Source organism: Pseudodesulfovibrio karagichevae, from assembly GCF_041414475.1.
GTDB classification, from domain to species: Bacteria; Desulfobacterota; Desulfovibrionia; order Desulfovibrionales; family Desulfovibrionaceae; genus Pseudodesulfovibrio; species Pseudodesulfovibrio karagichevae.
In genome coordinates this window covers 55,552-111,514 of the sequence record NZ_JBGLYH010000003.1, presented here as the reverse complement: position 1 = coordinate 111,514, position 55,963 = coordinate 55,552, and the positions used below count along the sequence as shown (strand labels likewise).

55 protein-coding genes, 2 tRNA genes and 1 pseudogene (2 of these 58 running past the window's edge) are annotated in these 55,963 nt (G+C 63.6%); 25 read left to right on the top strand and 33 right to left on the bottom strand.

Annotated features, from left to right (window positions below; genetic code table 11):
• Both AB6M95_RS02180 and AB6M95_RS02175 read left to right on the top strand, forming a co-directional pair.
• Window positions 1–418, top strand: the 3' portion of a protein-coding gene (locus tag AB6M95_RS02180) for a tRNA nucleotidyltransferase/poly(A) polymerase-related protein (protein ID WP_371385090.1). Its footprint begins 686 nt before the window's first position; 418 of the gene's 1,104 nt are visible here — the last part of the coding sequence; the start codon falls outside the window, past its left edge; it ends in the stop codon at window positions 416–418.
• A 110-nt stretch (window positions 419–528) separates the two neighbouring features.
• Window positions 529–1,437 (top strand): exopolyphosphatase, encoded by a 909-nt coding sequence (locus AB6M95_RS02175; RefSeq protein ID WP_371385089.1) that lies wholly within the window; start codon window positions 529–531, stop codon window positions 1,435–1,437.
• A 9-nt stretch (window positions 1,438–1,446) separates the two neighbouring features.
• On the opposite strand, the gene AB6M95_RS02170 is transcribed toward AB6M95_RS02175, so the two are convergent.
• On the bottom strand, window positions 1,447–2,220 hold the full coding sequence (locus AB6M95_RS02170) for a hypothetical protein (RefSeq protein WP_371385088.1): 774 nt from the start codon (window positions 2,218–2,220) through the stop codon (window positions 1,447–1,449).
• A gap of 145 nt (window positions 2,221–2,365) precedes the next feature.
• Here AB6M95_RS02170 and sucD point away from each other — a divergent pair, with 145 nt between their 5' ends.
• Complete coding sequence (gene sucD / locus AB6M95_RS02165; protein ID WP_371385087.1) at window positions 2,366–4,444, top strand: succinate--CoA ligase subunit alpha; 2,079 nt, start codon at window positions 2,366–2,368, stop codon at window positions 4,442–4,444.
• Between the two features lie 12 nt (window positions 4,445–4,456).
• Complete coding sequence (locus AB6M95_RS02160; protein ID WP_371385086.1) at window positions 4,457–5,515, top strand: glycosyltransferase family 4 protein; 1,059 nt, start codon at window positions 4,457–4,459, stop codon at window positions 5,513–5,515.
• A gap of 40 nt (window positions 5,516–5,555) precedes the next feature.
• Here the strand turns inward: AB6M95_RS02160 and AB6M95_RS02155 are convergent, their stop codons facing one another.
• From AB6M95_RS02155 to AB6M95_RS02140, 4 genes are all read right to left on the bottom strand, one after another.
• Entirely contained in the window at window positions 5,556–6,011 is a 456-nt protein-coding gene (locus AB6M95_RS02155; protein ID WP_371385085.1) for a metal-dependent hydrolase, read from the bottom strand.
• 26 nt (window positions 6,012–6,037) lie between these two features.
• Window positions 6,038–6,607: a TetR/AcrR family transcriptional regulator gene (locus AB6M95_RS02150; protein WP_371385084.1), complete on the bottom strand. Its 570-nt coding sequence runs from the start codon at window positions 6,605–6,607 to the stop codon at window positions 6,038–6,040.
• 153 nt (window positions 6,608–6,760) lie between these two features.
• On the bottom strand, window positions 6,761–7,921 hold the full coding sequence (locus tag AB6M95_RS02145) for a SufB/SufD family protein (RefSeq protein ID WP_371385083.1): 1,161 nt from the start codon (window positions 7,919–7,921) through the stop codon (window positions 6,761–6,763).
• Between the two features lie 21 nt (window positions 7,922–7,942).
• Window positions 7,943–8,701: an ABC transporter ATP-binding protein gene (locus tag AB6M95_RS02140; protein ID WP_371385082.1), complete on the bottom strand. Its 759-nt coding sequence runs from the start codon at window positions 8,699–8,701 to the stop codon at window positions 7,943–7,945.
• 140 nt (window positions 8,702–8,841) lie between these two features.
• On the opposite strand from AB6M95_RS02140, the gene AB6M95_RS02135 reads away from it, so the two are divergent.
• Window positions 8,842–9,558 carry a Smr/MutS family protein gene (locus tag AB6M95_RS02135; protein WP_371385081.1) on the top strand — a complete coding sequence of 239 codons (717 nt, stop codon included), beginning with the start codon at window positions 8,842–8,844 and terminating at the stop codon, window positions 9,556–9,558.
• 22 nt (window positions 9,559–9,580) lie between these two features.
• Entirely contained in the window at window positions 9,581–10,063 is a 483-nt protein-coding gene (locus AB6M95_RS02130) for a DinB family protein (RefSeq protein WP_371385080.1), read from the top strand.
• 48 nt (window positions 10,064–10,111) lie between these two features.
• Here AB6M95_RS02130 and AB6M95_RS02125 read toward each other — a convergent pair whose 3' ends face one another.
• Window positions 10,112–10,654: a chemotaxis protein CheW gene (locus tag AB6M95_RS02125; protein WP_371385079.1), complete on the bottom strand. Its 543-nt coding sequence runs from the start codon at window positions 10,652–10,654 to the stop codon at window positions 10,112–10,114.
• Window positions 10,655–10,920: 266 nt separating this feature from the next.
• Here AB6M95_RS02125 and AB6M95_RS02120 point away from each other — a divergent pair.
• Window positions 10,921–10,997: transfer RNA gene (locus AB6M95_RS02120), tRNA-Pro, on the top strand.
• Window positions 10,998–11,063: 66 nt separating this feature from the next.
• A tRNA-Thr gene (locus tag AB6M95_RS02115) sits at window positions 11,064–11,139 on the top strand.
• Window positions 11,140–11,214: 75 nt separating this feature from the next.
• Here AB6M95_RS02115 and AB6M95_RS02110 read toward each other — a convergent pair.
• The 4 genes from AB6M95_RS02110 to ilvB form a co-directional block, all read right to left on the bottom strand.
• On the bottom strand, window positions 11,215–11,979 hold the full coding sequence (locus AB6M95_RS02110) for an L-2-amino-thiazoline-4-carboxylic acid hydrolase (protein WP_371385078.1): 765 nt from the start codon (window positions 11,977–11,979) through the stop codon (window positions 11,215–11,217).
• A gap of 232 nt (window positions 11,980–12,211) precedes the next feature.
• On the bottom strand, window positions 12,212–13,057 hold the full coding sequence (locus AB6M95_RS02105; protein ID WP_371385077.1) for a flagellin: 846 nt from the start codon (window positions 13,055–13,057) through the stop codon (window positions 12,212–12,214).
• A 241-nt stretch (window positions 13,058–13,298) separates the two neighbouring features.
• Window positions 13,299–13,577 carry an acetolactate synthase small subunit gene (ilvN, locus tag AB6M95_RS02100; protein WP_371385076.1) on the bottom strand — a complete coding sequence of 93 codons (279 nt, stop codon included), beginning with the start codon at window positions 13,575–13,577 and terminating at the stop codon, window positions 13,299–13,301.
• On the bottom strand, window positions 13,570–15,246 hold the full coding sequence (gene ilvB / locus AB6M95_RS02095; protein WP_371385075.1) for an acetolactate synthase large subunit: 1,677 nt from the start codon (window positions 15,244–15,246) through the stop codon (window positions 13,570–13,572). Before ilvB ends, ilvN begins: the two co-directional genes overlap by 8 nt.
• Before the next feature lie 341 nt (window positions 15,247–15,587).
• Here ilvB and AB6M95_RS02090 point away from each other — a divergent pair, with 341 nt between their 5' ends.
• Window positions 15,588–16,187, top strand: coding sequence for an NAD(P)H-dependent oxidoreductase (locus AB6M95_RS02090; RefSeq protein WP_371385074.1), 600 nt, complete (start codon window positions 15,588–15,590; stop codon window positions 16,185–16,187).
• 54 nt (window positions 16,188–16,241) lie between these two features.
• Here AB6M95_RS02090 and AB6M95_RS02085 read toward each other — a convergent pair whose 3' ends face one another.
• From AB6M95_RS02085 to AB6M95_RS02065, 5 genes are all read right to left on the bottom strand, one after another.
• Entirely contained in the window at window positions 16,242–16,409 is a 168-nt protein-coding gene (locus tag AB6M95_RS02085; RefSeq protein WP_371385073.1) for a hypothetical protein, read from the bottom strand.
• Window positions 16,410–16,475: 66 nt separating this feature from the next.
• Window positions 16,476–18,977: a Lon protease family protein gene (locus tag AB6M95_RS02080; protein ID WP_371385072.1), complete on the bottom strand. Its 2,502-nt coding sequence runs from the start codon at window positions 18,975–18,977 to the stop codon at window positions 16,476–16,478.
• Window positions 18,978–18,994: 17 nt separating this feature from the next.
• Window positions 18,995–19,411, bottom strand: a complete 417-nt coding sequence (locus tag AB6M95_RS02075; protein ID WP_371385071.1) for an Hsp20/alpha crystallin family protein — start codon at window positions 19,409–19,411, stop codon at window positions 18,995–18,997.
• A 151-nt stretch (window positions 19,412–19,562) separates the two neighbouring features.
• The gene (locus tag AB6M95_RS02070) at window positions 19,563–19,745 is read right to left on the bottom strand and encodes a hypothetical protein (protein ID WP_371385070.1); all 183 of its coding nucleotides are present in this window, start codon (window positions 19,743–19,745) and stop codon (window positions 19,563–19,565) included.
• 44 nt (window positions 19,746–19,789) lie between these two features.
• Window positions 19,790–21,928, bottom strand: a complete 2,139-nt coding sequence (locus tag AB6M95_RS02065) for an EAL domain-containing response regulator (RefSeq protein WP_371385069.1) — start codon at window positions 21,926–21,928, stop codon at window positions 19,790–19,792.
• A gap of 213 nt (window positions 21,929–22,141) precedes the next feature.
• Here AB6M95_RS02065 and AB6M95_RS02060 point away from each other — a divergent pair, with 213 nt between their 5' ends.
• From AB6M95_RS02060 to epsC, 5 genes are all read left to right on the top strand, one after another.
• A complete protein-coding gene (locus tag AB6M95_RS02060) occupies window positions 22,142–22,402 on the top strand; it encodes a DUF493 domain-containing protein (RefSeq protein WP_371385068.1) in 261 nt (86 codons plus the stop codon).
• A 109-nt stretch (window positions 22,403–22,511) separates the two neighbouring features.
• Window positions 22,512–23,366, top strand: coding sequence for a Fe-S cluster assembly protein NifU (gene nifU / locus AB6M95_RS02055; protein WP_371385067.1), 855 nt, complete (start codon window positions 22,512–22,514; stop codon window positions 23,364–23,366).
• 2 nt (window positions 23,367–23,368) lie between these two features.
• The gene (nifS, locus tag AB6M95_RS02050) at window positions 23,369–24,565 is read left to right on the top strand and encodes a cysteine desulfurase NifS (protein ID WP_371385066.1); all 1,197 of its coding nucleotides are present in this window, start codon (window positions 23,369–23,371) and stop codon (window positions 24,563–24,565) included.
• A 2-nt stretch (window positions 24,566–24,567) separates the two neighbouring features.
• A complete protein-coding gene (gene cysK / locus AB6M95_RS02045; protein WP_371385065.1) occupies window positions 24,568–25,488 on the top strand; it encodes a cysteine synthase A in 921 nt (306 codons plus the stop codon).
• A gap of 10 nt (window positions 25,489–25,498) precedes the next feature.
• On the top strand, window positions 25,499–26,413 hold the full coding sequence (epsC, locus tag AB6M95_RS02040; protein WP_371385064.1) for a serine O-acetyltransferase EpsC: 915 nt from the start codon (window positions 25,499–25,501) through the stop codon (window positions 26,411–26,413).
• 85 nt (window positions 26,414–26,498) lie between these two features.
• Here the strand turns inward: epsC and AB6M95_RS02035 are convergent, their stop codons facing one another.
• Entirely contained in the window at window positions 26,499–27,125 is a 627-nt protein-coding gene (locus AB6M95_RS02035) for a tetratricopeptide repeat protein (protein WP_371385063.1), read from the bottom strand.
• Window positions 27,126–27,336: 211 nt separating this feature from the next.
• On the opposite strand from AB6M95_RS02035, the gene ileS reads away from it, so the two are divergent.
• Genes ileS through AB6M95_RS02000 form a run of 7 tightly spaced genes read left to right on the top strand, consistent with a single transcriptional unit; the run spans window position 27,337 to window position 33,642 of the window.
• Complete coding sequence (ileS, locus tag AB6M95_RS02030; protein ID WP_371385062.1) at window positions 27,337–30,153, top strand: isoleucine--tRNA ligase; 2,817 nt, start codon at window positions 27,337–27,339, stop codon at window positions 30,151–30,153.
• A 7-nt stretch (window positions 30,154–30,160) separates the two neighbouring features.
• Complete coding sequence (lspA, locus tag AB6M95_RS02025; RefSeq protein WP_371385061.1) at window positions 30,161–30,649, top strand: signal peptidase II; 489 nt, start codon at window positions 30,161–30,163, stop codon at window positions 30,647–30,649.
• Window positions 30,650–30,671: 22 nt separating this feature from the next.
• The gene (locus AB6M95_RS02020; protein WP_371385060.1) at window positions 30,672–30,896 is read left to right on the top strand and encodes a PLD nuclease N-terminal domain-containing protein; all 225 of its coding nucleotides are present in this window, start codon (window positions 30,672–30,674) and stop codon (window positions 30,894–30,896) included.
• On the top strand, window positions 30,893–31,858 hold the full coding sequence (locus AB6M95_RS02015; protein ID WP_371385059.1) for a tetratricopeptide repeat protein: 966 nt from the start codon (window positions 30,893–30,895) through the stop codon (window positions 31,856–31,858). Before AB6M95_RS02020 ends, AB6M95_RS02015 begins: the two co-directional genes overlap by 4 nt.
• Before the next feature lie 48 nt (window positions 31,859–31,906).
• Complete coding sequence (locus AB6M95_RS02010) at window positions 31,907–32,350, top strand: NIL domain-containing protein (RefSeq protein WP_371385058.1); 444 nt, start codon at window positions 31,907–31,909, stop codon at window positions 32,348–32,350.
• 16 nt (window positions 32,351–32,366) lie between these two features.
• Window positions 32,367–32,885 (top strand): PilZ domain-containing protein, encoded by a 519-nt coding sequence (locus tag AB6M95_RS02005; RefSeq protein WP_371385057.1) that lies wholly within the window; start codon window positions 32,367–32,369, stop codon window positions 32,883–32,885.
• Window positions 32,886–32,904: 19 nt separating this feature from the next.
• Entirely contained in the window at window positions 32,905–33,642 is a 738-nt protein-coding gene (locus tag AB6M95_RS02000) for a protein phosphatase CheZ (protein ID WP_371385056.1), read from the top strand.
• A 77-nt stretch (window positions 33,643–33,719) separates the two neighbouring features.
• Here AB6M95_RS02000 and AB6M95_RS01995 read toward each other — a convergent pair whose 3' ends face one another.
• A complete protein-coding gene (locus AB6M95_RS01995) occupies window positions 33,720–34,760 on the bottom strand; it encodes an alpha/beta hydrolase family protein (RefSeq protein WP_371385055.1) in 1,041 nt (346 codons plus the stop codon).
• A 69-nt stretch (window positions 34,761–34,829) separates the two neighbouring features.
• On the bottom strand, window positions 34,830–36,164 hold the full coding sequence (gene mgtE, locus AB6M95_RS01990; protein ID WP_371385054.1) for a magnesium transporter: 1,335 nt from the start codon (window positions 36,162–36,164) through the stop codon (window positions 34,830–34,832).
• Between the two features lie 159 nt (window positions 36,165–36,323).
• On the opposite strand from mgtE, the gene nadC reads away from it, so the two are divergent.
• From nadC to nadB, 3 genes are read left to right on the top strand one after another with little or no spacing between them, the layout of a single operon-like run.
• Window positions 36,324–37,193 (top strand): carboxylating nicotinate-nucleotide diphosphorylase, encoded by an 870-nt coding sequence (gene nadC, locus AB6M95_RS01985; protein WP_371385053.1) that lies wholly within the window; start codon window positions 36,324–36,326, stop codon window positions 37,191–37,193.
• A gap of 11 nt (window positions 37,194–37,204) precedes the next feature.
• The gene (gene nadA / locus AB6M95_RS01980) at window positions 37,205–38,245 is read left to right on the top strand and encodes a quinolinate synthase NadA (RefSeq protein WP_371385052.1); all 1,041 of its coding nucleotides are present in this window, start codon (window positions 37,205–37,207) and stop codon (window positions 38,243–38,245) included.
• A 26-nt stretch (window positions 38,246–38,271) separates the two neighbouring features.
• Window positions 38,272–39,858 carry an L-aspartate oxidase gene (nadB, locus tag AB6M95_RS01975; RefSeq protein WP_371385051.1) on the top strand — a complete coding sequence of 529 codons (1,587 nt, stop codon included), beginning with the start codon at window positions 38,272–38,274 and terminating at the stop codon, window positions 39,856–39,858.
• 337 nt (window positions 39,859–40,195) lie between these two features.
• Here nadB and AB6M95_RS01970 read toward each other — a convergent pair whose 3' ends face one another.
• The 7 genes from AB6M95_RS01970 to AB6M95_RS01940 all read right to left on the bottom strand — a co-directional run bounded on the left by AB6M95_RS01970 (window position 40,196) and on the right by AB6M95_RS01940 (window position 47,007).
• On the bottom strand, window positions 40,196–41,653 hold the full coding sequence (locus AB6M95_RS01970; RefSeq protein WP_371385050.1) for a TrkH family potassium uptake protein: 1,458 nt from the start codon (window positions 41,651–41,653) through the stop codon (window positions 40,196–40,198).
• Window positions 41,654–43,021, bottom strand: coding sequence for a Trk system potassium transporter TrkA (gene trkA / locus AB6M95_RS01965; protein ID WP_371385049.1), 1,368 nt, complete (start codon window positions 43,019–43,021; stop codon window positions 41,654–41,656).
• A gap of 164 nt (window positions 43,022–43,185) precedes the next feature.
• Window positions 43,186–43,842: a ferredoxin-like domain-containing protein gene (locus AB6M95_RS01960; RefSeq protein WP_371385048.1), complete on the bottom strand. Its 657-nt coding sequence runs from the start codon at window positions 43,840–43,842 to the stop codon at window positions 43,186–43,188.
• Window positions 43,843–43,865: 23 nt separating this feature from the next.
• Window positions 43,866–44,534, bottom strand: a complete 669-nt coding sequence (locus AB6M95_RS01955) for a ferredoxin-like domain-containing protein (RefSeq protein WP_371385047.1) — start codon at window positions 44,532–44,534, stop codon at window positions 43,866–43,868.
• 1 nt (window position 44,535) lies between these two features.
• On the bottom strand, window positions 44,536–44,853 hold the full coding sequence (locus AB6M95_RS01950; protein WP_371385046.1) for a cupin domain-containing protein: 318 nt from the start codon (window positions 44,851–44,853) through the stop codon (window positions 44,536–44,538).
• Window positions 44,854–44,863: 10 nt separating this feature from the next.
• Window positions 44,864–45,646 (bottom strand): ATP-binding protein, encoded by a 783-nt coding sequence (locus tag AB6M95_RS01945; protein WP_371385045.1) that lies wholly within the window; start codon window positions 45,644–45,646, stop codon window positions 44,864–44,866.
• A 29-nt stretch (window positions 45,647–45,675) separates the two neighbouring features.
• The gene (locus AB6M95_RS01940; RefSeq protein ID WP_371385132.1) at window positions 45,676–47,007 is read right to left on the bottom strand and encodes a 4Fe-4S binding protein; all 1,332 of its coding nucleotides are present in this window, start codon (window positions 47,005–47,007) and stop codon (window positions 45,676–45,678) included.
• Between the two features lie 88 nt (window positions 47,008–47,095).
• Between AB6M95_RS01940 and AB6M95_RS01935 the strand changes: the two genes are divergently transcribed.
• Window positions 47,096–47,770, top strand: coding sequence for a Crp/Fnr family transcriptional regulator (locus AB6M95_RS01935; protein ID WP_371385044.1), 675 nt, complete (start codon window positions 47,096–47,098; stop codon window positions 47,768–47,770).
• 57 nt (window positions 47,771–47,827) lie between these two features.
• Here AB6M95_RS01935 and AB6M95_RS01930 read toward each other — a convergent pair.
• The 8 genes and pseudogenes from AB6M95_RS01930 to AB6M95_RS01895 all read right to left on the bottom strand — a co-directional run.
• Window positions 47,828–48,637: pseudogene (locus AB6M95_RS01930) on the bottom strand (ABC transporter substrate-binding protein).
• A gap of 160 nt (window positions 48,638–48,797) precedes the next feature.
• Complete coding sequence (gene rpsT / locus AB6M95_RS01925) at window positions 48,798–49,064, bottom strand: 30S ribosomal protein S20 (protein WP_371385043.1); 267 nt, start codon at window positions 49,062–49,064, stop codon at window positions 48,798–48,800.
• A 120-nt stretch (window positions 49,065–49,184) separates the two neighbouring features.
• A complete protein-coding gene (gene glyS / locus AB6M95_RS01920) occupies window positions 49,185–51,293 on the bottom strand; it encodes a glycine--tRNA ligase subunit beta (protein WP_371385042.1) in 2,109 nt (702 codons plus the stop codon).
• A 42-nt stretch (window positions 51,294–51,335) separates the two neighbouring features.
• Complete coding sequence (gene glyQ / locus AB6M95_RS01915) at window positions 51,336–52,205, bottom strand: glycine--tRNA ligase subunit alpha (RefSeq protein ID WP_371385041.1); 870 nt, start codon at window positions 52,203–52,205, stop codon at window positions 51,336–51,338.
• Between the two features lie 13 nt (window positions 52,206–52,218).
• Complete coding sequence (gene recO / locus AB6M95_RS01910) at window positions 52,219–52,977, bottom strand: DNA repair protein RecO (RefSeq protein ID WP_371385040.1); 759 nt, start codon at window positions 52,975–52,977, stop codon at window positions 52,219–52,221.
• Window positions 52,978–53,011: 34 nt separating this feature from the next.
• Entirely contained in the window at window positions 53,012–53,995 is a 984-nt protein-coding gene (locus AB6M95_RS01905) for a helix-turn-helix domain-containing protein (RefSeq protein WP_371385039.1), read from the bottom strand.
• Window positions 53,992–54,930: a SurA N-terminal domain-containing protein gene (locus AB6M95_RS01900; RefSeq protein WP_371385038.1), complete on the bottom strand. Its 939-nt coding sequence runs from the start codon at window positions 54,928–54,930 to the stop codon at window positions 53,992–53,994. Before AB6M95_RS01900 ends, AB6M95_RS01905 begins: the two co-directional genes overlap by 4 nt.
• Before the next feature lie 132 nt (window positions 54,931–55,062).
• A protein-coding gene (locus AB6M95_RS01895; RefSeq protein WP_371385037.1) for a peptidylprolyl isomerase crosses the window boundary here: on the bottom strand, window positions 55,063–55,963 show its 3' portion. The gene runs 209 nt beyond the window's last position; the window shows 901 of its 1,110 coding nt (coding positions 210–1,110); its start codon lies off the right edge, out of view — the gene reads right to left on this strand; it ends in the stop codon at window positions 55,063–55,065.

Sequence of the window (55,963 nt, the reverse complement as noted above, 5' to 3'; positions counted from 1 at the left end):
GGGGCTGGCCCACGACCTCGGCAAGACCCTGACGCCCAGGGAGCGGTTGCCCCGCCACTACGGCCACGACCTGGCGGGCGCGCCCCTGGCCGAGGCCGCCGCCCTGCGGCTGCGCATGCCCAACGAATACAAGACGGCGGGCGTGAAGGCCGCGCGCTGGCACATGACCGCCGCGCGTTACGGCCATCTGCGCCCCGGCACACGGGTCGACCTGCTCATGGACCTGCACCTGTCCGGCACCCTCGCCCCCCTGTTCAAGCTCGTCCTGGCCGACCACGGCGAGGACCACTTCGAGCAAGCCCGGAAGGAACTGGCGGCCATCCTGCCGGTCCGGCTCGCCCCGGAGGACATGAACCACGGGGCCGAGTCCGGCGAGAAGCTGCGCATGCTCCGCGCCCAGGTCCTGCGCAACGGCTGACCGCCGTCGGACGGTTTTGACAAATATTCCGCAACCGTCTAATAATTCATCATCCTGCACAAGACGGGCGAATTAAACCGGCAACCATCCGTGATACATGAGGAATCCGCATGAGACTCGTGACCCGATCCGACTTCGACGGCCTGGCCTGCGCCACCCTTCTCAAACAGCTGGGCATCATTGACGATTATCTGTTTGCCCACCCCAAGGATCTGCAGGACGGCCGGGTGGAGGTGACCGCCAACGACATCCTGGCCAACGTGCCCTATGTGGAAGGTTGCGGCCTGTGGTTCGATCACCACACCAGCGAAAAGGACCGATTGGGCGACATCGAATTCGAGGGCGAGAGCAAGCCCCTGCCGAGCTGCGCGCGGGTGGTCTACGAGTACTACGGCGCGGACAGGTTTCCGGCCGCATGCGAGGATTTCGTCAAGGCCGTGGACAAGGTCGATTCCGCGGACCTGACCGTCGAGGAAATCACCCGCCCCACCGGCTGGATCCTGCTCGGCTTCATCATGGACCCCAGGACCGGCCTCGGCCGCTACCGGGACTACCGCATCAGCAACTACCAGCTCATGCTCGACATGATCGAGTACTGCCGGACCATGACCGCAGAGGAGATTCTCGAGATCAACGACGTGAAGGAACGCGTGGAAAAGTATTTCGGGGACGCCGAGAACTTCGTCCGGATGCTCCGGGACAACGCCGAGGTCCACGGCGACGCGGTGGTCCTGGACCTGCGCAGGCAGGAGCCCATCTACTGCGGCAACCGGTTCATGGTCTACACCCTGTTCCCGGAGTGCTCCATCAGCGTGCGCGTCATCTGGGGATTCAAGAAACAGAACGTGGTCCTGACCGTGGGCCACTCCATCCTCAACCGGACCAGCAAGGTGGACGTGGGCGCGCTGATGCTCACCCTGGGCGGCGGCGGGCATCGGGCCGTGGGCACCTGCCAGGTTCCGGAAGCCGAGGTCCCAGAGACCCTGGAAAAGGTCCTCGCCCGGATCAACGCGGCCTAGGGGCCGGGCTCAGCGCCCCCGGAACGTGTCCACGGCCTTGCGGACGTCGTCCGGGCGCTCCGCGTAAACGCGCTTGCAGAACCGCTTCAGGGCGGGCTCAACCTCGTTCAACGGCGGCAGCTCGACCACCTCGGGGAAGTGGTACCCGTCGAAATCAATGGGCATGAAGCACATGTCGCTGTCAAACCCCTCGCCCCTCCGATAGCAGACGTCGCCGAGAAGGTCCTCCCGCTCCATCTGCTCGGGGTTCATGTTCTTCATTTCCCGCAGGACGGACGACACTGACCGGTCGTTGTTGGCCTTGTGGATTTTCTCATTGATGATGTCGGCGATCTCTTCCAGCCGTTTGTAGTGCATGGTCATCCGCTTGCGGCCGGGCCGCTTGGGGTCGTTGTAGCACCGCCCGTGGATATAGTCGCGGAGGGCGTCGAAGAGCCCCCGGTAGGCCGCTTCCACGCAGTGGACGTACCGCCCCTTGCCGGTCAGGGCGAAGGGCAGGGATTGGTGGACCAGGATGGGAGCCCCCTCGGACGGGGGGATGCGGCAGGATTCAAGGCCGAGCTCGGCGCAAAACGCGTCCGCCGTGGCCTCGTCCAGAAGCAGGAGGCGCAGGGTCGCGGCCGCCCGGAACAGGTTCTCGATCACGGGCAGGAATTCCTCGACCATTGCCGCGAAGGCCTCCAGGGCGTTGTCCAGCTCCTTCCGGTCGCCAAAGAAGCTCTCGGCCATGTCCGAGATCACGTCCGCTTGCAATTGGTCGGCATAATCACTGATATCTGACACGATTCCTCCGCTTTCAGGGCTTTTTTCCACCTGAGTAATCCATTTTCCCCTCAAATCATTCCATGGTCAATATATTTACATTGATTCAAGCGCTCAAACCCACTAAGGTTCCTCCGTCCCCTAAGCCATAGACCAGGAGCCATTCATGTTACTCGACGAACACAATAGCAAACTCCTCTTCGAATCGGCCACAATCCCCGTCCCCCAAGGCGCGGCGGTCTTTCCCGGGGAAGAAGACGACTTCGCCCCCGGCTACCCCCTGCCCTGGTTCCTCAAGGCCCAGGTCCTGTCCGGCGGACGCGGCAAGGCCGGGGGCATCCTGCGCATCGACGACCCCGCCGAGTTCCCGGCCAAGGCCCGGAAGCTGTTCGGCCGCGAGATCAAGGGCGAACCCGTGCCCTTCATCCGGGTGGAACCGGGCGAGGACATCGCGCACGAATTCTACCTCTCCCTGACCGTTTCCCGCGAACGGCGCTGCATCCTGCTGACCACCGGCCGCCAGGGCGGCATGGAGATCGAAAAACTGGGCGCCGACAACCTGCTGGTCCAGGAGATCCGCCTGCCCGGCGGACCGGCCCCGCACCAGGTCCGGGCGGCCTTCTTCCACCTCGGCCTGGACAAGGAGCGGTTCAAGGATTTCGCCGGACTCCTGGACCCCCTGTTCCGCTGCCTGCTCGACAACGGCCTGCTCCTGGCCGAGATCAACCCCCTGATCCTCACCCCGGACGGCCGCCTGGTGGCCCTGGACGGCAAGGTGGAGATGGACGACAACTTCGTGGACCTGCACCCCGAGGCCGAGGCGTACCACCAGCGCGTGCACGCCGCGCCCGAGGAGAACATGGCCCGGGACGCCGGGCTCTCCTTTGTCCGCCTGCCCGGCTGGGTCGGGCTGATGGTCAACGGCGCGGGGCTGGCCATGGCCACCATGGACCTGCTCAACTTCTCCGGCCTGCCCGCCAGCAATTTCCTGGACCTGGGCGGCGCGGCGGACCAGAAACGCATGGAGACCGCCCTGGAACTGCTCTTCGGGGATGACCGGGTCAAGGCAATTTTCATCAATCTCTTCGGGGGAATACTTTCCTGCGAAAAGGTCGCCATGGCCATGCGGGGAGCCCTCGGGGGCAAGTCGCCGGAAAAGCCCATCGTGGTCCGCATGTCCGGCAAGGACGCCGAGGCGGGGCTCAAGGTTCTCCGGGAGCTGAACGTGGACAACCTGCACATGGCCGGGGACATGCAGGCGGCCATCGCCATCCTGGACGCCATCCGGCCCGCCGGAACGGTGCCCGTGGACTACCCCGCCCCCCTGGACCTCCCTCTGGGCTCGCGCCCCGCCCCCACCGGCTGGCGGAGCGAGGCGGCCTTCGCCATCGGCGCGGACACCCCTGTCCTGGTCCAGGGCATCACCGGCCGCGAGGGCCAGTTGCACACCCGGCTCATGCAGGAGTACGGGACCAACGTGGTGGCGGGCGTGACCCCGTTCAAGGGTGGGCAGGAAGTGCTCGGCGTCCCGGTCTACAATTCCATCGCCGAGGCCAGGCAGCACCACGACATCGGCGCGTCCATCATCTTCGTGCCCCCGCGCATGGCCGCCGACGCCGTGGACGAGGCCGTGGCCAACGAGATTCCGTGGACAGTGTGCATCACCGAGGGCATCACCCAGCACGAGATGCTGGCCGCCTTCGAGCGGGCCAAGGGCTCGTCCACCCGCATCGTCGGCCCGAATACGCCGGGCATCATCGTTCCCGGCCGGACCAAGATCGGCATCATGCCCACCCTGCCGTTCATGCCCGGACCGGTGGCCGTGCTCTCGCGCAGCGGCACCCTGACCTACGAGGTGGCCGACCGCCTGACCAGGGCCGGAATCGGCCAATCCGTGTGCGTGGGCATCGGCGGGGACCCGTTCATCGGGGTCGATTTTGTTGATATGTTCGAAATGATACGAAATCACGACCAGACCAGGGCCGTAATCGTCCTTGGTGAAATCGGTGGACAGGCGGAAGAGAATCTGGCTGAATACGTCCTCCGTACGGGGTTCGACAAACCGGTCATCTCTTTCATCGCCGGACAGACCGCCCCTGCGGGCAAACGGCTGGGCCACGCCGGAGCCATATTGGAGGCGGGCGGCGGCATACACGCCAAACTCGAAACCATGGGCAAGGCCGGATTCGCGGTCTGCCCCAGCCTGGAAGCCGTTGCCGAGACAGCGGCGAAGGCGTTGAAATAAAAGAGGTTTACGTTGAAGGTATTGTTACTCGACCTGGGCAAGATCATGCGCGGCGGACAGCGCCAGGTATATTATCTGGCGCGGGCCCTGCATCGTGCCGAACGGTTCGAGCCCCTGGTCGCCATACCCGGGGACTCGCCGCTCAAGCCCCTGCTCCTGGCCGACGGCATTCCCTTTACCGAACTCCCGGGCCACACCGACTACAATCCCATGAACATCCTGCGGGTGCTCGGGATCGTCAAATCCTTCAAGCCGGACGTGGTCCACACCAACGACGCCAAGGGCGCGTCCCTGGGGGCCATGGCCAAGAAGCTGCTCAACACCTTCCGCCTGGTCCACAGCCGCCGCGTGTCCTACCGCCTCAAACCGGGCTGGAGCAAGAACAAGTACCTCCTGGGCGACATCCTGGTGGCCGTGAGCCGCGAAATCCAGGAGGTCCTGGTGGACTGCGGCGTGCCCGAGGAAAAGACCACGGTCATCCACAGCGGCATCGACCCGGCCATGTACACCACCGAATCGCGCCACCACCCGGTGCTGACCCTCGGCGCCGTGGGCGCGCTCAGCTCGCAGAAGGGATTCGAGGTCCTCATCGAGGCCCTAGCGCACCTGCGCAAATCCCCGGACATGCCGAACTGGCAATGCATGATCGCGGGCGAAGGCCCCCTGCAGCAGGACCTCAAGAAGCAGGCCGAAAAGCTCAACCTGGCGGATTCCATTCTCTTCCTGGGCTACCGCGACAGCCGCGAGGTCCTGCCCGAGATCGACATCCTGACCGTCCCGTCCGTGGACGGCGAGGGCTCGAACGCGGTCATCAAGGAAGGCTGGGCCACCCGGACCCCGGTGATCACCTCGGACCTGCCCTCCAACCTCGAACTGGTCACCCACGAGCGCGACGGCCTGGTCTTCAGGAACCGCGACGCGGCCGACCTGGCCGCCTGCATCGTCCGGCTGGTCAACGACCGGGAGCTGTGCGACCGCCTGCTCGCGGGCGGCGCGGAATCCGTCACCGGCTACACCGACGTGAAGATGGCCGACCGATACATGGCCCTGTACAAGGGACTGCGGGGCTGATCTTCGGCCGGATGCGGTGATCGCGGCCCGATCACCGGAGTTATCTGAATTCTCCGTCCAGAACCAGGTGGGAAAAGTAGCCCAGCACAAAGGCGGCGTAGAACGGCGCGAACTGCTGGACGAGCCCTTGCGTCTGCATGAAGAAGGGAATGACCACGATGGGCAGCGGGACCACGATCATGGCCCACCATGTGTGCGTCCAGCCCCTGTGCGAGCCCACTGCCGGAAGCATGGAGAAGAGCCCGAACCAGGCGGCCCAGACATACAGTCCCCTGATGATCAGCCCCAGGTCGACCAGCACGAAGACCGCGTAATAGAGATTCTGCCCCTTGGAATTGGTATCCACGTCCGGGAACAGCGCTCCGAGCAGGCAGAAGCCCAGCAATCCGGCGGCCAGGAGCGGATCGAAGACCATCCAGCCCAGCATGACCACGCCCACCAGCCCCATGATGCCGAAGAACAGCCCTCCGGCCAGATGTCCTCTGTAATCAGGCATGAAAAAAAACGATACGGCGCACGACGCTAGGCGCAGACGCTGCGCAGGACGAACTCCCTGGCCTCGGCGAACAGGCCGGGGATGTCGTAGGGCGTCAGGAACCGGGTGCGGACCGCGCCGACGATGACCCCGTAGACCATGAAGGCCGTCTGGGGAACCGGCAGGTCCTTTATGGAGCCGTCCTCGATCCCCCGCCGCAGGATGTCCTCGATGATGTGGATGAGGTCCAGGAACTTGGCCGCGATCTTCTCGCGATCCAGGTCCGGGTTGTCGTCGCTGAAGGGCGAGCACCGGATGATCGTGGGGAAGGTCTTCTCATGCTCAATGGTGAAATCCAGATAGGCCCTGACAAAGGTGCCCATGGCCTCGCAGCCCGAGGTCGTCTCGTCGAGGGCCCGGCCCAGGTCGGTGACCATGTCGTTGATCAACTCGGCCCCGGCCACCATGAACAGATTTTCCTTGGACTCGTAGTAGTGAAAGACCAGGCCCGAAGCCACGCCAGCCTGCTCGGCGACCATCTTCATGGTCGTGCCCGCATAGCCGCAACGGGCAAACAGTTCCTGAGCTGCCAGCAGGATCCCTTCCTTCTTCGTCATTCGGCACTCCCTGTCGCGTCGCTATTCTTGAAAAATGAATGCCATTGATTAGTACGTCGACACGGTTTGTTCAAGGGCAAATACAATCCGCTCCGGCAAAACAAAAGGGGCGGTGGCCGAAGCCGCCGCCCCTCAAACTTGCATCGTCATCCGCTACATGGCGCTGGAAGCCTGCAACTCCTCGATCTGCTTGTCGATTTCCTGCCGCAGACGGTCGGGAAGCCCCATGATGTCGGTGTTCAGGAAGCCGCGCACGATGGTCGAGGTGGCCTCGTCCTCATCCATGCCCCGGGCCATGAGATATTCGATCTCGTCCTGGGCGATCTTGCCCACGGAGGCCTCGTGGGAGAGCTCCACGCCCTCGGCCGTGCCGTCCAGTTCGGGGATAGCCCAGATGCGCCCGCCGCCGAGGATAAGCCCCTGACATTCCAGGTGGCCCTTGCTCGGCACGTGGTGGGCGGCGATGTGGCCCCGGTTGATGATGGTTCCGCCCGCGGCGATGGTCCGGGCGATGATCTCGCACCGGGTGTCCGGGGCGTTCATGATCACGCGGTTGCCCATGTCCAGGAGCGAGCCCTCGGTGGCGACCACCACGGAGTTGAAGCGGGCCACGGAGTTCCGCCCGTTCAGGGTGATGGCGGGATACATCTGCAGGTCCTTGACCGGCTTGAGCAGGACGTAGTTGTTCAGGAACTTGCCGCCCTCCTCGACCACGCCCGCCGAGCGCGGGCGCACGGCCACGGAGTCGGACCAGTTGTGGACCATGGTGAAGGTCAGGGACGCGTTCTTCTTGACGAAAAACTCGGAGATGCCCAGGTGCGCGCCGGACCGGGTGCCGTGGGCCACGGAACAGCCGGTGATGATGTGCGCCTCGGCCCCCTCCTCGATGATCACGAGGTTGTGGACGTTCTGGCCCACGTTCTCGGACTTGAGCATGAGACAGGACTGGATGGGGTCCTTGATCTTGGCCCCGGCTTTGACCCGGATGAAGTAACCGCCGTGCAGGTTGTCGTAAGCGGACCGGGTGAACTCGTCCTTGTCCTTGTCCACCAGGGTCCAGAAGTACTCCTTGAGGCCGTCGTACTTCTTCAGGGCGTCCTTGATGTCCATGATCTCCACGCCCTCGTCCCTGGACTGACAGTGCACCGCGGACTGGTCCATCTGCAGGTAGGAGGCGGAACGGGTGGACAGGTCGGAGACCACGCCGGCCATGAGGAGCTGGTCCTTGTCCTCGTCGGACAGGGCGCTCAGATCGGTGATGGCCTCCTGGTTGAGGCCGTCAAACTTGAAATTCTTCAGATCGACTTTACTCATATCTATATCTCCCGTGCCGGGCTAGTTCATGCAGCGGACACATTCCTGGTAGCCGTGCTCCCGGATATGGTCCAGAATGTCTCTGGGACGGCCTTCGCAGCACAGATGGCCCTGATACAGGACCTGGCCCCGGTCGGCGTTCACGTAGTCGAGGATGTACCCGGTGTGGGTGATGATCAGTCCGGCGGTCTTGACCCGCTCCTTGCGCTCCTTGAGGCTCAGGTCCGGGGCCACGCTGAACTTGCCGTCCAGCACGTCGCGGGCCACCTTGCCCACGAGCTGCATGTTCTCCATGTCCACGCCGGACTCGGGCTCGTCGAAGAGCACCAGGTCGGGCTGCTGGGCCATGAGCTGGAGCAGTTCGGAACGCTTGATCTCACCGCCGGAAAAGCCCGCGTTGATGTCGCGGTCGAGGAAATCGCCCATGTTCACGGTCTCGGCCAGCAGGTCGGTGTTGACCTTGCCCTTGCGCGCGCACATCTGGACCAGATGGCGGGTGCGCAGGCCGTGGATGGTCGGGGGCCGCTGGAAGGACATGCCCATGCCCAGGCGCGCGCGCTCGTACATGGGGGCCTCGGTGATGTCCTGACCCTTGAAGATGATCCTGCCCTTGGTCACTTCGTAGCCGGAGAAACCCATCAGGGTCATGAGCAGGGAGGTCTTGCCCGAGCCGTTGGGGCCGAACAGGATAAAGGTCTCCCCGTCGTTTATCTGCAGATCGATCCCTTGCAGGACCTCTTTGTCACCGATATTGACATGCAAGTCTTCAATGGTCAGCATGTAATTCCTCGCTTTGAATGATGTGCAACAGGCTCATTACTCAAGCACGTCGCGGAAGTCCAGCGCTCGGTGCGCCGGGCGGCACCAGCCACCACCCTCAGGGGTTTCGAATATACTCGGCTCGACCAAAGGCAGGTTAAATGATGGGCAAGAAACGCATGAACAACCTTGGCGATCTCAAGCAGATCAAATTCAAGAAGGAAAAAGAGGACATCTACTCCCTTCCGTACCAGAAAAATGAGCCTCCAAAAGAAAAAGTCAACCCCGAGAGCGAACCCGAAGCCGAGGAAATCTTCATGGCCGCCATGCGGGGCGTGCAGCGCATGGATGGCTCTACCGGCCGCCAGGTCCCCCCTGCCGTGGCCTCCGGCCCGGCCCAGACCCTCGAGGACGAGACCGGCAACGACATGGACCGCTTCATGCGCGGCGACATCGAATTCGAACTCGAATACACCGACGAGTTCATGTACGGCTACGTGCGCGGCCTGGACATCAAGATATTCCAGCAGCTCAAGGCCGGTTCCCTGAGCGTGTCCGCCCACCTGGACCTGCACGGCATGACCTCGGACCAGGCGCGCGACTCCCTGCTCTTCTTCATCCGCGAGTCCTATCTCCAGGGATACCGCTGCGTGCTGGTGGTCACCGGACGCGGCAAGAACTCCCCCGGCGGGCAGCCCATACTGCGCACCGAGGCCGAGACCTGGCTGACCAAGGAGCCGCTTCGGCGCGTGGTCCTGGCCTTCTGCACGGCCCAGCCCAAGCACGGCGGCGCGGGCGCCCTCTACGTGCTGCTGCGCAAGCAGAAGAAGACCGAAGGCAAGGTCCGCTGGGACAAGATGATGAACTGGGAGGAATAACCCTCTCGTCAAAGGAGGAACCATGCAATCGCCTTTCGTCTCCGCACAGGAATTGGTCCGGGCCGTACTCGGCGTGGTCCGGGAATGCTTCGACGGCGCAGAGGACCGGGGCGCGTTTCTGGAACCCGGCCAGGGCGGCCTGCTCACCCTGCTGCAAGGATTGTCCGCGACGGAGGCGTCGACCCCGGTGGCGGGCGCGTCCATCGCCACCCACGCCCTGCATGTGGCCTTCAGCCTGGACGTCTTCACGGACTGGATCGAGGGGGTGCGGGACAGGGAATACAACTGGGACTCCAGCTGGGCCGTGTCCACGGTGGGTGACCCGGAATGGCGCGCCCTCTGCCGGAGAATGGCGGATCAGGCAGCAAGACTGCGGGAAGCCATCGAACGCAACGCCCCTGCGGACCTGGAGGCCGCCTGGGGCGCGGCCGGGGTCCTGGCGCACACGGCCTATCACCTGGGGGCCGTTCAGGTGAAGGCGGACGCCCTGTCCGACGGCCGATAGGCAAAAAGAAACCCCCGCCCTTTCCGGACGGGGGTTTTCGTTTCGTCTTTAGGCCTGAGCCTGCGCGGCGGCCTCTTCCGGGGCCGGGACGCGGTCGGCTCCGCCCAGCCCGGCCATATTCTTGGCGATGGCCAGCTCTTCGGCGGAGAAGATCTTGTTGATGTCGATGATGATGATGAACTGTTCGTTCTGGCGGCCCATGCCCTTGATGTACTCGGCGTTGATGGCCGCGCCCATCTTGGGAGCGGGTTCGATGGTGTCCGGGGTCATCTCGAAGACCTCGCGCACGGAATCGACCAGCGCACCCATGATGGTGAACTCGCCCTCGTACTCGATCTCCACGATGATGATGCAGGTGTCCACCGTGTCTTCGCCCTTGGACATGCCCAGCTTGAGGCGCATGTCCACCACGGGCACGGCGTGGCCGCGCAGGTTGATGACGCCGCGCATGAATTTGGGCGTCCTCGGGATCTTGGTGATGGAAGTCAGCTCCAGGACCTCGCGGACAGTTCCGATATCCAGGGCGAAGATCTCCTTGCCCAACGTGAAGGTCAAAAACTGATTGATATCTTTCAGAGCTTCATCAGCCATGCCAACCCCCTGATAACTTATACATTATGTGGTGAAACACCCGAGGCGGCCGCACCGGTCTGCGCTTGCGCCCCTCGGGGATTATCCAGCGTTCCTGCCTTTCTATTATACACGCCCGGAGGAAAACGCCATTATAAATATCCGATCCCGAAAACGGAAAACACACGGATGGCGGGAACAATCCTTAAAAAAAACGCCAAGTTGACTTTTTTTCTCAAAAAAGCGTTGACAACAAACCCGTGCACGGCTAGTTACTCACTTCGCGTCGGGATGTAGCGCAGTCTGGGAGCGCACTTGAATGGGGTTCAAGGGGTCGAAGGTTCAAATCCTTTCATCCCGACCAAACGAAGAAGTACCCCGGCGGGCCGATGAAAAATCGGCCTGCCATTTCTTCGAAAACAGCCGGAACGCTGCTGTAGCTCAATCGGTAGAGCGCGTCCTTGGTAAGGACGAGGTAGGCGGTTCAATCCCGCCCAGCAGCTCCATATAATTAAGAAAAACGCCCTTCACACGAAGGGCGTTTTTCTTGTGTCCATTGAAGGCCTCTGCGGCCTGCCTCGCTATGCCTTGTCCCAGCCCTGCGTCACCGCGCGGCCCTTCCTGTAGCGGAAATTACAGACTTCCCCACCCCAGGCCAGGGTGGTCGTCCGGTACAATCCGGTTCCTTCCGCGCGCGAGGCGGGGAAATCCACATAGCAGGGGTACGCGGCGAGTTCGGGGACGCCCTGCGCCGCGAAGTACTTCATCAGCCCGCACTCCGTGTAATCGATGCCCAGGTCATAGTCCGTCCCGTCGCCCCGAAAGACAGTCTGCACCCAGTCCATGGGATATCGCTTCCGTCGGCTGCGCTCCGCCCACGCCCGCAGAATTGCGTAGTATCCCGGCGAGAACAGCCGCTCGCCATTGGCCTTGAGCGTCGGCGCCTGCTGCGCGTAGCTGTGGGCGGCGAGATCGTAGACCAGCTTACCGACCTCCTTCGCGGTGACGCCATACGGGGACAAGGCCTTATACAGCGCCACATACTGCGGACCGACGACAAAGCTGGAATAGACCAGATTGTCCGGGCCGCCGATGTCCGGCAGCGGGAGGAGCCGCGCGTGCAGGACGCGAGCCTTTGTCAGCGCGGCCTGAAGGTCATTCGGGGAAAGCCGCCCTGCCAGGAGCTGACCGGCCCCGGCGCACAGCCCGGCAAAGGAGGCGTTCAGTTGATCGTCCGTCAGGGGAGCGACGATTCCCTGGGCAATGGAGGCGAAACAGGGACGTGAAGACAGGACGCATCCGGCCCCGAGCACGCCCAGCATAAAGGTTCGACGTGAGATCAGCATATGTCTATCCGTATGATCACAAGAGGTTGAGAGCGAAAATGTGCTACTACCTTACACCGTGCGCCATCCTTGCACCGGGGAAATTCATACGCCTGAAGGAAGCTGGAAACAATGGCCTTGGGGCCGGGCCGCGCGGGCAGGGCGCCCTCTGATCAAGACGCCGCCCTGCCCTGCGAAAAAACGCCGGACCATACGGACCGACGCTGCTTTATTTTCTCCCGGACCAGAGCGATCAGCCGTTGCTGTCGAATATCGTCCCCGTGGTCCGGGCCACGAGGTCGGCCAGGAGCTGTTCCAGGGAATAATCCGGGTCCGACGGCTTGCGCAGCTGGGCAGCCTGGTCCAGGAGCTGGGCCTGGCTCTCCAGATTGAGTTGCTGCGACTGGAGGCTGTCCTCCTTGCCCTGGTAGACGTCCAGGATGGCCGACATCTCGCTCTGCAGAGACTGGACGTAGCCGAGCTGGGTGGCCCGGGTGCCCGCCGCGCCCAGGTCCGCGCCGGTAAGATCGCTCCAGGCCACGCCGCTGGACGGGGTGTCCACGGAATGGAAGGTGATGTTGAACCCGCCGTTCTTGGAAGATTGGATGTAGACGTTGCCGTTGGCGTCGATCTGGTCCGTTCCCCACTGGGAGGAATCGAGCACCGCGATGCCGTTGAAGTCCGCGCCGGAAACGGTCCCGGTGATCTTGTCCCGAAGCGCGTCGAAATCGCTCTGGACCACGGCGCTGGTGCCGTCCAGCTCGCCGGTATTAATCTTGTCGATCATGTCTTCCATGTCGTTCAGGGCGTCCACGATGGTGCCCATCTCGGTCCGGGCCACGCCCATCATGGACGCGGCCTCGCCCACGTTGCGCGAGGCCTGGCGCACGGCCGAAGCATCGCCCCGCAGTTGGCCGCTGATGGCCTCCTCGAAGGGATTGGTGAAGGTGGCCGCCCTGACTGGTCCGCCCAGAACCAGGCTGCGCAGGTTCTGCCCCACGGTCGACGACCCGAACAGCTGGTTGGTCAGCATGTCCTGCTGCAACAGCTGCAACGAATAGTCGTAGAGGAAGCTCTTCTCGATGTCGGTCAGGGCCATACCGTCTCCCGATGGTAACAGTTCACCAAGTGCGTTATCGGCAGCCCCGCCATAAACTTTAGGGAGCGTGAACGCATATCGCCTTGTCGACATTCGGGAGCGAGCCACCGCCCTGCCGGAGCAATAACACTCCGTATTAACACGGTATTATACCAGCCACACACTGTCAGGCTTCCGGGAGAAAAGAAAAAGGCCGGCTTGCGCCGGCCTGGAGAGAGGAAGGCTCCCCTCGGAAGGGGCGTTATTGGACGAATTCGGCCATCTTGGCAAAGACCGGATGGCCGTTGTCGTAGCGCTCGACCACAAGGACGTCTTCAAGCTTGTCCACCTGCTTGATCATCTGGTCCAGGCGGTCGTCGGCATCCACCAGGAGCCATATCTTGCTGGTTTCGCCGCCGTTTACCGGCATGCAGGCAATGCCCTCGACGTTGTACGCCCGGCGCGCGAACAGGCCGCAGATGTGGGACATGACGCCGGGATGGTTGTTCACGGACAGTTCGATGACGGTCTGCTTACACATGGCTCTCACCTCCGATCATTTGGGAATTGGCCGCTCCGGGGGCCACCATGGGATAGACGGGTTCGTCCGGGCTGACGGGCACGTGGATCAGCGCCGGGCCGGGCTCGGCCAGGGCCTGCGCCAGGGTCCCTGCGGGGTCCTCGCAGTTGCCCAGGTCATAGGTGGCTATACCGAACCCGTCGGCGATCTTCAGAAAATCGACGCACTTACAATAATTTGAAGCGACGTACCGCTTGCCGTAGAAGAGGTCCTGCTGCTGGCGGACCAGCCCCAGGGCGTTGTTGTTGGTCAGGATGATCTTGATCGGGATGTCGTATTCCATGGCCGTGGCCAGGTCCTGGATGTTCATCATGATGGAGCCGTCGCCCGAGAAGCAGATGACCGGCTTGTCCGGGGCGGCCAGGGCCGCGCCCAGGGCGGCGGGCATGCCGAACCCCATGGTCCCGAGCCCGCCGGAGGTCAGCCAGTGGCGCGGCTGGGTGAAGGGATAGACCTGGGCGGTGCGCATCTGGTGCTGGCCCACGTCGGTGCAGACGATGGCCTGGTCCCCGGCCAGTTCGGCGGCCTTGAGGATGACCCCGTAGGGCGAGGTCGGGTCGTCCGCGCCCGGAACGATCATGGGATGGGCGGCCTTGAGGGCCTCGATCCGGCTGTTCCAGCCGGTCCGGTTCCTGCGCTCGATGTGCGGCAGCAGCGCCCCGAGCACGTCGGCCACGTCGCCGCGCACCGAGGCGTGGGCGGTCTTGATCTTGTCCAGCTCGCTCGGGTCGATGTCCATGTGGATGATCTTCGCGTTGGGGCAGAATTCCGAGACCTTGCCCGTGGCCCGGTCGTCGAAGCGCACGCCCACGGCGATGAGCAGATCGCACTCCTCCAGCGCCAGGTTGGTGTAGCGTGCCGCATGCATGCCGAGCATGCCGAGGTTCAGCGGATGGCCCGTGGGAATGGTTCCCAGACCCATCAGGGTCATGGCCGCCGGGATGGCCCCCTTCTCGGCCACGGCCAGGGCCTGGGACGCGGAGTCGGACTGGATCACGCCGCCGCCCAGATAGAGGACGGGCTTCTCGGCGCGGTTGATCATGGACGCGGCGTGTTCGATCTCGCCCTGGAACAGTTCGGGCGTGGCGTCCGGGACGCCGGGCTCGGGCCACTGGTCGAACTCCACCATGGCCGTCTGCACGTCCTTGGGCACGTCGATGACCACCGGGCCGGGGCGGCCGCTCGCGGCGATGCGGAAGGCGTCGGGGATGACCTTCAGCAGGTCCTCGGCGGACCGGACCAGAAAATTGTGCTTGGTGATGGGCACGGACAGGCCGTAGGTGTCCACCTCCTGGAAGGCATCAGTGCCGATCATGGACAGGGGCACCTGGCCGGTGATGCAGATGATCGGGATGGAATCGAGCTTGGCGTCGGCGATGGCCGTCAGGGTGTTGGTCGCTCCGGGACCGGAAGTGGCGAAGAAGACCGCGGGCTTGCCCGTGACCCGGGCCATGCCCTGGGCGATGAACCCGGCCCCCTGCTCGTGCCGGGTCAGGATGTGTTTGATCTCGCCGCTTTGCCCCAGGGCGTCGTAGAGCGGCAGATTCGCGCCCCCCGGAATACCGGCAATGGTCCGCACACCCTGCCGTTCCAGCAACTTGATGGTTATTTCCGCACCTGACATTTTCATGAGAGCCTCCTGTTGCCCCGTGTCCGGTGGGAATTAACGAACAACCCCCACCGGTTAGCACCGACGGGGGTTGTAAGAAATTCGCTTGTAACTATCCCGCTATGGCGCGTCCCTATGAACACCACCTACTACTACGTCCACGACGACGCATACGCTGGCCACGGCTAGGCTGGCGGGAATGATGGAAATGGTGTTTTCGAAACGCAACATGGAAAGTTCCTTTTGTTCTTAGGATTTTGATTAGTCCGGCCAAAACGAAAGGTCAAGTACTTTCCCGAAAGAAACTTGCCATTCCGTTCAACTCCGCCTATTGGATGGCAAAATTCCTAAGGAAGACAACCATGCGCATACTCCTGATCCTGGCCCATCCGGACCCGAACAGCCTGAACCACGCCATCGCGGCCGCCGCGCGGCAAACCCTGGAGCAAAACGGCCACGAGGTCCTTTTCCACGACCTCCATGCCGAGGGATTCGACCCCCTGCTGCCCGCCGGGGAAATCCCGCGCGGGGCGACCCTGCCCGGCGACGTGGCCCGCCACTGCGAAGAGGCGGCACAGGCCGACGGCCTGATCATCGTCCATCCCAACTGGTGGGGCATGCCCCCGGCCATTCTGGCCGGATGGGTGGACCGGGTCATGCGGCCCGGCACGGCCTACGAGTTCGTCGGGGAAGACGGCGGCGAGGGCGTGCCCGTAGGCCTGCTCAAGGCGGACAAGGCCATCGTCCTCAACACCTCGAACACGGAGGCAGGCCGCGAGGAAACGGTCTTCGGCGACCCGCTGGAGCGGATCTGGAAGGACTGCGTCTTCGGCCTGTGCGGCGTGGCGGACGTCACCCGGCGCATGTTCCGGATCGTCTGCACCTCCACGGCGCAGGAACGGCGCGAGTGGTTGGACGAAACGGCCCGGATAGTGGCCGAGACCTTCCCGCCCGAGGCGTGATCAAAAAGGCCGGGAACGCCCGCACGGCAAGCGATCAGTCGTGATCGGCCCGTTTCAGAGCCGGTCCACGACGAGCCACAGGGCGGCGGCCCCGACGAACAGCCGGACCACGTGGCCGATGTTGAAATGATAGCCCCAATTGATGGTGAACAGGAGCACCACGGCGGCGACGAAGCCGCCAAGGATGCACTTCCTCCAGATGTTCATACGCAATAGATTCATGTAAACCTCGAAAAAGGGTTGCGACGCGTCGCAACCCTTTTGTTGTGATCGGATGGGCCCGCCGTGCTATTTCTTGGCGGGCTTGCTCTTGGTCGTTTTCTTGGCGGAGGACTTCTTCTCGTCCTTTTCGTCCTTGCCGAAGGCGGCCAGCTTGTCGGCCAGCCCCCGCAGCTTGTCGTCCACCAGCTTGTTGATGCTCTTGGCGGGGTACGTGCCGTCGGCCTTGCGTTCGCCCGCCTTCATGCCGGTCAGGATCTCGATGCCCTCGTCAATGGTCTTCACGGCCCAGATGTGGAACTTGCCGTCCCTGACCGCCTCGATGACCTCGTCGCGGAGCATCAGGTCCTTGATGTTGGGGTACGGGATCATGACGCCCTGCTTGCCGGTCAGGCCCGCGTGCTTGCAGCACAGGAAGAACCCTTCGATCTTCTGGTTCACGCCGCCGATGGGCTGGACCTCGCCGTACTGGTTCACCGAGCCGGTGACCGCGATATACTGGCGAATGGGCACCCCGGACAGGCTCGACAACAGGGCGTAGAGCTCCGTGGACGAGGCCGAATCGCCGTCGATGCCGCCGTAGGACTGCTCGAAGGCGATGCTGGCTGCGAGCGACATGGGCTTGTCCTGGGCGAACCGGCTGCGCAGGAATCCGGACAGGATGAGCATGCCCTTGTTGTGGGTCGGGCCGGACATGTCCGCCTCGCGCTCGATATTGATGATACCTTCCTTGCCCAGCGACGTAACCGCCGTGATCCTTGAAGGTTTGCCGAACATATAATCGCCTAAGGAATACACGGCCAGGCCGTTGACCTGACCCGCGACCTCGCCGTCCGTGTCCACGAACAGGCTGCCGCGATCGATCATCTCCTGGATGCGCTCCTCCACCTGGTTGGCGCGGTAGACCTTGGCCTTAATGGCCTCCTTGACGTGCTCGCCGGTGACCGTGTCGGCCTCGGCGCGGCCCGCGAAGTAGTCGGCCTCGCTCAGGAGATCGCCCAGACCCGGAAAGGCCGTGGTGATCTTCTCCTGCCTGCCCGCCCAACGGACGCCTTCCTCCAGTACGGCAGCCACGCCGGACTGGTCGAAGGGCTTGAGGCCGTTGCGGTCCACCTCGCCCTTGACGAACCGGGCCACTTCAAGCACCGACTCGTCGGTCACGTCCATGCTCGACTCGTAGTCGGCCCGGACCTTGAAGATCTTGGGCACGTCCTCGTCGTAGTTGCGCAGTATGGCGTAGAGGTACGGGCTGCCGAGCACGACGACCTTGACGGCCATCTCGATGGGCTCGGGCTTCAACCCCGTGGCGCTGATGAAGTAGTACGGGTCGAAGGTCTCGATCTCGATCTTTTCGGTCTTGAGCGCCCGTTTCAGGGTCTGCCACACGCCCGGCTCCATGATGGCGTCCATCAGGTTGATGACCAGATAGCCGCCGTTGGCCTTGACGAAGGAGCCCGCCTTGATCTTGGTGTAGTCCGTGTGCCAGCCGCCCATGCGGTCCATGACCCGCTCGATGGAGCCGAACAGGTTGCGGTACGTGGGGTAGGACTCCACGATGACCGGCGGCCCCTGCGTCTCGGCGTTGTCCACCAGCAGGTTGACCTGATACGGCTGGAAGACCATCTCGGCCGAGGGACCGGGCATGATCATGCCGGGGATCGGGCCGGGCTGGCCGCCGCTCCCCAGGGCCTTGATGGAGTCCAGGTCCTCGACCATGTTGTCGAGCACGGAGTCCAGGTATTTCGAGATCTTGTCGTCGTGGTACGCCTCGCACAGCGGCTTGACGAACTCCTGGGCCAGGGCCAGGAACATGAGCTTGTCCACCTCGCGGTGCTTCTCGCCCACTTCCTTCTGGAGCTCCTTGAGCTCCTGGACGATGTGATCGATCTGCTCCTTGAGTTCCAGCCGCTTGTCACGCAGTTTTTCAAACTCGTCGCGGGGGAAGCGCCCCTTGTCGACCAGCTCCTCGAGCTCGATCATGCGCTTGGGCTCGCCGTCCACCAGCGGGACCACGTCGGGCCGCTGGATGGGGCCCATCTGCATGCGGACCACCACCAGGCCGGTGTCCTTCACCTGGTCCTCGATGGCCTTGTAGAAGCCCATGACCTTCTTCTCATGGGCCTCGGCGATCTCGTTCTTGCGGGCGATGTACTCCTCGCTCTCGAAGAGTTGCGGAACCTCGCGTTTGATGGTCTCCAGGAACTTCTGCATGTCCTTCTTGAAGCGGTCGCCCTGCCCCGGTTCGAAGCGGAGCAGGATGGGCGCCTCGGGATGCTTGAAGTTGTTCACGTAGCAGATGTCGCTGGGCGTGGCGCGTCCGTCGCCCATCTCGCCCAGGAGCTTGCGCACCGTGGACAGGCGTCCGGTGCCGGGCTGGCCCGTGACAAAGATGTTGTACCCCTTCTTGACCATGCCCAGGCCGAAGCGGAAGGCCTCGACGCCGCGCTTTTGGCCGATGATGTCCTTCTGGGGTTCAAGGTCATCGGTCGTCTTGATGGATAGTTGATCAGGGCCCGGGGTCCACTTGAGCTTTTCAACGGGAACTTCGAATGTAGTGCTTGTCTTGGCCATGAATCCGTCTCCGTAGGTTATTTCCGGGAAATTGCAACTTTTTGCCCCGACTGGACCGCGCACTTGGGCAGCCTGACCACGAGCACGCCGTCGGCGAACTCCGCACTGACGCCGCTTGTGTCGATGCGGCACGGCAGGCGCAGTTCCTTGTGGAAACTGTGGGTGCTGGCGTGTCCGGGACCGGACTCGCGGGTCTCGGCGACGATGGAGAGCTGCCGGTCCATCACCGAGACATGCACGTCGTCCGGGTCCATGGTGCCGAGTTCGAGCCTGACCAGCAGGGTCTCCCCCTCTTGCTCAAGGCTGAGATCGCCCGCCATGCGGCAGAACATGGAAGGCAGGTTGAAGTCGGCGCACAGATCGTCAAAGAGCCGATCCACGTCGCTGCGCATGCGCGAGATTTCGTCGCGGCTCCATCGTTTCAAATCAGCCATTGACGCTAACCCTCCTTTGCGAATCAACCGTCAAAGCAATGTCAAATCAGTAGTGATTACCAATACACTCTACAACACCTACGAGAAAAAAAACAGGGGCTTGACGATTTTTCGTCAAGCCCCTGTGATGGCGCGGCGGAATCCCCTCCCTCTAAAGACTGCGGAAGAGATTGGATATGGCCAGGATGACGAACCCGGTAGCCACGAGCCAGAAGGGCCGGACCAGGTTCTCAAGAACCGGGATGGACATGACGTCGATCTGTATGAATATGCCGAGAAGGCCGATGATGACGCCGACGATCCAGGTGAGCAGTTGTGGTGCGCTGAGATTCATGGGGAAAAGCTCCAGTGATTGAGACGGGTGAAATGCTGTTTAATCTACTCGGAATCCTTGACGAACTCTTCCGCCGCATCCCTGGGAAGCGGCCGGGAATACAGGTAGCCCTGACCGTAATCGCATTGCAGGGAATAAAGCAAGTCCCTTTGGCGCTCGGTCTCGATGCCCTCGGCCACGACCCGCAGCCGCAGGGAATGGGCCATATTCACGATGGCCCGGATGATCTCGATGTTTTCCGGCGTGGACTCCATGCGCTGGACGAAGCTCAGGTCGATCTTGAGCTGGTCCGTGGGGAATTTCTGCAGATAGCTCATGGACGAATACCCGGTGCCGAAGTCGTCGATAGCCAGGAGTATACCGAGATTTTTCAACGACTTCAACTGATTCACCGACTTGATGGCGTCGAGCATGACCACGGTCTCAGTGATCTCCAGTTTCAGCCGGCCGGGCCGCAGGCCCGACCGCTCCAGGATGCGCTCCACGTGGCCCGCCAGCGAGCTTTCGGCGAACTGCTTGGCCGAGATGTTCACGGCCATGGTCAGGTTCTCCGCCGCCGGGTACAACCGGGTCCACTCCTGCATGGCCGTGCAGGCCTCTTCCAGGATCTGGGCGCCGAGGGTCACGATCTGCCCGGTCTCTTCGGCCACGGGGATGAATTCGCCGGGGCTGACCGGGCCGCGCTCGGGGTGGTTCCACCGGGCCAGGGCCTCGAACCCGTAGAGGCTGCCGTCGGCCAGGTTGACGATGGGCTGGTAGTGCGCGGTGAACTCCCGGGCCTCCAGGGCCCGTTTGAGCTCGTTTTCCACGGCCAGGACGTTGACCATGCCCTCGCGCATGCGTTTGTCGTAGACCGCGATCCGGTTCTTGCCCTCCTCCTTGGCCGCGTTCATGGCCACCTGGGCGTTGTGCACGACCTCCTCGGAGTCGACGTCCGCGCTGGAGCCGATGTCGTAGCCGATGCTGGCCGACAGGGCGAAGGTGATGCCGTCCACCTCCACCGGCTCCTTGAAGGAGTCGAACACCTTGCGGATCAGAGGCCGGACCTCGCTTCGCCTGGGGATGTCCTCAAGGAGCACGCCGAACTCGTCGCCGCCGAACCGGGCCACGGTGTCGATGGGCCGGACCTTCTGCTGGAGCTTGACCCCGAGCCGGACCATGAGCTTGTCGCCCACGCTGTGCCCGTAGTGGTCGTTGACCGCCTGGAAGCGGTCCATGTTGATGAACAGGACCGCGAAATGCTCGCCGGTGCGCGAACACCGCTCCGCCGCCCGGTTCAGCCGCTCCAGGAACAAGGCGCGGTTGGGCAGCCCGGTCAGGGTGTCGTGGAAGGCGCTGTGCTTCAGCTTGCTCTCGATGAGCTTGCGGTTGGTGATGTCGCGCATGCTCAGGCGGATGCCCAGCGGCGCGCCCTCGTCCGAAAAAATGGAGTGCCGGACCAGGCTCAGCCACTTGGTCCTGGCGTTGATGTCGCTGATCCGGAAATCGAGGCTCTCCTCGTCGCCCACGGTATCGTCCTGCATGAACTGGATCCACCTGTTCAGGTCTTCCTGATGGACGAGGCGCTGCATCAAGTCCGGCTCGTCGAAAAACCGTTCGGGCGGGTACCCGCTGATCCGTTCGCAGGAAGGCGAAATGTAGCGGAGCTTGCCGTCCGGTCCGATCCAGCTCTCCCAGTCGTAGTTGTAGTCGGCCACCATGCGGTAGCGCTCCTCGGACCGGGCCAGGGCCTCCCGGGAGGCCTTGAGCTCCTCCACCGTGGCCTCAAGCCGCCGGGTGGTCTCCAGCAGGGACCGCTTGTGCCGGTGCAGGTCAGCGAAAATATTGGTCTTGCCGCGCAGGATCTCCGGCTCGACAGGTTTGAACAGATAGTCCACCGCCCCCAGCTCGTAGCCGTGGAACACGTGCCGCTGTTCCTTGCTGATGGCGGTGATGAAGATGATCGGAAGGTTCCGCGTGGCCTCCGAGCTCCGCAGCCGTTCGGCCAGCTCGAAACCGTCCATCCCCGGCATCATGACGTCCAGCAGGGCCACGGCGAAGTCGTGGTCCGGGATCATTTTCAAGGCCTCCGCCCCGGACGTGGCCATCTTCAGGTTGAGGTCCTGCCCCCGGAGGATGCCCTCAACCAGCTTGAGATTGATCCGTTCGTCGTCGACGACGAGGACGTCCACTATATCACTCATTTCATTTCCTTGTTCGACTCCAGGCACAAAGCGCGCCCCTTCTCAAAAATAGACCATATCCCAGCTTGTTCCCGAATGATGTTATAAATTCCGTGATTGAAAAACCATTTTATTGGAATAGTTGGTTCTTTGCGCTATGCTCCGACCTGGTTTGACACGCCGGAAACAAACCCCCTATAGACCGTTTCGTCAAAAACGAAACAGGAGAATCTTATGTCCGACAAATTAAAACAATTCAAGCAGACTCTTGATGACCATCATCAATGGCCGTGCCCCTACGTCTACAAATTCATCGTCCCGGCGGAGAGTCTCGACCGTTTCCAGCAGCTGTTCGCTTCCGAAGAGCTTGAGACCCGCCAGTCCAGGACAGGAAAATATACCAGCGTGACAATAACTTCGACCATGTGTTCCGCCGACGAAGTCATGGCCGTCTACGAAAAGGCGGCCCAGGTTCCCGGGGTCATGTCGCTGTAATCGGTCCTCAAGACTTTACAGTCGGCGCGGCGGGACTTACTGTAAACAAATATGATCGTATCACACTTGTTACAACTGTTCAGACATCCTCAGCCATCTCGGAGAGACTATGTGGGAATATACCGACAAAGTTAAGGACCATTTCCTGAACCCGCGCAACGTCGGCACCATCGAGGACGCCGACGGGGTCGGCGAAGTCGGCTCGCTGGCCTGCGGCGACGCCCTGACCCTGTACATCAAGGTTGACGACGACGGGAAGATCACCGACGCCAAGTTCCAGACCTTCGGCTGCGCCAGCGCAATCGCCTCCAGTTCCGCCCTGACCGAACTGCTCATCGGCAAGACCGTGGAAGAGGCGGAAAAGATCACCAACAAGGACATCGCCGAATACCTGGGCGGCCTGCCGCGCGAGAAGATGCACTGCTCGGTCATGGGCCAGGAGGCCCTGGAGCAGGCCATCAAGAACATGCGCGGGGAGGCCCCTTCCAAGGCGGAGCACTCCCACGAGGGCGAGCTCATCTGCGAATGCTTCGGCGTGTTCGACGAGGAAATCCTCGAGGCCATCAAGGTCAACGACCTCAAGACCGTGGAGGACGTGACCAACTTCACCAAGGCGGGAGGCGGCTGCGGCAAGTGCATCCCCGACCTCGAACGCCTCCTGGCCGAGGCCCACGGCCAGGGCGTCTGCCCCACCCCGTCGGACAAGCCCGCCTTCCCGGCCGAGGGCATGACCAACATCCAGCGCATGCACCTCATCGAATCGGTCATCGACAACGACGTCCGGCCCAAGCTCAAGGCGGACGGCGGCAATATCGAACTGGTGGACATCGACCGCGACACCGTGGTGGTCCGCTTCCTGGGCATGTGCTCGGGCTGCCCGTCCAGCCAGGCGACCCTCAACAACCTGGTCGAGTCCAGCCTCAGGGAAAAGGTCGATCCCGGCCTGAAGGTGCGGGAGGGATAACCATGCAGACCATCTATCTGGACAACAACGCCACCACCCAGGTGGACCCGGCCGTGTTCGAGGCCATGAAGCCCTATTTCACCGAACTCTACGGCAACCCCTCGTCCATGCACCGCTTCGGCGGCCAGGTGGGCGTCAAGCTGAAGGAAGCCCGCGCCTCGGTGGCCGGTCTGCTCGGCTGCGAACCCGAGGAGATCATCTTCACCTCCTGCGGTTCCGAGTCCGACAACACGGCCATCCGCTCGGCGTTGAACGCCCGGCCCGACCGGCGGCACATCGTCACCACCGCCGTGGAGCACCCGGCCATCCTGAGCCTGTGCAAATACCTTGAGAAGAAGGACGGCTACGAGGTCACCTACCTCGGCACCGACGAGTACGGCCGCCTGGATATCGAGGAATACAAGGCCGCCCTGCGCCCGGACACGGCCATCGTCTCGGTCATGTGGGCCAACAACGAGACCGGCAACATCTACCCCATCGAAGAGATGGCCCGGATCGCCAAGGAGCGCGACGTCTTCTTCCACACCGACGCGGTCCAGGCCGTGGGCAAGGTGGACATCGACCTGTCCAAGGTCCCGGTGGACATGCTCTCCCTGTCCGGGCACAAGCTGCACGCCCCCAAGGGCGTGGGCGCCCTGTTCGTGCGCAAGCGCCTACCCTTCCGCCCCTTCCTCATCGGCGGGCACCAGGAACGCAGCCGCCGCGCGGGCACCGAGAACACCACGGGCATCATCGCCCTGGGCAGGGCCTGCGAACTGGCCCGCGAGCACATGGCCGAGGAAAACACCGAAGTGAAACGGCTGCGCGACAAGCTCGAAAAGGGGCTGCTCGCGGCGGTCCCGGACACCAAGCTCAACGGCGACCCGGAACACCGTCTGCCCAACACCTCGAACATCTCCTTCGGCTACGTGGAGGGCGAGGCCATCCTGCTGATGATGGACCAGGTGGGCATCGCGGCCAGCTCCGGCTCGGCCTGCACCTCGGGCAGCCTGGAACCGTCCCACGTGCTCCGCGCCATGGGCGTGCCCTTCACCTTCGCTCACGGGTCCATCCGCTTCTCCTTGAGTCGGTTTAACACCGAGAAGGAGATCGACTTCGTCGTCGAGACCCTGCCGCCCATCATCGAGAACCTGCGCAAACTCTCGCCGTTTTTGGCGGAAAAGCAGGCCCCGGCCTGCACCAAAAGCTTTTCGGAGTAATCATGAGAATAGCCGACAGCATGACGGATCTCATCGGCCGGACGCCCTTGGTCCGCCTGAACAGCCTCGCGGACGGACTCAAGGCCGAAGTGGTGGCCAAACTCGAATTCTACAATCCGTGCGGATCGGTCAAGGACCGCATCGGTGCGAACATGGTCGAGACCGCCCTTGCGGACGGAACCATTGACGAAAACACGGTCCTGGTGGAGCCGACCTCCGGCAACACCGGCATCGGCCTGGCCTTCATCTGCGCGGTCAAGGGCATGCGCCTGATCCTGACCATGCCCGAATCCATGTCCATGGAACGCCGCAAGCTGCTCCACGGGCTGGGCGCGGAACTGGTCCTGACCCCGGCCGCCGAGGGCATGAAAGGGGCCATCGCGCGGGCCAGGAAGATCGTCGAAGAGACGGACAACGCCTTCATGCCCATGCAGTTCGAGAACCCGGCCAACCCCGATGCCCATCGCAAGACCACGGGCCCGGAGATCTGGGAGGACACGGACGGCAAGGTGGACATCTTCGTGGCCGGCGTGGGCACCGGCGGCACCCTGACCGGCGTGGCCGAGGCCCTCAAGGCCCGAAAACCCGGAGTCCGGGCCGTGGCCGTCGAGCCCGACGCCTCCCCGGTCCTGTCCGGCGGCGAGCCCGGCCCCCACGCCATCCAGGGCATCGGCGCGGGCTTCGTGCCCGACATCCTGAACACGGACGTCGTCGACGAAATCATCCGCATCAAGAACGACGACGCGGTGGAGACGGCCAAGCGGCTCATGCGCGAGGAAGGCATACTCTGCGGCATCTCGTCCGGCGCCAACTGCGCGGCGGCCCTGGAACTGGCCCGGCGCGAGGAAAACGCGGGCAAGATGATCGTCTTCATCGTCTGCGACACCGGCGAAAGGTACCTGAGCACCCCGCTCTTCAGCTAGAGGAGATTCCATGACCAGTGAAGACTACACATTGGCGGATGTGGTCGCGCTCCTCGTGGAGTCCGGAGACAAGGGCTCGCACCGCAGGGCGGGCGAGGCGCCCATGCCCTCGGTGGACATCCTGCGCGGGATCGTCGAGGACCTGCGCTGCGTCCTGTTTCCCGGTTATTTCGGGCCGTCCGAGATCACCCCGGACACCATGCCCTACTACATCGGCTCCACCCTGGACCAGCTGGAACGCAAGCTCGCGGACCAGATCAACCGGGGCTACTGCTTCGTCTGCGACGCCACCACCACCGAGCGGTGCAACGACTGCGAGCAGCGGGCCAAGAGCATAGCCAAGAAATTCATCACCAAACTGCCCGAGATCAGGGAGTACCTGCTGACCGACGTGGAGGCGGCCTACATCGGCGACCCGGCGGCCAAGACCCACGGGGAGACCATCTTCTGCTACCCGTCCATCCGGGCTCTGACCAACCACCGCATCGCCCACGAGCTGTACAAGCTCGGCGTGGACATCATCCCCCGGATCATCGGCGAGATGGCCCACTCGGACACGGGCATCGACATCCACCCGGGCGCGACCATCGGCCGGTCCTTCTTCATCGACCACGGTACGGGCACGGTCATCGGCGAGACCTGCATCATCGGCGACAACGTACGCGTGTACCAGGGCGTGACCCTGGGGGCCAAGAGCTTCCCCAAGGGCGAGGACGAGATGCTCATCAAGGGGCTGCCCCGCCACCCCATCGTGGAGGACGACGTGATCATCTACGCCGGGGCGACCATCCTGGGCCGGATCACCATCGGCCGGGAAGCGGTCATCGGCGGCAACGTCTGGATCGTGCGCGACGTCCCGGCCGGGGCGCAGATTGTCCAGACCAGGGCCCTGGAACAATCCTTCGAGGACGGTGCAGGCATCTGATCCTTCCTGAATCATTTAGGAATAATTCAAATAAAAAGGGAGGCATGGATAACCATGCCCCCCTTTTCTTCATGTCGAACTTTAACTATTTTCCCAGCTCTCGAACCATGTCGACAACGGGCTGGCCCGTGGGCGACTTGGCCTCTGGGTTGATGGCCAGGACCTCTTTCCAGGCCTTGGCGGCGGACGCCGGATCGTTCAGATCGTGGAGGTAGACGATGCCCATGTTGAACCTGGACGTGATGTGGGTCTTGTCCAGGGCGGCGGCGTGGCCGAAGGCGCCCACGGCCTTTTCGAACTGCTTGGTGCGCCGGTACATGACCCCCAGGTCGGACCAGACGTTGACCTCATTGGGCTTGAGCTCCAGGGCCCGCTCGTAGGCGTTGACCGCCCGGGCGGGCAGGTTGTGGTCAAAGCAGAAATTGCCGAGCTGTATCCATAGGTCCGCGTTGGTCGGGTCGGCGGCCGCGGCGTTCTCCATGCTGGCCAGAGCCTCGGGGTCGGCCGAATGCGGCACCGGGGACTCGGTGGGGGTGGCCTGGGCGGACACGTTCACCCGCTGCTCCCGCTGTCCCACGTAGAGCATGGTCACGGCGTTGCCGATGAATGCCCCAAGCAGGACCCCCATGACGGCCAGCATGATCGCCGAGCTTTTCTTGACATATTGGCCCTTCGACTCGTCGGCCTCGCGTTCGCGTTTATGTACTCCCATCGTATCTCCTGATTCTTGTTTTTTATGGTCCGGACCTTGTCGTCCACCTGTAACAAAAGCACGTTTCGCAAGCCGTGTAAACATTGTGCAAGTCCCCGCGCCGCCCGTGCAATACTTGACTTCCGGCCCGGCTTATACCAATCTACGCCGTCTCAAAAAGTGGACACTTTCATCTAAAGAAATATACGGTTCCCGGAGGACTTGAAAACCCATGAGCGATTACAAGAACACCTTGCTCCTGCCCAAGACCACGTTTCCCATGAAGGCCAACCTCAAGCAACGCGAGCCTGAAATGCTCAAGTTCTGGGAGGAAATCAAGGCCTATGACGAAATGGTCGCGGCCGGAGACGCCGAAGACAGGTACGTGCTGCACGACGGTCCTCCCTACGCCAACGGCCACATCCACATGGGCACGGCCCTGAACAAGATCCTCAAGGACATCATCGTCAAGGCCCGGAACATCCAGGGCCAGAAGGCCGAATACGTGCCCGGCTGGGACTGCCACGGCCTGCCCATCGAACACAAGGTCGAGCAGGAGCTGAAGAAGAAGAACAAGGAACTGGACACCCTGACCATCCGCAAGATCTGCCGTTCCTACGCCGCCAAATGGCTGGATACCCAGCGCAGCGAGTTCAAGCGGCTGGGCGTGTTCGGCGTCTGGGACGACCCGTACATGACCATGAAGCCCGAGTACGAGGCGGCCACCGCCCGCGAGCTCGGCCGGTTCATGGAGCGCGACGGCGTGGTCCGGGGCAAGAAGCCCATCTACTGGTGCTGCGACTGCCGCACCGCCTTGGCCGAGGCCGAAGTGGAATACGAGGACCACACCTCCCCGTCCATCTACGTCCGCTTCCCCATGGCCGACGAGAATTTCAAGAAGATCGCGGACATCGACGTCTCCAAACTGTACATCCTCATCTGGACGACCACCCCGTGGACCATCCCGGACAACATGGCCGTGGCCGTGCACCCGGACTTCGACTACGTGCTGGTCAAGGTCGGCGACGCCTACTACGTCCTGGCCGAGGCCCTGCTCGAATCCTGCGCCGCCAAGTTCGGCTGGGAATCCTACGAGACCCTGTCCACCTTCCGGGGCGCAGAGATCGAGGGCATGAAGGCCAAGCACCCCATCTACGACCGCGAGTCCCCGGTGGTCCTGGCCGACTACGTGACCTTCGACACCGGCACGGGCTGCGTCCACACCGCCCCGGGCCACGGCCGTGAGGACTTCGAGACCGGCCTGCGCTACGGGCTGGAAATCTACTCGCCCATGAACGACCGGGGCCAGTTCCTGCCCGAGGTCGAATTCTTCGCCGGACTGAACGTCTGGGAGGCCAACCCCAAGGTCATCGAAAAGCTGACTGAGGTGGGCAACCTGATGGCCTCGGAGAATATCTCGCACTCCTACCCGCACTGCTGGCGCTGCAAGCAGCCGGTCATCTTCCGGGCCACCACCCAGTGGTTCATCGGCATGGACGAGAACGACCTGCGCAAGCGCGCCCTGAACGCCATCCGCAACGAGGTCCAGTGGGTCCCGTCCTGGGGCGAGGAGCGCATCTACTCCATGGTTGAGAACCGGCCCGACTGGTGCATCTCCCGCCAGCGCAACTGGGGCGTGCCCATCTCCGCGCTGATCTGCGAGGACTGCGACGAGACCTGGTTCGACGCCCAGTGGGTCTACGATATCTGCGACAGGTACGCGAAACACGAGACCGGCTGCGACTACTGGTTCGAGGCCCCGCTCGAGGAGATCGTGCCCAAGGGGCTGACCTGCCCCAAATGCGGCGGCACCCACTGGAAGCGCGAGACCGACATCCTGGACGTCTGGTTCGACTCCGGCACCAGCTACGCCGCCGTGGTGGAGCAGCGCAAGGAGACCCGCTTCCCGTCCGACCTGTACCTGGAGGGCTCGGACCAGCATCGCGGCTGGTTCCACTCCTCCCTGCTGGCCTCGGTGGGTACCCGCGACGTGCCGCCCTACAAGACCGTCCTGACCCACGGCTACGTGGTCGACGCCGAAGGGCGCAAGATGTCCAAGTCCATCGGCAACGTCCTGGCGCCCCAGGAGATCATCGACAAGTTCGGCGCGGAAATCCTGCGCATGTGGGTCTCCGCCTCCAACTACCAGGAGGACATCCGCATCTCGGACGAGACCCTGAACCGTCTGGTGGACGCCTACCGCCGCATCCGCAACACCTGCCGCTACCTCTTGTCGAACCTGAACGACTTCGACCCCGCGCACAAGGTGGCCGTGGCCGACATGTCGCCGCTGGACCGCTACGCGCTCGACATGGTAGTGCGCCAGCACGACGCCATCCGCACGGCCTACCGCAAATTCGAGTTCCACAAGGTCTACCACACCCTGCACAACCTCTGTGTGGTCGACCTGTCCGCCTTCTACCTCGATATCATCAAGGACCGCCTGTACGTGGAGGAAGAGGACGGTATCAAGCGCCGTTCGGCCCAGACCGTGCTCTGGCAGATCCTGCTCATGCTCCTGGAGGACATGGCCCCGGTCCTGTCCTTCACCGCCGAGGAGGCCTTCCAGGACCTGCCCGAGGCCATCAAAAACGCCCTGCCCCAGAACAAGACGGTCTTCGCCCTGCGCTTCAAGCCCGAGCGGCCCGAACTGTCCGACGCGGAGCGCGCCCGTTGGGAGAAGCTGGCCCTGGTCCGCTCCGAGGTCAACAAGGCCATCGAGCCCAAGCGCAAGGACCGGGTCATCGGCAAGTCCCTGGACGCCCAGGTAACCCTGTACGCCGACAAGGACATCCGCGAGTTGGTCTCCACCGAGGACATCGACCCGCGCGAGTTCTTCATCATCTCCAAGCTGGTCCTGGACGAGCCGGAGAACGCCCCGGCGGACGCCTACGTCGGCGAGGACCTGGCCGACCTCAAGGTGGCCGTGGCCGCCGCGCCCGGCGAGAAGTGCGAACGGTGCTGGCGCATCGTCGAGGATCTGGGCACCGCCCCGGACTACCCCGACGCCTGCCCGCGCTGCACCGCCGTGCTGAAGACCCTCACCTAGGACGCCCATGAACCGGTACAAGCTGGCAGCACTCTGGGCGGCGGGCACGGTGGCGCTCGACCAGGCCACCAAGCTGATGGTGCACAATCTCATGCAACCGTGGACCGGCCGGGAGATCATTCCCGGCCTGTTCAATCTGGTCCACGTCCTGAACAAGGGCGCGGCCTGGGGGTTCCTGGACGACAACAACATCGACTGGCAGCGCCCCCTGTTCATCCTCATCTCCCTGGCCGCCGTCGCGATCATCACCTACATGATCCGGCTGACCCGGGACGGGGACCGCTGGATGATCGCCGGGCTCGGCATGATCGCGGGCGGAGCCGTGGGCAACGCCATCGACCGCGTCTGGCTCGGCTCGGTCATCGACTTCCTGGATTTCTACGCGGGCAGCTACCACTGGCCCGCGTTCAACGTGGCCGACAGCGCTTTGACGGTAGGCGCGGGCTGTATCATCGTGTCCACGCTACTCAACCGCAAGGACACCCGAAGGGCTTAAGCCCTATTAAGGAGAACGTGACATGTTCGCAGACTTCTCGGCCCTGACCCCAACGCAGTGGGCCATCGTGCTGGCTGCCGTGGGCGTCTGTTTTGGTTTCAGCGCCTGGTCCATCCTGGACGTCTGGAAGCGGAACTTCGAATCCCCGACGGAAAAGAGCCTGTGGATGCAGATCTGCATTTTTATTCCCATTCTCGGCGCTCTGACGTATCTTTTCCTCGGCAGAAAAAGAGGGAGCTTACAATGAAGATGAAAAATGTCAGTCTTTTCGCTATTCTTTTGATACTCCTGAGCATGTCGGCCCTGGCCGGCTGCGCCACCCGAACCGATGTGGAGGCCATGCAGTCGGACCGGCAGCAGGACCTCAACCGCATCCGCCAGCTGGAGGCCGAACTGGCCGAATCCAAGCAGCAGCTCAAGGCGGAAATCGAAAAATCCAACAATCCCCTGCGTGAACGATCCGCCGACATGTGGGCCGAGATCCAGTCCCTGCGCGCCGACATCGCCAAGATGCGCGGCGAGGTGGACACCCTGAACATCCGCCTGGATCGCCAGGTGGGCGCGGCCGACTCCTCCGTGACCGTGCAGGAACTGTCCAAGCGGCTGTCCGAAGTGGAATTCGCCATGGTCAACGAGCTCCAGGTGGACCTCCCCAAGATCAACAAGGGGAACGACGCCGTTGCGACCGGCACGACGGCCGCCCCGGCCACCGCTGCCACAGCTCCGGCCGACGCGCCCGAGGAAGGCGCGGCCGCCGCGCAGGCCCCGGCCAAGAACGTCACTGTCGGCGCCCCGGCCGCGGCAACCGCCGACCAGGCCGCCCAGACGGACACCGACCCGGCCAAGGCCCTCTACGACAAGGCCTACGCCCTGTACAAGGAAGGCAACTACGAGCGCGCCCGGTCCTACTGGGCCGAGTTCACCGACACCTTCAAGGGCCACGCCTTCACGCCCAGCGCCGTGTTCTGGCAGGGCCAGTGCTACTACATGCTCAAGGACTACGCCCGGGCCGTCATCCTCTACGAGGACGTCATCGAGAAGTACCAGAAGAGCTCCAAGTACAAGGCCGCCCTGCTCCGTTCCGGCTACTCCTGGGAACACCTGGGCAAGCCCGAGCTGGCCAAGATGCGCTTCGAGGAAATCATCAAGAAATTCCCCAAGTCCGTGGAGGCCACCCAGGCCAAGCGGTCCTTGGACAAAATGAAATAATTGCGGCCGCCGCGCCGCACGTGCCATAGAGGCATTCAGGACAGTCCCATGAACGAAGTCAAGAATGGTTTCAGGAAAATCGTCTACCTCTCCTTCCCGCCGGAGGTCTCCGGCAGGCCCGTGGTCTGCAATCTGCTGCGCAAGTTCAACCTGAGCTTCAACATCCTCAAGGCGGACATCTCCCCGCGCCACGAAGGAACCATGACCCTCGAGGTCTCGGGCCGGGAGGACGAGTTCCACAAGGGCATCGGCTACCTCAAGGAAAACGGCGTGCGCATCACCCCGGTGGCGCACAAGATCTTCCGCGACGAAGAGTCCTGTGTCCACTGCGGCGTGTGCACGGCCATGTGCCCCACGGACGCCCTGCGCCTGGACCGCGAAACCCTCAAGATAGTCTTCGACGTGGACAAGTGTTCGGCCTGCGGCATGTGCACCCGCGTCTGCCCGGTCAAGTGCATGACGCTCGACCTGGATGAAAACGGCAGGCCCTAAACTCCAGGGGGATCCCATGAGTGAAGAGAAACGTTCGTTTTCGCGGATACAGGTCAGGCTGAAGGCCCAGGCCAGGGTCATGGAGTCCCTGGACTCCGCCCAGCTCTTCACCGGCGACGCCATGCCCCAGCCGATCACCCGCGAGGACTTCGTCCACAAGAGCAAGCTGCCCGAGGAAGTGACCGGTTTTCTCGTGGAAATGGACCGCAAGCTTGACCAGATCATCTCCATGCTCGGCCAGGACACCTTCAAGGTCGACTTCTCCCTGCCCCTGGAGGTCATGGAGATATCCGCCGCCGGGGTGAAATTCCGCTCCGCAAGGACGTTCCAGCCCGGCGACGCCCTGGAACTGATCATCTACCTCAGCCAGACTCCCCTGCGCCTTGCGGGCAGCAAGGGGCGCATTCTCGACCAGGAACCGGACACGGGCCTGTACCGTTTCGAATTCGTGGACCTGCGCGGATCGGACATGGAGGCCATCGTGCAATTCGTCTTCAAGGAACAGCGGGAACAGATCCGCAATTCCAAAATGTAGCCCCTCCCGGAGAACACGCATGACCAGCAATGAAGAATTGGTAAGGGAACTGATGGACAAGGTCTCCGACGAGCTCGTGGACACCCTCAAGGGAACCATCGCGGCCGCCGTCGAAAAAGAGATCGCCCGAAACCTCACCAAGGCGCTGATGGAAGGCGAGTTCTATCGCAGGGTCAACGAGGACCTGCAGGGCGGGCTCAAGAAGATCTACCAGGAAGTCAAGGCGGCCCGGGGCGGCACCGAGATCAAGTGCATCACCGCCGACATCGACCCCGAGGAGCTCTTCTCCGAGACCTCGGACCAGTTGGACGCCGTGCTCAAGACCACGGAAAAGGCCGCTGTGGAGATCATCGACATCGTCGAGAAGCTCCAGGATCTCCAGGGGTCCGTGTCCACCATCGTCAAGGGGTTCGAATCCGGCGGCGTGACCAAGGAAGACCGGGAAAGGCTCAAGGACATCAACAACACGCTGGGCACCGACCTGTCCAACATCATGGTCTCCCTGAGCTTCCAGGACCTGACCGGACAGCGGATCAAGAAGATCATCAATTCCATCCGTCAGATCGAACAGATCGTCCGCGAGGTCATGCTCTCCACCGGCCTGATGATCCGCCAGCGCGAGGTCGAGCCGGAAAAGGATTTCGAGGCCCTGTCCAAGGAAGCCCGGAGCGAGGCCACCTCGAAACTCCATGGGCCGACCGAAGGGACCAACCAGAACGACGTCGACGACCTGCTGGCCTCCCTCGGCCTGGACTAGGCCCGACGAATCGCCAACGGAAAAGGCCGCCCCGGATATCCGGGGCGGCCTTTTCCGCGTCTACGCCAGCCCTGCCGCTACCTGTCCTGGGTCAGGGACTCGTCGAGAAACATCGCAATGGCCTCGTTCATCCGCTCGTGAAACCGAACCCGGTCAAAGCCCTCGGGATCACTGGCCGGAGCGCCGACCGCCGCCTTCCGGTCCTCGGGAAACGGGGCGATAAAGGAAAAATGCCCAGCGTCGGGGACGACGACGTACTGTGGCGGGAACGGCAGTTTTTTCCTGATAAACTCCGCATTGTACGGGTACCGCAGGACATCGTCCTTCCCGGCCCGGAAAAGCAGCACCGGCACCGTGACCCCGGCAAGCGCGTCCGCGCCGTCGAAGATCACCCCCAGAGGGGCCAGCAGGACCACGGCCCGCACCCTGCCGTCCCGCAGTTCGCCGGCCTTTGCACGGTTCTGCCCGGCATCGGCGAACAACCGCCCCAGCCGCGACAGAATACCGCCTCCGGGACCGCAGAAGGCCACGTCTTCGCGATGCTCCGCACAATACCGCCCGATGGCCCCCAGGTCGGGGATGCCCCCGGCCAGAGCCAGGGCCGTGTGCCCGCCGGCGGAATGGCCGATGACTCCGATTCGTTTCGCATCAATGAAAGGAGCATACTCCGATTGGTTCAGCAGCCAGTCCAGCACGACGGAAACGTGGCGCGGACGGTTGATCCAATTGGCCCGGCTCCGCCCATCCGCGTCATCCTTGTAATTATTCCTCGGGTGCAGAAGAGAGACGACCACATATCCGCGTTCGGCCAGGTACATTGCCGTGTCCCGGTGGGCCATGTGGCTGCCGCCGGAACCGTGGGAGATGACGGCCAGGGGATGTTTGCCGGGAATGACCCTGGAGTCCCTGGCCACCCGCAGCCGGAATGGGCCCCACATGATTTCTGACGGCTTTTCGTCGGTCGGATACCAGACCACCCCGAGGATATCGTTGTCCGTGGGGGCATAGGCCACCGAGAACCGACTCACGCCGACGGAATACTCAGGCCGAGTTTCCTGGGCCCGGGCCGCTCCGACGAGACACAAGGGGATCACCAGCATCCAAACGAACCTCTGCACGCAAACCTCCAGCAGGATGAAGCGAATAAGGGAAGGCCCCGCACCGGCAAGCTGGAACGGGGCCTGTTATCAGTGGAGCAGGACCAGCCCGGCCAGGCCGAGCAGGATGAGGAAGCCCATGGAGTCCGTGATGGTCGTCAGGAAGATGCTCGAGGCCTGGGCCGGGTCGCGCCCCAGTTCCTTGAGCAGCAACGGAATGGATGATCCCGCCAGTGCGCCGAGGAGCATGTCCAGCCACAGGGCCGAGGCCATGACCGAGGCGAGAAGGATCTTGTGGGTGGCCGCAAAGACCACGCAGAAGACCAGGCCCGAGATGATCACCCCGTTCATGAACCCGACGCGCAACTCGCGGACCACGGCTATCCAGGCCCGCTTGCGGTCGAAACGCTCCATGGCCAGCTGGCGGATCATGACCGCCAGGGCCTGCTGCCCGGTGTTGCCCGCCTGGTTGGCGACAACGGGCATGAGCACGGCCAACACCGCCATCTGCGTGATGTTGCCTTCAAAAAGATGGACCACCCAGGCCGAGATGGCCGAAAAGACGACGTTGAGGATCAGCCAGGGCAGACGCATGCGCACGGAATAGAGCCACGGCGAATCCGTGGTCTCGTCCGCGCCCGCGCCGACCATGGCCTGCATGTCCTCGCTGGCCTCTTCATGGATGATGTCGATGACGTCGTCGACCGTGACCACGCCGAGCAGCCGGTTACCGAAATCGACCACGGGCAGGGCCAGAAAATTGTAGTGGGCGATGAGGTGGGCCACCTCTTCCTTGTCCACGTTGTAGCCGACGGAGATGAGGTTCTGGGTCTTGACCAGGTCCTTGAGCTGCGCGCCGCGCCGGGCCAGCAGCAAATCCCGCAGGGAGAGCACGCCCACCAGCCGGTCCTTCTTGTCCACCAGGTAGGCGTAGTACGGGATTTCCTTGTCCTCGACCTCCTCGCGGATCTTGGCCACGGCCTCGTCGGCGGACAGGTCCTGGTCGAGGATGACCACCTCGGTGTTCATGACGCCGCCAGCGGTGTCCGGGTCGAAGGTCAGCAGCGTCTTGAGCTCCGCGCGATCCTCGGCCCCCACGCGGCTGAGCAGGGCCTTCTGCAGGTCGTCGCTCAGGCCGTCCAGGAGGTCGGTGGCGTCGTCCGGGGCCATCTCCTCGACGATGCGGGCGGCCAGGCCGCGGTTCAGGCTGCTGATGAGCGCTTTCTGGTCGAGGTCGTCCATCTCCGCGATGGACTCGGCAGCGTCCTTGATGGGCAGCTGTTTGATGAACTTGACCTGGTCGGCAATATCCAGTCCTTCGATCGTCTCGGCGGCATCCGCCGGATGCTGCGATTCGAAGTCCACGGCCGCCATGCCGTCCAGTTCCTCCTCGGGACGAGGGGTGTATTCCTCTTTCACGCTCATGGGCTGGATACCTAGCCCAAATCGAGCTCCAGGTCAAAGAGATCGAACTTGGACAACGTGATATTAATGTGAAATATTTCATCAACCGGTACGCCCCTTGACGAAAGAACGTCCGTGCCTTACTTGCCTAGATTACTCTGAAAATATATGGAAGAAACCATGCCCAACAATCTTTTCGACGAATTTTTCCAGGCCGAAGCCAGGATGTTCCTGCTGGCCACCATCCGCATAGCCCTGGCCGAGGACGGCTCGGACCTGACAAGCCAGGGGCTGTTCACCGATTCCGACATGGCCCAGGCCATGATCGTGGCCAAGCAGCGGACCGTCGTGGCCGGACTGCCGATCATCCCGCTCGTGCTCGAGTTCGGCGGCCAGGAGTGCCAGGTGCACCTCAACGTGGACGACGGCGAGACCGTGTCCGAAGGCACCATGGTCGCCGCCATCCAGGGCCCGGCCAGCCAGCTGCTCAAGGCCGAACGGGTCATGCTCAACTTTCTCTGCCACCTGTCCGGCATCGCCAACCTGACCGCGCAGTACGTTCAGGCCCTCAAGGGCACCAAGACCACCCTGCTCGACACGCGCAAGACCTTGCCCGGCCTGCGCTTCCCCGAGAAATACGCGGTCCTGGCCGGGGGCGGCAAGAACCACCGCCTGACCCTGTCCGACATGCTCATGCTCAAGGACAACCACATCGACCGGGCCGGGTCCATCACCGAGGCCGTGCGCCAGCTCCAGACCGTCCACTCGCCCTGTCCGCCCATCGAGGTGGAATGCCGGACGCTCGAAGAGGTCGAAGAGGCGTGCAAGTGCGACATAAAGAGGATCATGCTCGACAATATGGACGCGGAGACCGCCAAGACCGCCCTGTCCATGGTCCCCGACACCATCGAGACGGAAATCAGCGGCAACGTCTCCCTGGAAACCATCCGCGACATTGCCGGGATCGGGCCGGACTTCATCTCCGTGGGCAAGCTGACCCACTCCGCGCCCAGCTCCGATTTCAGCATGCAATTCGTGCCGTTGCGATAAAGAGGAACACTGTGGAAAACGCCAAGGAAACCATCTTTCGGATCAAGGACGAACGGGGCGACTCCCTGGCCATTCTCGGCCATCACTACCAGTCCGACGCGGTCATCGACTGCACGGACATCCGCGGCGACTCCCTGGAGCTGGCCCGCAAGATCAGCGGCCTGACGGCCGAACACGTGGTCTTCTGCGGGGTATATTTCATGGCCGAGTCCGCCGCGATCCTGAGTCGGCCCGGCCAGAAAATCCACATCCCGGACGCCACCGCCACCTGCCCCATGGCCGACATGGCCGAAGCGGGCCGTGTGCGCAAGACCCTGGCCATCCTGGAGGAAGGCGGGCGCAAGATTGTCCCCCTGACCTACGTCAACTCGTCCGCGGCCGTGAAGGGCGTGGTCGGCGAACACGGCGGCTCGGTATGCACCTCGGCCAACGCCAAGGTCATGCTCGAATGGGCGCTGTCCCAGGGGGACGCCGTGCTGTTTTTGCCCGACCAGCACCTGGGCAACAATACCGCCGACGTGCTCGGCATCCCCGAGGAGGAGCGGCTGCTCCTGCCCCGCGACGTCATCCACGGCGACCCGGCCCTGGCCGTCAACCCGGACGCGGCCAAGGGCAAGAAGCTCATCCTCTGGCCCGGATTCTGCCCCATCCACGTGGAATTCACCCTGGACGCCGTTCGCCGCATCCGCAAACTGGAGCCCGAGGCCAAGATCGTGGTCCATCCCGAATGCGACCCGGCCATCGTGCGCGAGGCCGACGGCAACGGCTCCACCACCTTCCTCATCAAGTACGCGCAGGAGGCCCCCGCCGGGTCCACCGTGTACATCGGCACCGAGGAAAACCTGGTCAAGCGGCTGGCCGCCGAATACGCGGGCTGCAAGACCATCAAGCCCCTGCTCACCGCCCTGTGCGAGGACATGGGCAAGACCACCTTGAAAAACCTCGCACACACCCTTGAAACCCTCGACACCGCCGCGCCCGTCACGGTGAGCAACGCCGTGAAGGAGCCCGCCAAGCTGGCCCTGGAGCGCATGCTCGCCGTTTGCTCCTAGACGGACATGGTGCTACACCATTGGCCATGAATCACTTTCGTTTGCAATCAGACGCGTTAATCATTGGTTCCGGCATCGCCGGTTCCGTAGCCGCCCTCACCCTGGCCGACCAGGGGCGCGACGTCATCCTCATCACCGCCGGGGCCGACCTGAAAACCGGCAATACATCCCTTGCCCAGGGGGGCATCGTCTACCGCAATGAGCAGGACGATCCCAAGATTCTGGAAAAGGACATCATGACTGCGGGCTGGAAGCACAACTACGCCCGCGCCGTGCGTCATATCGCCCGCAAGGGACCGGAAGTGCTGAAGGAACTCTTCCTCGAGAAATACAAGATTCCCTTCAACCAACGCAAACCGGGCGACTGGTACCTGACCCGCGAGGGCGGCCACACCCTGCCGCGCATCCTGTACTGCGACGACCACACGGGCAAGAACATCATGGATGTGCTGGCCGAGGCCGTGGAGAAGCACCCGAACATCCGCGTGCTGACCCAGCGCACGGCCATCGACCTGCTGACCACCCAACACCACGCCCGGCACCTGGACTTCAAATACAACCTGTCCAACGAGTGCGTGGGAGCCTACGTCTACAACGACCAGGTGGGCAAGGTGGAGACCATCTTGTCCAAGTTCACCATGCTGGCCACCGGCGGCATCGGGCAGATATACCTGCACACCACCAACACCAGCGGCTCCATCGGCTCCGGCCTGGCCATGGCCCATCGCGCGGGCACCCGGCTGATGAACTGCGAATACGTGCAGTTCCACCCCACGGCCCTGTACGGCGGCACCAAGCGCGGCGAGCGCCGCTTCCTGGTCTCCGAGGCCGTGCGCGGCGAGGGCGCGGTCCTGGTCAACTCCCGCGGCGAGCGGTTCATGCCCCGCCACGACCCCCGCGCCGACCTGGCGCCACGCGACATCGTCACCCGGGCCATCATGGACGAGATGCTCAACACGGACGATGACTGCGTGTACCTGGACTGTTCCGGGATCAAGCAGAACGTGGACACCCGGTTCCCGACCATCTCCGGCCAGTGCCGCAAGATGGGCCTGAACATGGCCACGGACCCGGTCCCCGTGGTCCCGGCCGCGCACTACTTCTGCGGCGGCATCCTGGTGGACAGCCGCTCCCGGACCACCTTGGATCAACTCTACGCGGCCGGGGAATGCAGCTGCACGGGCGTGCACGGCGCGAACCGCCTGGCCAGCACCTCGCTGCTGGAAGGCATGCTCTGGGGCCATTCCGCAGGCCACGACATGGCCATGCGCCTGAACCGCTCCTCGGGCCTGTCCCGGAAGCTCATGGACTCCATCCCGGACTGGGTGCCCCACGGCATCCGCGACGAGGACCCGGCGCTCATCTCCCAGGACTGGGCCAACATCCGCAACACCATGTGGAACTACGTGGGCGTGTCCCGGTCGAGCAACCGCCTGAACCGCGCCTTCGTGGACCTGCGCAAGCTGACCAAGAACCTCCAGGACTTCTACCGCGAAACCGCGCTGAGCAAGTCCATCATCGACCTCTTCCACGGCTCGCAGACGGCCTACATCATCACAGTAGCCGCCCTGCGCAACAAGGAAACCAAGGGCTGCCACTACCGTATCGACTAGGCCGCGCAAAGCCCTCGCAGACAGCAAGAACGACCCGCGCCGTCCCTTCGGACGGCGCGGTTTTTTTTGACGCTGAAATACCAAGGCGAGGCAATCGCACACCACCATTAACCTGCCCGCAACCGCCCTTTTTCCCGGTTGTTTTACCCGATTGCAGCCGCCCTACCACCAACGACAGGCTCCCGTCCCGGCCAAAGGGCCTGATCGCTGGCGGCACAGTCCATCTTCCTTCGCGTCGCCCAAAAAACCTTGCGGGACAACGTATCTGGAGAAAGTCTAGAAAATATCTAGACTTTAAACAGCGCAATTTTTGCGGAAACGGCGGCTTCCCGCCGGGCTATTTGCGCCAGAACTCGGGCACGAAGAGGATGATGACGGTGTAGATTTCCAGCCGTCCCAGAACCATGCAGAAGGTCAGGACCCACTTGGCCGCGTCCGGCATCCAGGCGAAGTTGTCTGTGGGCCCCACCCCGCCGATGCCGGGGCCGATGTTGCCGATGCAGGCCAGCGACGCGGCAAAGGAGGTGACCACGTCCACGCCGGTGGCCGCGACCACGAAGGCGGCCAGGACGAGCAGCCCCACCCACAGGAAGGCGAAGCCCCAGACGCCGCTGATGACGTCGTCCTTGACCACGGTGCGGCCCATCTTGACGTGGCTTACCGAGCGCGGGTGGATGAGCCGGAAAAGCTCCTGGTAGGACTGCTTGAAGAGCAGCATGATGCGCATGACCTTCATGCCGCCGCCCGTGGACCCGGCGCACCCGCCCACGAACATGCAGAACAGCAGGATGGCCTGGGCCAGGCCGGGCCACAGCTCGTAGTCGGCCGTGGCGAACCCGGTGGTGGTCAGGATGGAGGCCACCTGGAACGAGGTGTAGCGCACCGCGTCGGCCGGGTTGTCGTAGTTCCCGGAGACGAGGACGGTGATGGTCAGGATGACCACGAAGACCAGGACCATGCCCGCGAAGACCCGGAATTCCGGGTCCTTGAGCATGGCTGACGGCTTCCACTTGAGGGCCAGGTAGTGCAGGGAGAAATTCACGCCCGCGATGAGCATGAACACGGTGATGACGTAGTCGATGTACGCGGAATTGAACCCGGCCACCGAGGCGTTTCTGGTGGAGAACCCGCCCGTGGCCATGGTCCCGAAGGTGTGGCACAGGGCGTCGAACAGGTCCATGCCCCCGAACATGAGCAACACGGTTTCAAGCGCGCTGAACAGGACATAGACCTTCCACAGGGTCATGGCCGTGTCCTTGATGCGCGGCTTGAGCTTGTCCGGGGACGGCCCCGGCACCTCGGCCTTGTAGAGCTGCATGCCGCCCACGCCCAGAAACGGCAGGATGGCCAGGGACAGGACGATGATGCCCATGCCGCCCAGCCAGTGGGTCAGGCTGCGCCAGAAGAGCAGCCCGCGCGGCACGGCCTCGATGTCGGCCAGCACGGACGACCCGGTGGTGCTGAACCCGGACAGGGACTCGAACACGCAGTCCACCACGGACCCGAAGGTGCCGCCCAGCCAGAACGGCAGGCCGCCGAAGGCCCCTGCCGCGAACCAGCCGAGGGCCACGATGGCCATGCCCTCGCGGTGGGTCATGATCGAGGCCTTGTGCGAGCGGTCGCGGAAGAGCAAAAAGGCGGTCCCGCCCATCAGGACGGTGATGGCCATGGACAGGGCCAGGGGCGTGGCCGTGCCGTCGCGGTAATAGAGGCCCCAGCCCAGGGGCAGGACCATGGTCAGGCCGACGCAGGCCACCAACGCCCCGATGACGTGCAGGACGTAGCGCCAGCGCATCTAGAAAAGCTCCACCTTGGTGGTCAGGACCCGCTCGACCTTGGAGATGTTCTGGCGGGTGGAGATGATGATCAGCCGGTCGTTGGGCCGGACCACGGAGTCGCCGCGCGGGATGACGACCTCGTCGCCGCGCTGGAAGCAGAGGACCAGGCTCCCCCGGGGGAACCCGAGGTCCTTGACCGCCTTGCCCACGATGGGGGAATCCTCCTGGGCCACGGCCTCGAGCGCCTCGGCCTCCTCGCCCTTGATGGACACCGAGGAGATGATCTTGCCCCGCCGGATGTAGTGCAGCAGGGAATTGATGGCCGACAGCCTGGGACAGACCACGTAGTCGATGCCGATGGGCTCGATGAGCGGCATGTACCCGAAATTGTTGACGCGCGTCACCGTGCGCCGGGCCCCGAGCGACTTGGCAAGCAGGCAGGACAGGATGTTGGTCTCCTCGTCGCCGGTCACGGCGATGACCATGTCCATGTCCTGGATGTTCTCCTCGCGCAGGATCTCCTGGTCCGTGGAGTCGCCCATGAGCACGATGGGCCGGTCCAGGTGTTCGGACAGGTACTCGCAGCGCCTCTGGCGGTTCTCCAGCAACCGGGTGTGGTAGTACTTGTTGTCCAGGGCCTTGGCCAGACGGAAACCGATGTTGCCGCCGCCGATGATCAGGACCTTGCGCACCGGGTCGTCGGCCACGCCCAGGCGGGCCATGATCTCCTCCTGGTCGCGGATGTCGCAGACGAAATAGACCAGGTCGCCCGGCTTCAGCACGTCCAGGCCGCTGGGGATGATCAGTTTGTCGTTGCGCACGATGGCCGCGATGACCAGCCCCAGGTCGTCGCCGATCTTGTCGCGCAGATGGATGAGCTGGCTGCCCATGATCGGGCTGCGGTCCGGCAGGTGGATGCCGATGAGCCGTATCTTGCCGCCCGCGAATTCGTTGATCTCCACCGCGCCGGGCACGCTCATGAGCCGCAGCACCGAGTTGACCACCTCCTCGTCGGGATTGATGATCTTGGTGATGTTGGCCCCGCGCTCGGTGAGCAGCTGGCTGTAATCCGTATACATTTCGCTACGGATGCGGGCGAGTTTGGTCACGCCCTCGCTGAGCATGTTGGCGTAGTAGCAGCTGATGAGATTGATCTCGTCGGAGTCGGTCACGGCCAGGAAGATGTCGGCCTCGGCGATGCCCGCCTCTTCGAGAATCCTGGGGCTGGACCCCGATCCCTTGATGGTCTGGACGTCGGAGCTCTCCGCGATCTTGCGCAGGGCCTCGTCGCTGGTGTCCACGACCACGACTTCCTTGTTCTCCACCGCCAGCCGCTGGGCGAGGTGGTAGCCGACCTCACCGGCGCCTATGATGATGACCCGCAAATGACGCTCCTTCATTGAGTGGAAATCAGTTTATCTCTACCCATGTTTTTACGCTAGCGCAACACCGCAACGACCTGATCGGCTCAATGATATCCAACCGTTACCAAACTGCGGGCGGCCGCGATATTCCGCAGCCGCCCGCCCTTTCGTCATGATTCGGGGGATCAGAGAATGGCCGCCTTGACCGCGTCGATGCCGACCTTCTGGAGCATCCGGGCCGAGCGCATACGCTTGCCGCCGTTCTCGCGGTAGTAGTCCAGGAACCGGCGAACCAGCTCCACGGCTTCCTCACGGCTCAAGTTTTCGGCCACCTCGTCGGCGATGCGCGGCTTGCCCGAGGCGTTGCCGCCGACCACCATGGTCCAGCCCTTGGGCTTGCCGATGAGGCCCACGTCGCGCACGTAGCTCTCGGCGCAGCACATGGGGCAGCCGGACACGCCGACCTTGAGCTTGGCGGGCAGTTCCGCGCCCACGAACATCTCCTCCAGCTCCAGGCCGAGCCCCAGGGAGTCGCGCACGCCGAACTTGCACACCGAGGTGCCGGGACAGGCCTGCACGTAGTGCACGCACAACCCCACAGCCGGACCGATGTCCATCTTGAGGTCGTCCCAGACCTGGTCCACCTGCTCCTTTTCGAGCCCGACCAGGGCGATGCGCTGGCCGGAAGTGATCTTGATGATCGGGATCTCGAACTTGCGCCCCACCCGGGCGATGGCCTCGAGCACATCCGGAGTGACCAGCCCCACCGGGGTCCTGGGCACTATGGCGTAGGTCTTCTTGTCACGTTGCAGGATCGCGCCCTTGGGGGTCTCATCCGCCATGGCAAACCTCCTTTGTCCTGTGGTCAGAGCTCGTTGAACGCGGCTTTCTTGACCGCGTCGAGGCCGACCCGTTCCACGAACCGGGCGGTCCGCTCCTTCTTTTTGCCATTCTCCGCGTAGAATGCAAGCACCCGGCCCAGAATGGCGAAGGCCTCGTCCTCGGAGACATCCTCGGCCAGCACGTCGCCCTGGCGGACCCGCTTGCCCGCGTTGCCGCCGAAAACGACGGTCCATCCGTGCTTGCGGCCGATGAGGCCCACGTCGCGGACCATGGACTCGGAACAGCACATGGAGCAGCCCGAGACGCCCGCCTTGACCTTGGTCAGCATGGTGAAGGTCTCGAGCAGCTCGGACAGCCGGATGGCCGCGGACTGGGAGTCCTGCTGGCCCAGCTTGCACCCGGCGGTCCCGAGGCAGCCCAGCGCCTTGTGCCGGTATGCCGCGCCCACCGCGCCCAGGGCCTCGATCACGGCCTCGAGCCTGTCCTCGGGCACGTTGTCGATGAGCAGCTGCTGCCCGGCGGTGATGCGCACCTGGGGCAGGCCGTTGTCCCGCACCACCTTGGCGATGGAGGCCAGCTGTCCGGCGTCCAGTATTCCGCCGTGCATGCGCGGAACCACGGTGTACGTGCCGTCGGCGCGGGGCCGGACGGCCTTCAGGGGAAGCGTGTCGATGTATTCTTTAATGTCCATATCAGATCGGGGGGGCTATGGTTACGAGGACCCGCATGTCGGTGATGGCCCTGACGCCGTGGGGTTCGGCGATCTCGGAGACCAGCACGTCGCCGGGACGGGCGGGCATGGCCGCGCCGTCCGCGCCCAGAAACTCGCCCTCGCCCTCAAGGATGGTCAAGGTCAACTCCCCTTCCAGGTCATGGGAGTGCACGGGCAGCTTCTGCCCGGCCTTGAAGTTGAAATTGATCACCTTCATGAACTCGGACTCGTGTACCAGATAGTTCGAGAAGGTCAAATCCTTGAACCCATGGGCTTCGAACAACTCAATCTTCTTCATAGGGCACTCCTTAAATATCGAATTCCAGGGTCACGGTCCGCAACACGGCGCCGGTGCGGCTCACGGTCACCCGCTCGGTGGGCACGGCCTTGCCCGCGCGCTTGACCGCCTCGTTCAGGATGGCGCTCATGGACGAGCAGCACGGCACCTCCATCTCCATGACGGTGATGGACTTGAGATCGTTTTCCGCAATGATCCCGGCCAGCTTCTCCACGTACTCCATCTGGTTGTCGAACTTGGGGCAGCCCATGAGGACCACCCGGTTCGGGACGTACTCGCCGTGATAGGTCGGCATGGCCACGGGCACGCAGTCCGCGGTCAGGAGCAGGTCCGCGTTCTTCAGGAACGGGGCGTTGGGCGGCACCAGGCGCAGCTGCACGGGCCAGTGGGACAAGGCCGAACCGCCTGTCTGGGCCGTGGGGATGTTGGCCTGGCCGCACGGGGTCATGGTCTTGAGGGCCGCGCCGGGGCAGCCGCCCGCCGGGGGCTTCGGCGCATTCAGGCGCAGGGACTCGGGATCGGGCATGTGGTCCGGGACTTCGCGGCCCTGGGCCTTGAGGTGTTCGGTCACGGCCTCGGGATCGAAGTCGGCGGCCTCGCGGACCACCACCTTGAGCGCGCCCGTGGGGCAGTCGCCCAAGCACGCGCCCAGGCCGTCGCAGTAGATTTCCTTGACCAGCCTGGCCTTGCCGTCGACGATGGCCAGGGCCCCTTCGGCGCAGGCGGGCACGCACTGGCCGCAGCCGTTGCACAGTTCCTCGTTGATGGTGATCATCTTGCGCTGGTGTACCATTTCTCTATCCTCTCTTTTTTCGTATAATTCTAAATTCTGGCCACGCCGAGAAACACGGCGTGGAGACCGACCGCCAGGACGATGAACGCGGTCCGGGCGGTTTCACGGGAAAGACCGGGAAAAACATAGCCTATCTGCTTATGTGCGCAGGCCGATACGCAGTCGCCGCACAGGGTGCAGGACAGGGCCGGGCGGCCCAGGGCCACCCTCTCCTCGTCCAGGGCGTTGTACCGGCAGCGGGTGAAGCACGCCCCGCACCCGGTGCAGTCCGCGCCGATGCGCACGCGCCAGGGCGAGATGCGCCCGAAAAGGTTCCCCACCAACCCCATGGGGCAATAGGTGGTGCAGTGGACCATCATGCCCCGCCTGCGCGAGGCGAAAACCATCACGCCCACGCCCACGAGTCCGAAGGCGGCCCCGAAGAGCACGGCGCTCGCGCCCGGCACGCCGAGGACGCGTAAAATCAGAGCACTGCCCACAGCCAGGACCAGGGTCCCTCCCCGGCCCCACAGGCTCAGGGTGCGCAGCCGCGCGGACGGGGCCGGACGCGGGCCGAGGCGGCTCATGGCGTCGTCCCAGGCTCCGATATAGCACAGGTGGCTGCACCATGCCGGACCGACCAGGACAAGGGTCACGCCGAACAGGACGAGCATGAAGTACCCGCCCCCGCGAAAGACCGGACCGGCGGCGATCAGGGCCGGGACCGGGAGGTGCAGGGTGCCGGTCATGAGCATGCGGTCCATGCCCAGCAGGCCCAGGGCCAGCTGCAGGAAGAACACGGCCGAGAACAGCCCCCAGATGCGCGGACGGACCGTCCGGTGCCCCCTGGGGGTGCGCATCAGCGAGCCGATCCACTGGGCGTAGCAGCCGAGCAGGAAGATTTCGAGCCAGCCCCAGCCGGGAAGGTAGCGGTCCGCCAGCAGGATGGGGAATTGCACGTGGCTCCGGGCCATGGCCAGGCCGAAGACGGTGAGCAGGAATATGGCCGCACGGGGCCGGGCCCACGTCCTGTCGCGGCCGAACCAACCGTCGAGCCCCCGGCCAAGCAGGCTCATCATGGCCAGGCCGTCCAGGACGATGACCCCGCCCATGATCCAGGCCAGCCGCATCCACGGCAGCTCGAAGGCCTGGCGGAAGGCGATGAAGTCCACCGTGGCCCGCGCCCAGACGACCCCGCCCCACAGCAGCGCGGCCACGGCCACGGGACGCACCCAGGCCCGCCGGGTGAGCAGCAGCCCGGCCAGGGCCGCCAGGGAGGCGGCCAGTCCGAAGTCGCCCTGCCGCAGGCCGTGGGCTCCGAGCAGGAGCAGGGCCGTGACGGGCAGGATCAGGGGGTATGGCTTCAGGGTTCCGTTTTCCATGGCCCTACTATGGACAATCCTTTTGATCTCGGCCATGACTTAGATCAAATTATGCGCAACGCGGAAAAAAACAGGGAGAATTGAGAGGATGGACAAACTGGCCGCCGTGCGGGACGTGACGTTTTTCCGGGGACTGCCCGATGACCAGTTGGCCAAACTGGCCGACCTCGCCGTGGTCAAACGCTACGACAAGGGCGAGACCCTGTTCCTGGCCGACGTCCCGGCCGACGGGTTCTATTCGCCGGTCTCCGGGCGGGTCAAGGTCTTCCGGACCTCTCCGGCGGGCAAGGAGCAGATCCTGCACGTGTTCGGCCCGGGTGAGGCCGTGGGCGAGGTGCCGGTCTTCGAAGGCGGAACCTTCCCGGCCCAGTGCGAGGCCGTGGAGCCGTGCGAGGCCCTGTTCTTCCCGCGCAGCGGGTTCCGCGACATCCTGCGCGACGACCCGGACCTGGCCATGCGGATGATGGCCATGCTCTCCCAGCGGCTGCGCATCCTGGTCAACAAGATCGACGATCTGAGCCTCAAGGAGACCCCGGCCCGGGTGGCCGCCCACCTCCTGCTCCTGCGCTCGTCCACCGACTCCGACACCTTCCGCCTGGACCTGCCCAAGGGCCAGATCGCCCTGTATCTCGGGACCATCCAGGAGACCCTGTCGCGCATCTTCAAGCGGTTCACCGACGAAGGGCTGATCGAGATCCGGGGCCGGGAGATCACCATCCTCGACATGGACCGGCTGCGCGAGCTGGCCGACGAGGGGCGCTAGACGCAAAAAAAAGGGGAGCCGAGCCGACTCCCCTCCCGTTTCTTCCGCTCGCGGACCTCAGTGGTCATACTGCCTGGCGTATTCCGCGTCGTTGTACATCCCTTCCCCGTACTCCTTGCGGCCGTAGTCGGCGACGATGGACTACCCCTCGGGCGAGGCCAGGAACTTGATGAACGCCACGGACAGTTCGTTGTTGGGCGCGGCCAGGGCGTGATAGGTGTTGATGAGCATGGGGTCGCCCCGGAACAGGACCTTGATGCGGTCCATATCCTTCCGGCCCATGACCCAGGTGGAGCTGTCGGTCATGAAGTACCCCCGGTCGGCGTTGGCCCGCTTCAGGGTGGCCATCATGAACTCGTTGGTGACCGCGTACCACTTGCCCTCGGGTGTGATGCCCGCCTTCTTCCAGATGGCCAGTTCCTTCTTGTGGGTGCCGGAGTTGTCGCCGCGCGACAGGAAGAGCGCGTGGACCCTGGCGATGCGGGCGTAGGCGTCGGCCGCGTCCTTGGCCCCGGCGATGCCCGCCGGATCGTCGTCCGGGCCGACGATGTAAAATTCATTGGAGCCGATCAGGACGGCCTGTTTCTCGGCCGCAGGCGCATGGACCATGCAGGCGTCCACGTCGCCGGCCTTGAGCAGGCTCAGGGATTTGCCGGAACCGGCCTTGACCCAGCACATGGTCGTGCCGTGCTTGGCGTTGAAGGCGTCGGCCAGGACCTTGAGCAGCCCGAGCTCGCCCGGGGACCCCGTGGCCAGCTTGTAGACCGTGCCCCCGTCGCCGTAGGTCTGCGTACAGGGCGCGTCGCCGGCATACGCGCCGGCGGCAAGGAGCAAAAACATCAACGAGGCCAGTAATACTCTCTTCATAATCAACTCCTTGAACAGGTTGAAATGTGAGCGATATTACCCCCGTTGATTGTGTGGATCAAGGCATAATGCGAAACCGGGCACCTCGATGTGCGGCGGACAACGCAAAAAGCCCGCCGCACAGAGTGCGGCGGGCTGAAGAAAGCAATGCGAAAAGAGACTATTCCGCGATCTTGTTGACGGCGGCCTGGAGCCGGGCGATGCGGCGCTGGGCCTGACGTGCGTGGATCACGTTCTTGCGGGCGGCGCGGTCCAGCACGGAGCTGGCTTCCTTCAGGGCCTCCATGGCCTTGTTGGTGTCCTTTTCCTCGACGGCGACGCGAACGGCCTTGACGGTGTTCTTGATGCGGGTCTTGGAAACGCGGTTGCGGGCGCGACGCTTCAAGCTCTGACGGTGCCTCTTCAGGGCGGATTTGTGATTGGCCAAGGTAGTTTCTCCTGATCGATTTATTATCGCATTAAAAAGCGTTTGTTTTGCAATTCTTCCCGAAGGGAGTGCCTTTTATATGGACTCCCTGTCTGATGTCAAGACTTTTCTCAACCGCCGCTACACCTGCAGGGCGTTGAAGTCGGCCAGGCGGCCCAGCCGGTCCACCAGGCCCTTGAGCAGATTCAGCCGGTTCAGGCGGACGTCCTGCGCGTCGCACATGACCATGACGTTGTCGAAGAAGCCGTCCACGGCCGGGCGCAGCTCCCCGAGCAGGCCGAACAGGCCGCCGAAGTCGCCGCTCTCCCAGAGGTCGTCGAAGCGCGGGGCCAGCTCGTCGAGCTTGTTCCCGAAGGCGGCCTCGTGCTCGTTCTCGAACAGATCCGTATCGTAGCTGCCGGTCAGGGGCTCGCCCGCCTCGTCACCCTGCTTGCGGATGATGTTGGCGGCGCGCTTGAAGGTCAGGACGCTCCGCTCGAAATCGGCCTCGCGGCTGAATTCGGCCAGGGCCTCCAGCCGCGCCTTGAAGGTGCGGATGTCCTTGAACCCGGCGCCCAGGGCGGCGTCCACCACGCGGGTGTCGAAGCCCAGGCCGGTGAACAGGGCGCGCAGCCGCTGGCCGAAGAAATCCATGAGCTTGCCGAGGGCTTCCCCCTGCTCCACCTTCCATTTCACGCCGGAGTAAGCCTCCTGGGCGTCCCCGAGGAAGGTTTCCAGGTCCACGTCCAGGCCGTGCTCCATGATGATCCGGCTGATGCCCAGCGCGCAGCGGCGCAGGGCGTACGGGTCGTTGGCACCGGTAGGCACCTTGCCCAGGCCGAAACAACCGGCCATGGTGTCGGCCTTGTCGGCCATGGAGACCAGAGCGCCGGACAGGGACGAGGGCACCGGGGTGTCGGGGCCGGCGGGCAGGTACTGCTCGTAGATGCCCTGGGAGACGATCTCGCCCAGCCCGGCGCGCTGCGCGTAGATGCCGCCCATCTTGCCCTGCAGGGAGTCGAACTCGATGACCATCTCGGACACCAGGTCCGCCTTGGCCAGCCGACCGGCCTTGGCGTACTGCCCGATCTCGCCGGGCAGGATGGACTGGGACGCGTCCAGGGTCTCGGCCAGCTTGCGGCACAGAGTCTCGATGCGCCGGGACTTATCGCCCACCGAGCCGAGCGGCCCGAGGAAGACGACGTGCTCCAGCTTTTCGAGCCAGGTGTCGAACTCCACCTTGCAGTCCGCCTCCCAGAAGAAGCGGGCGTCCTCCAGACGGGCCTTGAGCACCCGCTCCCACCCCTTCTTGACCAGGGCCACGTCCAGGGGCTCCAGGTTCAGGGTGGTCAGGAAATGGGGCAGCAGCTTGCCGTCGGCCCCTTCCACGCCAAAGGATTTCTGATGGGACTGCATGGAGGTCAGCAGGACCTCGCGCGGCAGTTGCAGGTAGAGCGGATCGATGTCGCCGATGAGCGGCTTGGGGTATTCCACCAGGTTGGCCACCTCGTCCAGCAGGCCGTCGTTCCAGACGATCCTGCCGCCGAGCGCCTCGGCCAGCCGGTTGCCCTCGGCCACGATGGTCTCCCGGCGTTTAACCGGATCGATAACCACCTTGCACTGGTCGCGGACAACGGAAAAGTAGTCGGCCGTGGAGGCCACGGAAAACGGGCCGGGTCCCATGACCCGGTGGCCGCGCGTCTCGCGCCCGGAGGTCAGGTTCTCCACGGTGAATTCGATGACGTCCGCGTCGAGCAGGGCCAGGAGCCAGCGCACGGGACGGCCGAAGGTGAAATCGTAGTCGCCCCAGTGCATCTTCTTGGGAAAGGACAGGGACTCGATGCACTTGCGGCAGATTCCGGGCAGGATGTCGGCGGTCTTGCCGCCGCCGACCACCTTCTTGGCGGCCAGGTACTCGCCCTTGCCGGTCTCCATCCGGAACAGCGCGTCCTCAGGCACGCCCTGGGTCTTGGCGAAGCCCAGGCCCGCCTTGGTCAGGTTGCCGTCGTCGTCATAGGCGATGCGCACCGGAGGACCGGTGACGGTCTCCTCCTCCTGCAGCTGGGTCAGGGCCAGGGACGGCACGTGGGCGGTGATGCGGCGCGGGGTGGCGTAGCACTTGACCCCCTCGTTCTCGACCATGGACTCGGTCAGGCCCTTGGCAAAGGCCTCCTCGAGCTCGGCCGCCAGCTTGGGGACGAAGCGGGCGGGCATTTCCTCGGTTCCGATTTCCAGAATGAATTCGGCCATTGTTCTTCTCTTGTGTAGTCTATTGCGTGACGTAGGCGTCGCTTATTTCTTGAGCATGGGATAGCCCATCGCTTCCCGCTGGTCGGCGTAGAGCCTGGCGATCTTGGAGGCCAGGTTGCGCACGCGGCCGATGTAGGTGGCGCGCTCGGTGATGGAGATGGCCCCGCGGGCGTCCAGCAGGTTGAAGGAATGGGAGCACTTCAGGCAGTAGTCGTAGGCGGGCCAGGGCACCCCCTCCTCGCACAGCTTCAGGCATTCGGCCTCGAACTTGTTGAACAGGTCGAAGAGCATGTCCGCGTCGGACAGCTCGAAGTTGTACTTGGACATCTCCACCTCGTTCTGGTGGTAGACATCGCCGTAGGTGATCTCGTTGTTCCACATGAGGTCGTAGACCGACTCCTTCTCCTGCAGATACATGCACAGCCGCTCGAGGCCGTAGGTGATCTCCACGGACACGGGCTTCAGGTCGATGCCGCCGATCTGCTGGAAATAGGTGAACTGGGTGACCTCCATGCCGTTGAGCCAGACCTCCCAGCCCAGGCCCCAGGCGCCCAGAGTCGGCGATTCCCAGTCGTCCTCCACGAACCTGAGGTCGTGGGCGGCCGCGTCGATGCCGATCTCCTTCAGACTCTCGAGGTACAGCTCCTGGACGTTGTCCGGGGACGGCTTCAGGATGACCTGGAACTGGTAGTAGTGCTGCAGGCGGTTGGGGTTCTCCCCGTAGCGGCCGTCGGTCGGACGGCGGGAAGGCTCCACGTAGGCGGTCTTCCACGGTTCGGGGCCGATGACCCGGAAAAAGGTGGAGGGATTGAACGTCCCCGCCCCGCATTCGATGTCCATGGCCTGGACCACGGCGCACCCATAATTCGCCCAGAAATTCTGTAATTTCAGTATGACTTCCTGAAAATTCATCGTTGGCTCCAACTCATACCTTTTTATACATGCCACCCTCCCAGGACAGACCCAGGTGGTAGGCGACGAAAAGTTCGATCAATTGACTGGCCTGGCGGCGGACTTCGACGTCCATGGTCACCGTGGCCCAGTCCGACGGCCTGCTGTGCTGAATCCAGTCCAGGGCGCGCAAGACCCCGGCGGAAATCGGCCGAGCAAGTCCCTCTAACGGTTTCCCGTCCGAAAGACAAGTCCGGCAGGCCACTTGTCCCCGCTCCACGCCGAAGCGGTGGCCGCATTCGCAGGACAACGGACGGCCGCATACCCCGCAGGCCAGGAAGTCGGGCGTGAAGCCCATTTCGAAGGCCAGCTTGGCCCGGAAGAGCCACGGCGTAAAATCGCTGCCGCCTCCGCCCTCGTCGAGCATGTACAGGGTCTCCAGGAGCAGTTCGTAGGCGGGCCTGGCGTCGTTCGGGTCGATTTCCACCGCCTCCACGAACTTCACGCAGTTGACGGCCAGACCGGTCTTGGCAGGGTCCTTGCGGACCTCGGGAAAATTGTGCAGCAGACTGCCCTCTTCGAGGACGGTGTAGGTGCCGGTCTTGTTGGTTCCGATGGTGAAGAGCACGTGGCTCAGGGGGTCGAGACACCCCACGAAGCGGCGGCGCGAGCGGCTGCCGCCGAAGGCGAATCCGTTGAACACCCCGCGGGAGGGGGTCAGCAGCCGGACCCAGACGTCGGCCTCCCGGAAACGCCCGGTCTTGAGTACGAGGGCTTTCTCGGTGGCGCTCATGCTGTCTGTCCGCGCGTGGGCCTTGAAGGCCCGGTTACATGCCGAAGGTGAGGGTCTGAATGTTGCCCTTGGTGGCGTCCAGATCGTAGGCTTGGCCGTTGTAGGTCACGGTCACGCCGGAGACGTTGCCGATGCGGATGCGGCGCGGGCTGTTGAACATCAGCCGCAGGGGCTCGCCCTTGCGCAGGACGAAATCGCGGGCCATCTTGGTCTCCTCGCCGCGCCAGACGCCGATCCAGCAGCCCTTGTCGGTGGTGGCCCGGATGATCACCACATGGTCGTATTTCGGCTCGTCGGGCGCGCCCTCCTGAGTGATGGCGGCCTCCTCGTCCACGGCCTCGGCCGGGGCCGGGGCAGGCGCGGCGGCCTGCTCCCGAGCGGTTTCGGCCGGAGCCTGGGCGGGCGCGGGCGTCGCGGGCTCCGCCGCCGGAGCCTGGCCCGTCTCCTCCGCCCCGCCCTGCTCTTCGGCGGGCGCGGCTTCGGGGGCGATCTGGTCGTTCGACGGCGCGGTCTCGGGGCCAACCCCCTCGGGCAGGGCCGGTCCCGGCGCGGCGGGCTGCACGGACTGCTCGGCCGGAGCGGGGGTTGTGGCATCCGGCAGTTTGGCCTTGTTCAGGTTCAGCACCAGAATCACGGCCGCACCGGCCAGGGCCAGGACGCTGAGGATGGAGGGCCACACCGACCGCTTGCGGCGTCCCGAGCTCATGTCGTTGTCCTGGAAGGCCTTTTCCGCGTTGGGAGCCACGTCGTAGGACAGATCCCCGGCATTGGGCTGTTCCATCTGATATTCGCGGTCCACGACCATGGACAGTTCGTCCGGGTCCAACCCGAGCAGGCGGGCGTAGCTCTTGACGAACCCCTTGGTGTACACGGGGTGCGGCAGGGCCGAGCGGTCGCCGCTCTCCAGGGCCAGGAGGATGACACGGCTGATCTTGGTGGCCTCCATGACCGCCTTGATGGTCAGCCCCTTGGCCTCCCGTTCACGCTGTAGCGTTTCGCCGAGTTCCTGAAATGTCATTGGGTTACTCCATTATCGGGCTTGAGCGAGTCGTCCATATAGATAATGACCGCGCTCTGCTTCAATTTATCGAAATAGTCCGTGAACACCGTTTCCCGCTTCTTCTGCATCAAATCCTTGTAGATATTGTCCCTGACGTCCTTGAGCGGGACCATCCGGTCGTCATTGATCTTTATGGGCGAGAGCAGCGCCTGGTGGTCCTGGATGGTCAGCGGCGAGCTCACGCCGCCCTGGGCCACCCCGTCGAGGGCGGTCTTCCACTCGTCGGCCAGGTCGTCCCAGCTCAACTCGCCGATGGACCCGCCCGAGTCCTTGCCCGGGCCGACGCTGTACTTGGCCACGGCGTCGGCGAAGGTCATCTCGCCGCCGGTGATCCGCTCGCGGACCTCCACCGGGGAGATGTCGGCCGGCAGGAGGATGATGGCCAGTTCGACCATCTTGCCCAGGGAATAGTCGTCCTTCCGGGCCGCGTATTCCGCCTGGATCTCCGAGTCGGTGACCACGACCTTGCTGTTGACCATGTGGCCGATGAGCTCCTGCTTCTCGAGCAGTTTCTTGAGCCGCGCCCGGAACTCCTCCATGGTCAGCCCGTCCTTGGCCACCACCTTCTGAAACTCCTCCAGGGACAGACCGCGCTCGTTCCGGACCCGCTCGATCTCCTTGTCCATGTTCTCATCGGAGACGGCGATGGAAAACCGCTTGATCTCCTGCTGGATGAGGTTGTCGTTGATGAGGCTGTCCAGGGCCTTTTTGCGCATCTGCGCCAATTGGGCCTGCTCCTTGGCGGAGAGCTTGCGATCCTTGATCTGGTCGTAGACGGGCTTCATCTCCTGGTCCAGGTCATACTGGGTGATGATGGAATCGTTGATCTTCACCAGGATGCGGTCAACGACCACATCCTTGGCCTGCGCCGTCACGGGACATATCAAGAGCATGGCTCCCAAGAGCAAGGAAAAGACTTTTACCACGCATGTACTCCTTGGAATCGGGAGGCGAATTCCCCTTCTCCCCCCGAATTGTTGTCGGATTCTAGTCGTTTTATGCGGACTATGCAACGAACGGACCGATCAGATGCCCGTATCCGTGCCGACCTGGTCCATGGGGATGGCCTCGTCGGACTGTTCCTGGCCGTTCATGTCGTCCTCGGGCATGTCCTGGGGCGCATCCGGAGGCAGGGACTGCATGTCCTCGTCCGCCGGCGGCGCGTCCGGTTCCGTAAAGACGGCGTCAGGCCCGCTCCCGTCGCTGTCCGCAGGCTTGGAGGCGGATTCCAGGAGATGCTCGCTGACCTTGATGTCCGCCTTGGCCAAGGCGCCGGAGAGCCATTCTTCGAAGGCGTTCTCCATCTTCTTTTCGAGCAGGGCCTCCTCCACCAGGGGGTAGGCCTGGGCCGGAGGCAGGACCTTGGCCTCGCTGCGTTCGAGCAGGACCAAGGCCTCGAAGCCGAAGCGGTCGGTCAGCACGTCGCTGGCCTGGCCCGGCTTGAGCCCGGTCAGGGCGTTGCGCCAGGGGGCGGACAGCCGCCCTTCGCGGACCACCACCTCCCGCGTTTCGACCTCGCCGAACGCGGTGGCCAGATTCATCTGGTCGTGGTCCTTCTGGTATTTCTCCACCGCCTTGACCACCAGCTCCCGGCTCGGGCCGCGCACCACCAGGATGCGCATGCTCTCGGGCAAATAGAAGTCGGAAATGTGGTCGCGGTAGTATTTCTCGGCTTCCTTGTAGTCGATCTTGATCTGCGGCCTGAGGACCTGCTGGAAGAACTTCTTCTGGGCCAGGTAGTAGCGCAGCTGCCGCCGCCAGGATTTGAGGTCTATGTACTCCTCGACCAGGACCTGTTCGAAGGCCCCCTCGGGGTAGTCGGCGCGCACCGTGTTCTCGGCCTTGCGCAGCTCCTCGTCGGTCACGGCCAGGTCGCGGCGGGCAAGTTCCTGGACCACCAGTTCCTGGACGATGAGGTCGGACAGG

Bases quoted from the DNA above. Each gene is read 5' to 3' on its own strand.
- AB6M95_RS02175 (WP_371385089.1), top strand. From the start codon at position 529: ATGAGACTCGTGACCCGATCCGACTTCGACGGCCTGGCCTGCGCCACC.
- sucD (WP_371385087.1), top strand. From the start codon at position 2,366: ATGTTACTCGACGAACACAATAGCAAACTCCTCTTCGAATCGGCCACA.
- AB6M95_RS02155 (WP_371385085.1), bottom strand. From the start codon at position 6,011: ATGCCTGATTACAGAGGACATCTGGCCGGAGGGCTGTTCTTCGGCATC.
- AB6M95_RS02150 (WP_371385084.1), bottom strand. From the start codon at position 6,607: ATGACGAAGAAGGAAGGGATCCTGCTGGCAGCTCAGGAACTGTTTGCC.
- AB6M95_RS02145 (WP_371385083.1), bottom strand. From the start codon at position 7,921: ATGAGTAAAGTCGATCTGAAGAATTTCAAGTTTGACGGCCTCAACCAG.
- AB6M95_RS02140 (WP_371385082.1), bottom strand. From the start codon at position 8,701: ATGCTGACCATTGAAGACTTGCATGTCAATATCGGTGACAAAGAGGTC.
- AB6M95_RS02135 (WP_371385081.1), top strand. From the start codon at position 8,842: ATGATGGGCAAGAAACGCATGAACAACCTTGGCGATCTCAAGCAGATC.
- AB6M95_RS02130 (WP_371385080.1), top strand. From the start codon at position 9,581: ATGCAATCGCCTTTCGTCTCCGCACAGGAATTGGTCCGGGCCGTACTC.
- AB6M95_RS02125 (WP_371385079.1), bottom strand. From the start codon at position 10,654: ATGGCTGATGAAGCTCTGAAAGATATCAATCAGTTTTTGACCTTCACG.
- AB6M95_RS02110 (WP_371385078.1), bottom strand. From the start codon at position 11,979: ATGCTGATCTCACGTCGAACCTTTATGCTGGGCGTGCTCGGGGCCGGA.
- AB6M95_RS02105 (WP_371385077.1), bottom strand. From the start codon at position 13,057: ATGGCCCTGACCGACATCGAGAAGAGCTTCCTCTACGACTATTCGTTG.
- ilvN (WP_371385076.1), bottom strand. From the start codon at position 13,577: ATGTGTAAGCAGACCGTCATCGAACTGTCCGTGAACAACCATCCCGGC.
- ilvB (WP_371385075.1), bottom strand. From the start codon at position 15,246: ATGAAAATGTCAGGTGCGGAAATAACCATCAAGTTGCTGGAACGGCAG.
- AB6M95_RS02090 (WP_371385074.1), top strand. From the start codon at position 15,588: ATGCGCATACTCCTGATCCTGGCCCATCCGGACCCGAACAGCCTGAAC.
- AB6M95_RS02085 (WP_371385073.1), bottom strand. From the start codon at position 16,409: ATGAATCTATTGCGTATGAACATCTGGAGGAAGTGCATCCTTGGCGGC.
- AB6M95_RS02080 (WP_371385072.1), bottom strand. From the start codon at position 18,977: ATGGCCAAGACAAGCACTACATTCGAAGTTCCCGTTGAAAAGCTCAAG.
- AB6M95_RS02075 (WP_371385071.1), bottom strand. From the start codon at position 19,411: ATGGCTGATTTGAAACGATGGAGCCGCGACGAAATCTCGCGCATGCGC.
- AB6M95_RS02070 (WP_371385070.1), bottom strand. From the start codon at position 19,745: ATGAATCTCAGCGCACCACAACTGCTCACCTGGATCGTCGGCGTCATC.
- AB6M95_RS02065 (WP_371385069.1), bottom strand. From the start codon at position 21,928: ATGAGTGATATAGTGGACGTCCTCGTCGTCGACGACGAACGGATCAAT.
- AB6M95_RS02060 (WP_371385068.1), top strand. From the start codon at position 22,142: ATGTCCGACAAATTAAAACAATTCAAGCAGACTCTTGATGACCATCAT.
- nifU (WP_371385067.1), top strand. From the start codon at position 22,512: ATGTGGGAATATACCGACAAAGTTAAGGACCATTTCCTGAACCCGCGC.
- nifS (WP_371385066.1), top strand. From the start codon at position 23,369: ATGCAGACCATCTATCTGGACAACAACGCCACCACCCAGGTGGACCCG.
- cysK (WP_371385065.1), top strand. From the start codon at position 24,568: ATGAGAATAGCCGACAGCATGACGGATCTCATCGGCCGGACGCCCTTG.
- epsC (WP_371385064.1), top strand. From the start codon at position 25,499: ATGACCAGTGAAGACTACACATTGGCGGATGTGGTCGCGCTCCTCGTG.
- AB6M95_RS02035 (WP_371385063.1), bottom strand. From the start codon at position 27,125: ATGGGAGTACATAAACGCGAACGCGAGGCCGACGAGTCGAAGGGCCAA.
- ileS (WP_371385062.1), top strand. From the start codon at position 27,337: ATGAGCGATTACAAGAACACCTTGCTCCTGCCCAAGACCACGTTTCCC.
- lspA (WP_371385061.1), top strand. From the start codon at position 30,161: ATGAACCGGTACAAGCTGGCAGCACTCTGGGCGGCGGGCACGGTGGCG.
- AB6M95_RS02020 (WP_371385060.1), top strand. From the start codon at position 30,672: ATGTTCGCAGACTTCTCGGCCCTGACCCCAACGCAGTGGGCCATCGTG.
- AB6M95_RS02015 (WP_371385059.1), top strand. From the start codon at position 30,893: ATGAAGATGAAAAATGTCAGTCTTTTCGCTATTCTTTTGATACTCCTG.
- AB6M95_RS02010 (WP_371385058.1), top strand. From the start codon at position 31,907: ATGAACGAAGTCAAGAATGGTTTCAGGAAAATCGTCTACCTCTCCTTC.
- AB6M95_RS02005 (WP_371385057.1), top strand. From the start codon at position 32,367: ATGAGTGAAGAGAAACGTTCGTTTTCGCGGATACAGGTCAGGCTGAAG.
- AB6M95_RS02000 (WP_371385056.1), top strand. From the start codon at position 32,905: ATGACCAGCAATGAAGAATTGGTAAGGGAACTGATGGACAAGGTCTCC.
- mgtE (WP_371385054.1), bottom strand. From the start codon at position 36,164: ATGAGCGTGAAAGAGGAATACACCCCTCGTCCCGAGGAGGAACTGGAC.
- nadC (WP_371385053.1), top strand. From the start codon at position 36,324: ATGCCCAACAATCTTTTCGACGAATTTTTCCAGGCCGAAGCCAGGATG.
- nadB (WP_371385051.1), top strand. From the start codon at position 38,272: ATGAATCACTTTCGTTTGCAATCAGACGCGTTAATCATTGGTTCCGGC.
- AB6M95_RS01970 (WP_371385050.1), bottom strand. From the start codon at position 41,653: ATGCGCTGGCGCTACGTCCTGCACGTCATCGGGGCGTTGGTGGCCTGC.
- AB6M95_RS01960 (WP_371385048.1), bottom strand. From the start codon at position 43,842: ATGGCGGATGAGACCCCCAAGGGCGCGATCCTGCAACGTGACAAGAAG.
- AB6M95_RS01955 (WP_371385047.1), bottom strand. From the start codon at position 44,534: ATGGACATTAAAGAATACATCGACACGCTTCCCCTGAAGGCCGTCCGG.
- AB6M95_RS01950 (WP_371385046.1), bottom strand. From the start codon at position 44,853: ATGAAGAAGATTGAGTTGTTCGAAGCCCATGGGTTCAAGGATTTGACC.
- AB6M95_RS01945 (WP_371385045.1), bottom strand. From the start codon at position 45,646: ATGGTACACCAGCGCAAGATGATCACCATCAACGAGGAACTGTGCAAC.
- AB6M95_RS01940 (WP_371385132.1), bottom strand. From the start codon at position 47,007: ATGGAAAACGGAACCCTGAAGCCATACCCCCTGATCCTGCCCGTCACG.
- AB6M95_RS01935 (WP_371385044.1), top strand. From the start codon at position 47,096: ATGGACAAACTGGCCGCCGTGCGGGACGTGACGTTTTTCCGGGGACTG.
- glyS (WP_371385042.1), bottom strand. From the start codon at position 51,293: ATGGCCGAATTCATTCTGGAAATCGGAACCGAGGAAATGCCCGCCCGC.
- glyQ (WP_371385041.1), bottom strand. From the start codon at position 52,205: ATGAATTTTCAGGAAGTCATACTGAAATTACAGAATTTCTGGGCGAAT.
- recO (WP_371385040.1), bottom strand. From the start codon at position 52,977: ATGAGCGCCACCGAGAAAGCCCTCGTACTCAAGACCGGGCGTTTCCGG.
- AB6M95_RS01905 (WP_371385039.1), bottom strand. From the start codon at position 53,995: ATGACATTTCAGGAACTCGGCGAAACGCTACAGCGTGAACGGGAGGCC.
- AB6M95_RS01900 (WP_371385038.1), bottom strand. From the start codon at position 54,930: ATGCTCTTGATATGTCCCGTGACGGCGCAGGCCAAGGATGTGGTCGTT.